The organism is Citrobacter sp. RHB35-C21 (assembly GCF_013816515.1).
GTDB lineage: Bacteria > Pseudomonadota > Gammaproteobacteria > Enterobacterales > Enterobacteriaceae > Citrobacter > Citrobacter braakii.
This window is the reverse complement of the sequence record NZ_CP057147.1, coordinates 2,125,162-2,180,812: the sequence shown is the minus strand read 5'-3', so window position 1 is coordinate 2,180,812 and position 55,651 is coordinate 2,125,162. Positions and strand designations below refer to the sequence as shown.

The 55,651-nt window shown below is 50.9% G+C and carries 61 protein-coding genes, 2 tRNA genes and 4 pseudogenes (2 of these 67 running past the window's edge); 42 read left to right on the top strand and 25 right to left on the bottom strand.

Features of this window, described 5'->3' with window-relative positions; genetic code table 11:
- The 7 genes from tcyL to HVZ39_RS10510 all read right to left on the bottom strand — a co-directional run.
- Positions 1-432: the 5' portion of a cystine ABC transporter permease gene (tcyL, locus tag HVZ39_RS10540; protein WP_003030474.1), read on the bottom strand. The gene continues 237 nt to the left of window position 1, outside the view; the window shows 432 of its 669 coding nt (coding positions 1-432); the start codon lies at positions 430-432; its stop codon lies off the left edge, out of view.
- Positions 433-453: 21 nt separating this feature from the next.
- Positions 454-1,440, bottom strand: a complete 987-nt coding sequence (gene dcyD / locus HVZ39_RS10535; protein ID WP_047358000.1) for a D-cysteine desulfhydrase — start codon at positions 1,438-1,440, stop codon at positions 454-456.
- Positions 1,441-1,546: 106 nt separating this feature from the next.
- Entirely contained in the window at positions 1,547-2,347 is an 801-nt protein-coding gene (tcyJ, locus tag HVZ39_RS10530) for a cystine ABC transporter substrate-binding protein (protein WP_016156835.1), read from the bottom strand.
- A 100-nt stretch (positions 2,348-2,447) separates the two neighbouring features.
- Positions 2,448-2,999: a flagella biosynthesis regulatory protein FliZ gene (fliZ, locus tag HVZ39_RS10525; protein WP_016153478.1), complete on the bottom strand. Its 552-nt coding sequence runs from the start codon at positions 2,997-2,999 to the stop codon at positions 2,448-2,450.
- 57 nt (positions 3,000-3,056) lie between these two features.
- Positions 3,057-3,776, bottom strand: coding sequence for an RNA polymerase sigma factor FliA (gene fliA, locus HVZ39_RS10520; RefSeq protein WP_016153479.1), 720 nt, complete (start codon positions 3,774-3,776; stop codon positions 3,057-3,059).
- 195 nt (positions 3,777-3,971) lie between these two features.
- Complete coding sequence (fliB, locus tag HVZ39_RS10515) at positions 3,972-5,168, bottom strand: flagellin lysine-N-methylase (protein ID WP_153646346.1); 1,197 nt, start codon at positions 5,166-5,168, stop codon at positions 3,972-3,974.
- Between the two features lie 79 nt (positions 5,169-5,247).
- Positions 5,248-6,441 (bottom strand): FliC/FljB family flagellin, encoded by a 1,194-nt coding sequence (locus HVZ39_RS10510; RefSeq protein WP_103283939.1) that lies wholly within the window; start codon positions 6,439-6,441, stop codon positions 5,248-5,250.
- Positions 6,442-6,696: 255 nt separating this feature from the next.
- Between HVZ39_RS10510 and fliD the strand changes: the two genes are divergently transcribed.
- The 4 genes from fliD to amyA all read left to right on the top strand — a co-directional run bounded on the left by fliD (position 6,697) and on the right by amyA (position 10,447).
- Positions 6,697-8,097 carry a flagellar filament capping protein FliD gene (fliD, locus tag HVZ39_RS10505; protein ID WP_153646347.1) on the top strand — a complete coding sequence of 467 codons (1,401 nt, stop codon included), beginning with the start codon at positions 6,697-6,699 and terminating at the stop codon, positions 8,095-8,097.
- A 15-nt stretch (positions 8,098-8,112) separates the two neighbouring features.
- Complete coding sequence (gene fliS / locus HVZ39_RS10500) at positions 8,113-8,520, top strand: flagellar export chaperone FliS (protein WP_103283941.1); 408 nt, start codon at positions 8,113-8,115, stop codon at positions 8,518-8,520.
- Positions 8,520-8,891, top strand: coding sequence for a flagella biosynthesis regulatory protein FliT (gene fliT / locus HVZ39_RS10495; protein ID WP_003030458.1), 372 nt, complete (start codon positions 8,520-8,522; stop codon positions 8,889-8,891). Before fliS ends, fliT begins: the two co-directional genes overlap by 1 nt.
- 68 nt (positions 8,892-8,959) lie before the next feature.
- Complete coding sequence (gene amyA / locus HVZ39_RS10490) at positions 8,960-10,447, top strand: alpha-amylase (protein WP_016156839.1); 1,488 nt, start codon at positions 8,960-8,962, stop codon at positions 10,445-10,447.
- A gap of 40 nt (positions 10,448-10,487) precedes the next feature.
- Here the strand turns inward: amyA and yedD are convergent, their stop codons facing one another.
- On the bottom strand, positions 10,488-10,901 hold the full coding sequence (gene yedD, locus HVZ39_RS10485; protein ID WP_016153484.1) for a lipoprotein YedD: 414 nt from the start codon (positions 10,899-10,901) through the stop codon (positions 10,488-10,490).
- 185 nt (positions 10,902-11,086) lie between these two features.
- On the opposite strand from yedD, the gene yedE reads away from it, so the two are divergent.
- Together yedE and yedF are read left to right on the top strand one after the other, a co-directional pair.
- Entirely contained in the window at positions 11,087-12,292 is a 1,206-nt protein-coding gene (gene yedE, locus HVZ39_RS10480) for a selenium metabolism membrane protein YedE/FdhT (RefSeq protein WP_047416083.1), read from the top strand.
- The gene (yedF, locus tag HVZ39_RS10475) at positions 12,289-12,522 is read left to right on the top strand and encodes a sulfurtransferase-like selenium metabolism protein YedF (RefSeq protein WP_000790504.1); all 234 of its coding nucleotides are present in this window, start codon (positions 12,289-12,291) and stop codon (positions 12,520-12,522) included. Before yedE ends, yedF begins: the two co-directional genes overlap by 4 nt.
- 45 nt (positions 12,523-12,567) lie before the next feature.
- Here yedF and fliE read toward each other — a convergent pair whose 3' ends face one another.
- On the bottom strand, positions 12,568-12,882 hold the full coding sequence (fliE, locus tag HVZ39_RS10470; RefSeq protein ID WP_016153486.1) for a flagellar hook-basal body complex protein FliE: 315 nt from the start codon (positions 12,880-12,882) through the stop codon (positions 12,568-12,570).
- Between the two features lie 216 nt (positions 12,883-13,098).
- Here fliE and fliF point away from each other — a divergent pair, with 216 nt between their 5' ends.
- The 14 genes and pseudogenes from fliF (at position 13,099) to rcsA (ending at position 24,606) form a co-directional block, all read left to right on the top strand.
- Positions 13,099-14,781: a flagellar basal-body MS-ring/collar protein FliF gene (gene fliF / locus HVZ39_RS10465; protein ID WP_181633573.1), complete on the top strand. Its 1,683-nt coding sequence runs from the start codon at positions 13,099-13,101 to the stop codon at positions 14,779-14,781.
- Complete coding sequence (fliG, locus tag HVZ39_RS10460; protein WP_016153488.1) at positions 14,774-15,769, top strand: flagellar motor switch protein FliG; 996 nt, start codon at positions 14,774-14,776, stop codon at positions 15,767-15,769. Before fliF ends, fliG begins: the two co-directional genes overlap by 8 nt.
- A complete protein-coding gene (gene fliH / locus HVZ39_RS10455) occupies positions 15,762-16,469 on the top strand; it encodes a flagellar assembly protein FliH (RefSeq protein ID WP_094761578.1) in 708 nt (235 codons plus the stop codon). Before fliG ends, fliH begins: the two co-directional genes overlap by 8 nt.
- The gene (gene fliI / locus HVZ39_RS10450; protein WP_016153490.1) at positions 16,469-17,839 is read left to right on the top strand and encodes a flagellar protein export ATPase FliI; all 1,371 of its coding nucleotides are present in this window, start codon (positions 16,469-16,471) and stop codon (positions 17,837-17,839) included. The genes fliH and fliI overlap by 1 nt, the downstream gene beginning before the upstream one ends.
- Before the next feature lie 21 nt (positions 17,840-17,860).
- Positions 17,861-18,304 (top strand): flagellar export protein FliJ, encoded by a 444-nt coding sequence (fliJ, locus tag HVZ39_RS10445; protein ID WP_016153491.1) that lies wholly within the window; start codon positions 17,861-17,863, stop codon positions 18,302-18,304.
- On the top strand, positions 18,301-19,515 hold the full coding sequence (fliK, locus tag HVZ39_RS10440; RefSeq protein ID WP_047502069.1) for a flagellar hook length control protein FliK: 1,215 nt from the start codon (positions 18,301-18,303) through the stop codon (positions 19,513-19,515). The genes fliJ and fliK overlap by 4 nt, the downstream gene beginning before the upstream one ends.
- Positions 19,516-19,619: 104 nt before the next feature.
- On the top strand, positions 19,620-20,087 hold the full coding sequence (gene fliL / locus HVZ39_RS10435) for a flagellar basal body-associated protein FliL (protein ID WP_016153493.1): 468 nt from the start codon (positions 19,620-19,622) through the stop codon (positions 20,085-20,087).
- 4 nt (positions 20,088-20,091) lie between these two features.
- Positions 20,092-21,096, top strand: coding sequence for a flagellar motor switch protein FliM (fliM, locus tag HVZ39_RS10430; RefSeq protein WP_003030434.1), 1,005 nt, complete (start codon positions 20,092-20,094; stop codon positions 21,094-21,096).
- Positions 21,093-21,506, top strand: a complete 414-nt coding sequence (fliN, locus tag HVZ39_RS10425; protein ID WP_003030433.1) for a flagellar motor switch protein FliN — start codon at positions 21,093-21,095, stop codon at positions 21,504-21,506. The genes fliM and fliN overlap by 4 nt, the downstream gene beginning before the upstream one ends.
- Positions 21,506-21,883, top strand: coding sequence for a flagellar biosynthetic protein FliO (gene fliO, locus HVZ39_RS10420; protein ID WP_141895382.1), 378 nt, complete (start codon positions 21,506-21,508; stop codon positions 21,881-21,883). Before fliN ends, fliO begins: the two co-directional genes overlap by 1 nt.
- Positions 21,883-22,620, top strand: a complete 738-nt coding sequence (fliP, locus tag HVZ39_RS10415; protein ID WP_006684053.1) for a flagellar type III secretion system pore protein FliP — start codon at positions 21,883-21,885, stop codon at positions 22,618-22,620. Before fliO ends, fliP begins: the two co-directional genes overlap by 1 nt.
- Positions 22,621-22,629: 9 nt before the next feature.
- Positions 22,630-22,899, top strand: a complete 270-nt coding sequence (gene fliQ, locus HVZ39_RS10410) for a flagellar biosynthesis protein FliQ (protein WP_003030425.1) — start codon at positions 22,630-22,632, stop codon at positions 22,897-22,899.
- Positions 22,900-22,907: 8 nt separating this feature from the next.
- A pseudogene (fliR, locus tag HVZ39_RS10405) lies at positions 22,908-23,703 on the top strand (flagellar biosynthetic protein FliR).
- Between the two features lie 279 nt (positions 23,704-23,982).
- Complete coding sequence (gene rcsA, locus HVZ39_RS10400) at positions 23,983-24,606, top strand: transcriptional regulator RcsA (protein WP_181633571.1); 624 nt, start codon at positions 23,983-23,985, stop codon at positions 24,604-24,606.
- 54 nt (positions 24,607-24,660) lie between these two features.
- On the opposite strand, the gene dsrB is transcribed toward rcsA, so the two are convergent.
- Entirely contained in the window at positions 24,661-24,849 is a 189-nt protein-coding gene (dsrB, locus tag HVZ39_RS10395; RefSeq protein WP_003030419.1) for a protein DsrB, read from the bottom strand.
- A 163-nt stretch (positions 24,850-25,012) separates the two neighbouring features.
- On the opposite strand from dsrB, the gene yodD reads away from it, so the two are divergent.
- Entirely contained in the window at positions 25,013-25,240 is a 228-nt protein-coding gene (yodD, locus tag HVZ39_RS10390) for a YodD family peroxide/acid resistance protein (RefSeq protein ID WP_003030417.1), read from the top strand.
- Between the two features lie 206 nt (positions 25,241-25,446).
- Here the strand turns inward: yodD and HVZ39_RS10385 are convergent, their stop codons facing one another.
- The gene (locus HVZ39_RS10385; RefSeq protein WP_016153498.1) at positions 25,447-25,629 is read right to left on the bottom strand and encodes a DUF2158 domain-containing protein; all 183 of its coding nucleotides are present in this window, start codon (positions 25,627-25,629) and stop codon (positions 25,447-25,449) included.
- Positions 25,630-25,706: 77 nt separating this feature from the next.
- Positions 25,707-26,618 (bottom strand): DUF808 domain-containing protein, encoded by a 912-nt coding sequence (locus HVZ39_RS10380; RefSeq protein WP_016156847.1) that lies wholly within the window; start codon positions 26,616-26,618, stop codon positions 25,707-25,709.
- A 178-nt stretch (positions 26,619-26,796) separates the two neighbouring features.
- Here HVZ39_RS10380 and yedA point away from each other — a divergent pair, with 178 nt between their 5' ends.
- Positions 26,797-27,717 (top strand): drug/metabolite exporter YedA, encoded by a 921-nt coding sequence (gene yedA, locus HVZ39_RS10375; RefSeq protein ID WP_181633570.1) that lies wholly within the window; start codon positions 26,797-26,799, stop codon positions 27,715-27,717.
- Here yedA and HVZ39_RS10370 read toward each other — a convergent pair.
- The 3 genes from HVZ39_RS10370 to HVZ39_RS10360 form a co-directional block, all read right to left on the bottom strand.
- A complete protein-coding gene (locus HVZ39_RS10370; protein WP_019077079.1) occupies positions 27,709-28,176 on the bottom strand; it encodes a very short patch repair endonuclease in 468 nt (155 codons plus the stop codon). The genes yedA and HVZ39_RS10370 overlap by 9 nt on opposite strands.
- Positions 28,157-29,587, bottom strand: a complete 1,431-nt coding sequence (locus tag HVZ39_RS10365; protein WP_181633569.1) for a DNA cytosine methyltransferase — start codon at positions 29,585-29,587, stop codon at positions 28,157-28,159. The genes HVZ39_RS10370 and HVZ39_RS10365 overlap by 20 nt, the downstream gene beginning before the upstream one ends.
- Positions 29,588-29,663: 76 nt before the next feature.
- Positions 29,664-30,356: a phosphohydrolase gene (locus tag HVZ39_RS10360; RefSeq protein ID WP_053389322.1), complete on the bottom strand. Its 693-nt coding sequence runs from the start codon at positions 30,354-30,356 to the stop codon at positions 29,664-29,666.
- Positions 30,357-30,798: 442 nt separating this feature from the next.
- On the opposite strand from HVZ39_RS10360, the gene HVZ39_RS10355 reads away from it, so the two are divergent.
- Both HVZ39_RS10355 and HVZ39_RS10350 read left to right on the top strand, forming a co-directional pair.
- Complete coding sequence (locus tag HVZ39_RS10355; protein WP_181633568.1) at positions 30,799-31,860, top strand: porin; 1,062 nt, start codon at positions 30,799-30,801, stop codon at positions 31,858-31,860.
- Between the two features lie 157 nt (positions 31,861-32,017).
- A pseudogene (locus HVZ39_RS10350) lies at positions 32,018-32,435 on the top strand (SOS response-associated peptidase family protein).
- Positions 32,436-32,445: 10 nt separating this feature from the next.
- On the opposite strand, the pseudogene HVZ39_RS10345 reads toward HVZ39_RS10350, so the two are convergent.
- Positions 32,446-32,610: pseudogene (locus HVZ39_RS10345) on the bottom strand (DUF4113 domain-containing protein); the annotation flags it as partial.
- Between the two features lie 285 nt (positions 32,611-32,895).
- Between HVZ39_RS10345 and HVZ39_RS10340 the strand changes: the two are divergent.
- Together HVZ39_RS10340 and HVZ39_RS10335 are read left to right on the top strand one after the other, a co-directional pair.
- On the top strand, positions 32,896-33,477 hold the full coding sequence (locus tag HVZ39_RS10340; RefSeq protein ID WP_047416060.1) for a serine O-acetyltransferase: 582 nt from the start codon (positions 32,896-32,898) through the stop codon (positions 33,475-33,477).
- Between the two features lie 73 nt (positions 33,478-33,550).
- Positions 33,551-33,742 (top strand): annotated as a pseudogene (locus HVZ39_RS10335) (hypothetical protein); the annotation flags it as partial.
- 66 nt (positions 33,743-33,808) lie between these two features.
- Here the strand turns inward: HVZ39_RS10335 and HVZ39_RS10330 are convergent.
- A tRNA-Ser gene (locus HVZ39_RS10330) sits at positions 33,809-33,898 on the bottom strand.
- Between the two features lie 93 nt (positions 33,899-33,991).
- Between HVZ39_RS10330 and mtfA the strand changes: the two genes are divergently transcribed.
- From mtfA to HVZ39_RS10315, 3 genes are all read left to right on the top strand, one after another.
- Positions 33,992-34,789, top strand: coding sequence for a DgsA anti-repressor MtfA (mtfA, locus tag HVZ39_RS10325; RefSeq protein ID WP_046275704.1), 798 nt, complete (start codon positions 33,992-33,994; stop codon positions 34,787-34,789).
- 99 nt (positions 34,790-34,888) lie between these two features.
- Positions 34,889-34,964 (top strand) — tRNA-Asn (locus tag HVZ39_RS10320).
- Between the two features lie 161 nt (positions 34,965-35,125).
- Positions 35,126-36,394 carry an integrase arm-type DNA-binding domain-containing protein gene (locus HVZ39_RS10315; RefSeq protein WP_058654371.1) on the top strand — a complete coding sequence of 423 codons (1,269 nt, stop codon included), beginning with the start codon at positions 35,126-35,128 and terminating at the stop codon, positions 36,392-36,394.
- A 180-nt stretch (positions 36,395-36,574) separates the two neighbouring features.
- On the opposite strand, the gene HVZ39_RS10310 is transcribed toward HVZ39_RS10315, so the two are convergent.
- The 8 genes from HVZ39_RS10310 to HVZ39_RS10275 all read right to left on the bottom strand — a co-directional run bounded on the left by HVZ39_RS10310 (position 36,575) and on the right by HVZ39_RS10275 (position 45,125).
- Positions 36,575-36,967, bottom strand: coding sequence for a helix-turn-helix domain-containing protein (locus tag HVZ39_RS10310; RefSeq protein WP_058654372.1), 393 nt, complete (start codon positions 36,965-36,967; stop codon positions 36,575-36,577).
- Positions 36,968-37,018: 51 nt separating this feature from the next.
- A complete protein-coding gene (locus HVZ39_RS10305) occupies positions 37,019-37,342 on the bottom strand; it encodes a cytochrome o ubiquinol oxidase subunit IV (protein ID WP_058654373.1) in 324 nt (107 codons plus the stop codon).
- The gene (gene cyoC / locus HVZ39_RS10300; RefSeq protein WP_058654374.1) at positions 37,339-37,956 is read right to left on the bottom strand and encodes a cytochrome o ubiquinol oxidase subunit III; all 618 of its coding nucleotides are present in this window, start codon (positions 37,954-37,956) and stop codon (positions 37,339-37,341) included. The genes HVZ39_RS10305 and cyoC overlap by 4 nt, the downstream gene beginning before the upstream one ends.
- A complete protein-coding gene (cyoB, locus tag HVZ39_RS10295; protein WP_100280143.1) occupies positions 37,946-39,943 on the bottom strand; it encodes a cytochrome o ubiquinol oxidase subunit I in 1,998 nt (665 codons plus the stop codon). The genes cyoC and cyoB overlap by 11 nt, the downstream gene beginning before the upstream one ends.
- A gap of 2 nt (positions 39,944-39,945) precedes the next feature.
- Positions 39,946-40,872 (bottom strand): ubiquinol oxidase subunit II, encoded by a 927-nt coding sequence (cyoA, locus tag HVZ39_RS10290; protein WP_095282498.1) that lies wholly within the window; start codon positions 40,870-40,872, stop codon positions 39,946-39,948.
- Between the two features lie 105 nt (positions 40,873-40,977).
- Positions 40,978-42,510, bottom strand: coding sequence for a DHA2 family efflux MFS transporter permease subunit (locus HVZ39_RS10285; RefSeq protein ID WP_181633567.1), 1,533 nt, complete (start codon positions 42,508-42,510; stop codon positions 40,978-40,980).
- A gap of 3 nt (positions 42,511-42,513) precedes the next feature.
- Positions 42,514-43,713: an HlyD family efflux transporter periplasmic adaptor subunit gene (locus HVZ39_RS10280; RefSeq protein WP_181633566.1), complete on the bottom strand. Its 1,200-nt coding sequence runs from the start codon at positions 43,711-43,713 to the stop codon at positions 42,514-42,516.
- Complete coding sequence (locus tag HVZ39_RS10275) at positions 43,713-45,125, bottom strand: efflux transporter outer membrane subunit (RefSeq protein WP_058654378.1); 1,413 nt, start codon at positions 45,123-45,125, stop codon at positions 43,713-43,715. Before HVZ39_RS10275 ends, HVZ39_RS10280 begins: the two co-directional genes overlap by 1 nt.
- A 272-nt stretch (positions 45,126-45,397) precedes the next feature.
- Between HVZ39_RS10275 and HVZ39_RS10270 the strand changes: the two genes are divergently transcribed.
- From HVZ39_RS10270 to HVZ39_RS10210, 13 genes are all read left to right on the top strand, one after another.
- Positions 45,398-46,078 (top strand): TetR/AcrR family transcriptional regulator, encoded by a 681-nt coding sequence (locus HVZ39_RS10270; RefSeq protein WP_181633565.1) that lies wholly within the window; start codon positions 45,398-45,400, stop codon positions 46,076-46,078.
- Positions 46,079-46,810: 732 nt separating this feature from the next.
- Positions 46,811-47,737 carry a hypothetical protein gene (locus HVZ39_RS10265; RefSeq protein WP_100280144.1) on the top strand — a complete coding sequence of 309 codons (927 nt, stop codon included), beginning with the start codon at positions 46,811-46,813 and terminating at the stop codon, positions 47,735-47,737.
- A gap of 146 nt (positions 47,738-47,883) precedes the next feature.
- Positions 47,884-48,069 (top strand): AlpA family transcriptional regulator, encoded by a 186-nt coding sequence (locus HVZ39_RS10260; RefSeq protein WP_003036401.1) that lies wholly within the window; start codon positions 47,884-47,886, stop codon positions 48,067-48,069.
- 121 nt (positions 48,070-48,190) lie between these two features.
- Entirely contained in the window at positions 48,191-48,778 is a 588-nt protein-coding gene (locus tag HVZ39_RS10255; protein WP_072205886.1) for a DUF2857 domain-containing protein, read from the top strand.
- The gene (locus HVZ39_RS10250; protein WP_045418705.1) at positions 48,768-48,977 is read left to right on the top strand and encodes a TraR/DksA family transcriptional regulator; all 210 of its coding nucleotides are present in this window, start codon (positions 48,768-48,770) and stop codon (positions 48,975-48,977) included. Before HVZ39_RS10255 ends, HVZ39_RS10250 begins: the two co-directional genes overlap by 11 nt.
- 391 nt (positions 48,978-49,368) lie before the next feature.
- Positions 49,369-49,590 (top strand): hypothetical protein, encoded by a 222-nt coding sequence (locus HVZ39_RS10245; RefSeq protein ID WP_058654379.1) that lies wholly within the window; start codon positions 49,369-49,371, stop codon positions 49,588-49,590.
- 70 nt (positions 49,591-49,660) lie between these two features.
- A complete protein-coding gene (locus HVZ39_RS10240) occupies positions 49,661-50,305 on the top strand; it encodes a lytic transglycosylase domain-containing protein (protein ID WP_058654380.1) in 645 nt (214 codons plus the stop codon).
- Positions 50,302-50,580, top strand: coding sequence for a TrbC/VirB2 family protein (locus HVZ39_RS10235; protein WP_045418700.1), 279 nt, complete (start codon positions 50,302-50,304; stop codon positions 50,578-50,580). Before HVZ39_RS10240 ends, HVZ39_RS10235 begins: the two co-directional genes overlap by 4 nt.
- Before the next feature lie 11 nt (positions 50,581-50,591).
- Positions 50,592-53,339 carry a VirB3 family type IV secretion system protein gene (locus HVZ39_RS10230; RefSeq protein ID WP_100280145.1) on the top strand — a complete coding sequence of 916 codons (2,748 nt, stop codon included), beginning with the start codon at positions 50,592-50,594 and terminating at the stop codon, positions 53,337-53,339.
- Between the two features lie 22 nt (positions 53,340-53,361).
- A complete protein-coding gene (locus HVZ39_RS10225; protein WP_100280146.1) occupies positions 53,362-54,090 on the top strand; it encodes a type IV secretion system protein in 729 nt (242 codons plus the stop codon).
- An 11-nt stretch (positions 54,091-54,101) separates the two neighbouring features.
- Entirely contained in the window at positions 54,102-54,377 is a 276-nt protein-coding gene (locus HVZ39_RS10220; protein ID WP_045418696.1) for an EexN family lipoprotein, read from the top strand.
- Positions 54,378-54,448: 71 nt separating this feature from the next.
- Positions 54,449-55,483 (top strand): type IV secretion system protein, encoded by a 1,035-nt coding sequence (locus HVZ39_RS10215; RefSeq protein WP_045418694.1) that lies wholly within the window; start codon positions 54,449-54,451, stop codon positions 55,481-55,483.
- A gap of 89 nt (positions 55,484-55,572) precedes the next feature.
- On the top strand, positions 55,573-55,651 hold the 5' portion of the coding sequence (locus tag HVZ39_RS10210; RefSeq protein ID WP_032936799.1) for a hypothetical protein. Its footprint extends 62 nt past the window's final position; the window shows 79 of its 141 coding nt (coding positions 1-79); the start codon lies at positions 55,573-55,575; its stop codon lies beyond the right edge, outside the window.

Sequence of the window (55,651 nt, the reverse complement as noted above, 5' to 3'; positions counted from 1 at the left end):
AACCCGCGCAGCCTGCGGCAGGATTGCCCGGCGCATGGTTTGCCACCGCGTCATACCTATACTGGCACCCGCTTCCCACTGCCCTTTGTCGATGGAGGAGATTGCCGCACGCAGCGTTTCCGCAGCGTAGGCCGCCGTATTAAGCGATAAGCCAATCATCGCCGCCGGAATAGGATCAAGCTCAATACCAAACTGCGGCAGACCGTAATAGATCATGAACAGCTGGGCAATCAACGGCGTTCCGCGAAAGATAGAGATATAAAAGCGCGCCAGCCAGCGCACAGGCAGCAGCGGCGACAGACGCATCAGCGCCAGGATAAACCCCAGCACGAGGCCAAAGAACATCCCACCGATACTCAGTTGCAGCGTAAACACTGCGCCCTTGAGCAGATACGGCAGAGAATCAATCACCAGTTGGATACTTTCATGCATTAGCGTTTTTCTACCTGGTCGTTACACGTGAGGATGGTAGGCAAACAGCGCAGGTGCCCCACCAGTATGAATAAAGAGAATTGGCCCTTCATCCTTGAAGCGTTTCTGGCTGATGCCATCAATCAGACCCGCCATCGCCTTGCCGGTATACACCGGATCCAACAAAATGCCTTCCAGACGCGCCAGCAGTTTTACCGCCTCCATGCCCTCTTCGTTTGGCGTACCGTAGCCCGGCGCATAATAATCGTCCCATAACAGGATTTCCGCTGAGGCCGTCAGTTCCAGCTCCCGGGCAATATCCTGCTGCAGTGCAACAACTTTGGGCTTTTGATCCGCCACGCTGCGTGAGACGGTCACACCGATGAGTTCGACGTCTGGCATCAATTGCTCCAGGCCCACGGCCAGTCCGGCATGCGTTCCCGCACTGCCCGAGGCCACCACTACGGAAGAGAGCGAAACGGCCCCTTCACACTGTTGGGCAATTTCCAGCGCGCTTTCCACATAGCCCAGCGCACCCAGTGCATTGGACCCCCCAACCGGGATCACATACGGGCGGAACCCTTGCGCTTCAATCCGCGTCGCCAGATCCTGCAGCTGTGCATTCGGGTCGGTCAGCGCATCGCACATTTCAATTTGCGTATTAAACAGGTCCAACAGCAGACGGTTGCCATTGGTGAGATAGTTTTCGGCAGTGGTGCCTATCGGATTTTCCAACAGCGCCACGCAGTGCAGGCCTAGCTTAGCGGCGACCGCCGCCGTCTGGCGAACATGGTTAGACTGAATAGCACCCGCGGTTATCAGCGTATCCGCGCCTTCACGCAGCGCGTCTGCGGCCAGAAACTCCAGCTTACGCAGCTTATTGCCGCCCATAGCCATCGGCGTGACGTCATCGCGTTTAATGAAAATATCGCGCCCGAGGTAATCTGAGAGGCGCGGAAGATATTCGAGTGGCGTTGGCGCGCCAATAAATTCCAGACGTGGAAAGCGCGTTAAATTATGCAGCGGCATACAGCCTCCGGTATTCGTTGTTGTGATGTTCTTTTATTATGCACGTTCAGGCGCAATGAAATAAAAAAAGGCGCTGTTAAAGGCGCCTTTTTTCATCAGATGACGATTATTTCGTCACATCTGCTCCAAACCATTTTTCAGACAGGGCTTTCAGCGAACCGTCTTTCTGCATTTCAGCAATGGCTGCATCCACCGCTTTCAGCAGATCTTCATTGCCTTTACGCAGCGCCACGCCGGACTCCTGGCGGGAGAATGCTTCACCGGTAACGGCCAGCGTATCCTTGGTTTTTTTCACCAGATCCAGCGCGGCCAGACGGTCAACCAGGATGGCGTCGATACGACCTACGCGCAGATCCTGATATTTGGTCGGGTCATCATCATAGGTACGAATATCCACGCCCTGCACGTTCTGGCGCAGCCACTCTTCATAGTTGGTTCCCAGACCCACGCCGACTTTTTTACCTTTCAGATCGGCAGCAGTCTTAATAACGCCTTCATTGCCTTTCTTCACCAGCGCCTGGATACCAGAGACCGTATACGGGGTAGAGAAATCGTATTTTTTCTTACGATCATCAGAGATAGTCACCTGGTTGATGACCACGTCAATGCGTTTGGAATCAAGAGAAGCCAGCATACCGTCCCATTTGGTCGGCTTCAGCGTGGCTTTCACCCCAAGATGCTTGGCCAGTTCCTCGGCAAACTCCACTTCGAAACCGGTCAGCTTGCCGTCATCGCCCTGAAAACTAAACGGGGGATAGGTCCCTTCCAGGCCCACCAGCAGTGTGCCGCGCTCTTTAACTTTATTTAACAGACCTTCATCTGCATAAGTCTTCACACTCATTCCGGCGACAAGTGCAACAGCCATTACACCCATCAGAGCCTGACGTCCCAGAAGTGCTAATTTCATAGTTACCCCGAATATTGTCATTAGTGACTATCATTTATGACTACAGTGTAAAGCGTTTGCCGTGATCCACAAACACGACTCTGTTACACCTTATTCGTTTTTAATATATATCAGAACTGGCTGTCCAGGAGGATTTCTGCATATGTCCCATATGCGTATGGGCTTTAAACTGCTCATACTTACGCAAGGCGATGCGGTAATTGTTGGTGCTGGTTTCCGGTAGCCACGGGGCAAGGTTTTCGTCGAGAAACCCTTCCTGCAGCAGATCGTGAGAGATATTTTGTTCGGTCAGATGATTCCCGAGGCGACGCAGGCGCACAACGTATTCGCGTACCGTGCCGTGACTCATTTCGGTCTGCTCGAATAAAAATTGCTTGAAGCCGATAATGTCAAAAAAGTCGCTCTGCTCTTTGCAGTGCAAATCACCACAAAAACGACACAGCGCCACCCACTCTTTTTTCTCCTGTTCCCACTCTGCTTCATTCAGCAACGTGTCCAGTCGGGCGATGGCGATTTTATTCACAATTTGCCCGCGGCGAACCAGCGTGATCCTGTCGAGCAACTTAAAGCAATGGGCGCAATGCGTCTGGCTGTGTTTGAAATCTTTGAGGTAGCGGCTTAGGGGCCGTCTTTTTGATTGCTGCACCGTCATGAGAACTCCTGGTAGTCAATTCGTAATGCGGCATTGTTCAGGGGTAATGATGTACCCCTATAGCTTACCCAGCTTGGTGCGTAGACGTTTGATGGCCTGACTGTGCAACTGGCTTACCCGTGACTCCCCCACTTCCAGTACCGCGCCAATCTCTTTCAGATTCAGCTCTTCCTGGTAGTACAGCGTTAACACCAGCTTTTCGCGTTCCGGCAACGCTTCGATCGCGTCCATCACGCGCTGGCGGAGGTTACCCTCAAGTAGCTGCTGTAACGGGTTTTCCTGCTGATGTTCTTCCGTCACCAGCTCAATACTATCGCCATGCTCTTCCCGCCACTCGTCGTAGGAGAAGAGTTGGCTATTATTGGTATCAAGCAACATCTGACGATACTCTTGCACAGGAATAGCCAGACGCTCCGCCACTTCGGTTTCCGTCGCGTTACGCCCTAATTCCTGCTCCAGTTGCCCCATCGCCTGTGCCACTTCGCGAGCATTGCGCCGAACGCTACGCGGCACCCAATCCCGGCTACGTAGTTCGTCCAGCATCGCTCCACGAATACGCTGCACTGCGTAAGTGGTAAATGCCGTTCCTTGCAAAGCGTCATATCGGTCGACTGCATTCAATAACCCGATGCCGCCCGCTTGTAGCAGGTCATCCAGTTCTACGCTCGCCGGCAAACGCACCTGAAGGCGCAATGCTTCGTGACGCACCAACGGTACATAACGCTGCCACAGCGAGTGTTTATCCATTACACCTTCAGCGGTATACAGTGAATTCACGATAAACAGCCCTGCGTTAAATGAGTTATCGGCATGATTATCCGTTTCTGCAGGGGGTTCTATCGGAGGAATAAGGCTATAAAAGAAGGGTTATTTGACTTTTGTAATGCTACAAACAGAAGAAAGAAAACAAAAAACCTTTAAAATCAAAAAATTAAATCGTGAAGCATCTGTGAGATACCTCACGATAATATGCTATACCAGCAAAGAGACCAGAGACAAATCATCTCCCATTCTCACATTCTCAATGTAGCGATAAAAGTCCTCTGTCACCGACTTGTTATGTTGGCTTGAAGAGTGGAAACTGTAAATGACATTAATCAGATCATCCAGATTCGCTGTTCCCGTTTCTTTTGCATGGGCCGCCATCAGTAGTTTAATAAAATAATATTCAGCCACAATCATATACAGGCCACGCAGCGGTGTTCCCAAGGTCATATCAGGAAAAGCATTTCCCCAGAATTTGTAAAGTATATAGTTTTTAAGTGCAAACGGTGATTTTCCTATTTCGGGCAGAACAATATTTCTCCACACTTGTTCTATATCGGCTATTTTTTCTTCGAGCATCAGCGTATTGTCCACTGCCAGCACCCGCAGCAGAGAATCAATATACTGCGTTATTACTTTTCCCCCACGAGATAGGCGCTTCGTGCGGAAATAATTTTGCATCAGTACGGTCATTGAGCATTTAATTCGATAGTCGCCAGTAATATCACCCATCACCTCGCCGTTTTGCAGTTGTTGTACCAGTTGCGCATGAACGGATTCAATCTGCCCAATCGTTGATTCATCAACCGTTTCAATTTTTTCCAGGAACAGCAGGAACTTCACCACGGCAAAAAGCGCGGGTTCAACCTCAATATCAGCCCATTCAATTAGGTCCAGACAAAACAAACTCAGTACCTTGTGCACCACCGAAAGCGGTTTCGCGGTATTGGACTTTTGTTGCAACACAAGTCGCTCTTTAAATTTCATCGCATCAGGTTCGCTAAGCAATAACCTGACTACTTCCGGGCATGAAATATTCAGTGACTGGTGTATATCATTTTTATAGCTACGATAAGAACGGGGATAAATAGCGCAGGTTTTACTCAGTGCTTGCCCCCCCAACCGCTTATGTACCATGCACAATTTATCATCACCAAAATATGGACAGTTGCCGGATTCAGGTGAGAATATAATTTTCCCCCAGTTGAGCGAGTCCTTTTTAACCAGCTGGATGCTGTCTTTCGCAATGGTCTGGATTAACATATCCTTATTCGCCAGATATTTTTTTACCGTTGGCTTATCAACTGCGATTTCCCACTCTTTACAGCAATGGTCACGACAATCGCTACCCACACAATTGAACGCCGCGACAAAGGCAGGTTCAGTAATTAAAATTTCTTTCATTACGTTTGCTCCGGTAAAAAAATCAAGGTGACTTTCGCCACCTTGATTGTACTGACTGATTTGTAAAACTATCGTCAGATTAACGCAGTAAAGAGAGCACGTTTTGCGTGGTCTGGTTAGCTTGGGCCAGCACGGAGGTACCCGCCTGCTGAAGGATCTGTGCACGAGACATGTTAGACACTTCAGTCGCGTAATCAGAGTCCTCAATACGGCTACGAGCAGCAGAAAGGTTATTGACTGTATTACCCAGGTTGGTGATCGCAGATTCAAAACGGTTCTGTACCGCACCCAGTGAGCTACGCTGTTTGTCAACCTCAGCCAGTGCCTTATCAATAGCATCAAGTGGGTTTGCCGTGCTGCCATTTTTCATAGTTTTAGCATCAAGGTTTGCACCATCAAGGGTAAATGTTGCTTTACCAGTAGCTATGGTTGCATCAGCTGGATTCAATGCAATATATACTGTCTGTGCTTTACCTTCTTCAAGCGTCAATCCATTCTTCGCAGCAGCGTCTACATCAGCTTTGGTTAATGAGTTTTTGAACGAAATTTCAGCAAACAAGTTACCATTTTTATCTACAACAGCTTTTGCACCTGGCGCATTAATATTCGCAACATCAACACCCGTAGCTGTTGCAATCTGAGCAGCTGTAACCCCTGCAACTTCAGTATCATTTACTCCGGTTGTTTTGCCCCATACATTCTGATAATCGGCAGCAACCATATTCCCCGGGGTACCGTTTGGACCAGAGACGTTAAAGCCAGCCAGTTTCAATGTACTCGCTGTAACTTCGCTCAGTTTGATATCAATGGTTTCGTTATCATTAGCACCAACCTGAATTGAAAGAGTTTGGTTTTTCGACAGAACATTTGTACCGTTAAACTGGGTTTGAGCAGATACGCGGTCGATTTCAGCCAGACGCTGTTTGATTTCATCCTGGATGGACGACAGGTCAGAACTGGAGTTGGTGCCGTTCTGAGACTGCACGGTCAGTTCACGTACACGTTGCAGGTTGTTATTGATTTCGTTCAGAGCACCTTCAGTGGTCTGCGCGATAGAGATGCCATCGTTAGCGTTACGGGAAGCCTGAGTCAGACCCTTGATGTTAGCGGTGAAACGGTTTGCAATCGCCTGACCAGCAGCATCGTCTTTCGCGCTGTTGATACGCAGACCAGAGGACAGACGCTCGATAGCGGAGCCCAGAGCGGACTGAGATTTGTTCAGGTTGTTTTGGGTCAACAGCGACAGGCTGTTTGTATTGATGACTTGTGCCATGATCTTTTCCTTATCAATTACAACTTGATGTTATTGGGCTGTTGCCCACGGTTTCTCACCGTAACCCATGTATCGGCACCTTAATTTCGAACTTTAGAAAATTTTTACTTTCTGTCGTTTTTTTTCTTAGCCCGCGAAATACCCTCTATATGCACCACTATTCCGCGCATTATTTTGACAAAACTATCATTAAACTTTGCGCGCAGATTGCCGATAACCCGCTTAACAATTGTTTGCAATTACAAGGAATCGGGCATGGCTTCATTTACATCATTAGGCGTAGGCTCAGGCTTACCACTGGACACATTGCTAAACAACCTGACTATTGCTGAGAAAAAACGTTTAAATCCAATCACTCAGCAACAGAGCGATAATAACGCACGCCTGACGGCTTACGGTACGCTGAAGAGTGCGCTGGAAAAATTCCAGACGGCCAATACCGCGTTAAATAAACCAGAACTGTTCAGAAGCAGTAATGTGACCAGCAGTAGCGAAGATCTGAAAGTTACCACCGAAGCCGGCGCGGCACCGGGTATTTATACCATCAGCGTCACGCAACTGGCACAGGCACAGTCTCTGAGCACCTCATCGGTTGCTTCCAGCAAAGAGGCGCTGGGTGATGGTTCCGCCACGCGTACCATTAAAATTGAGCAGCCGGGTCGTAAAGAGCCGCTGGAGATTAAACTCTCCCAAGACAAAACCACGCTGGACGATATCAGTAAGGCGATCAACGATTCCGATAGCGGTATCTCCGCCAGTATCGTGAAGGTGAAAGACGGCGAGTTCAAACTGGTGCTGACCGCAGCCGAAGGTATGGACAGCAAGATGACCATCTCTGTTGACGGCGACAGCAAGCTTAACGATCTGCTGGCTTACGACAGCACGACCGGCACCGGAAAAATGACTGAGTTGGTTAAAGCGCAAAACGCACAGCTCACTATGAACGGGATCCCAATTGAACGTCAGAGTAACAAAGTCACCGATGCGCCGCAGGGTGTTACGCTGGAGCTGACCAAAAAAGTCACTGATGTCCGAGTAACCGTGACCAAAAGCAATGACAAAGCCACTGAAGCGATTAAAGGCTGGGTTGATGCCTATAACTCGCTTATCGATACCTTTAATTCGCTGACCAAATATAAAGCCGTAGACGCAGGTGCGGAAGGTCAGGACAAAGATAACGGCGCGCTGGTCGGTGATAGCGTAGTGCGTACCATTCAGACCGGTATTCGCGCCCAGTTTGCCAACTCAGGTAGCGAAGGAGCCTTTAAAACCCTGAATGAAATCGGCATAAAGCAAGATGGTACAACCGGCAAGATGACCATCGATAATACCAAACTGAAAAAAGCACTGGACGAAAACACCGCCTCTGTTCGCGAACTGCTGGCTGGCGACGGTAAAGATACCGGTATTACCACCAAGATTGCCACTGAAGTGAAAAGCTACCTGGCTGATGACGGCATTATCGACAGCGCACAAGACAGCATTAACGCCACGCTGAAAAAACTGACCAAACAGTACCTGTCCGTCAGTGCCAGTATCGACGACATGGTTGCGCGTTACACCGCCCAGTTTACCCAACTGGATAGCATGATGAGCAAGCTGAATAACACTAGTAACTATCTGGGCCAGCAATTTACGGCGATGAATAAATCCTGATAACACGAGGTAAGCATGTATACCGCGAGCGGTACCAAAGCCTATGCACAGGTCGGCATAGAGAGTGGCGTAATGAGCGCAAATCCGCATCAGCTGATTGAAATGTTGTTTGATGGCGCGAACAGCGCCCTGGTGCGCGCTCGCCTGTTTATGCAACAGGGTGATATCGTCGCCAAAGGTGAGGCGTTAGGTAAAGCCATTAATATTATCGACAATGGCCTAAAGGCAGGACTTGATCAAGAGAATGGCGGCGAAATCGCCACCAATCTGTCTTCACTGTACGACTATATGATTCGCCGTTTACTGCAAGCTAACTTGCGTAATGATTGTCAGGCCATTGAAGAAGTCGAAGGGTTACTCGGCAACATTGCAGATGCCTGGAAACAGATCTCACCAAAAGCATCTTCCCAGGAGTCTCGTTAATGACCTCAGCCGTGGAGTTTATCAACCGTTGGCAGCGCATCGCGCTGCTCAGTCACTCACTGCTGGAACTGGCGCAGCGCGGTGAATGGGACCTTTTACTGGAACAGGAAGTTACCTATCTGCAAAGTATTGAAGTGGTCATGGAAGAGCAAACTCCACCAGGCATTACGCGAAGTATTCAGGATTTAGTGGCCGGGTACATTAAACAGACGCTGGATAACGAACAACTGCTCAAAACATTGTTGCAGCAGCGTCTGGATGAACTCAGCAATCTCATCGGTCAGTCGACGCGCCAAAAGACGCTAAATAACGCTTATGGCCGTCTTTCCGGCATGCTGTTAGTTCCCGACGCCCCCACTGCCCCACAATAATTTCCCGTCTCGTCTGAATAATCTTCCATACTCCAGAGGTCGGCCAAACGACTTCTGGAGCACGGAAGATGAAAAATCCCACGTTATTGCAGTATTTTCACTGGTATTACCCCGAGGGCGGTCAACTCTGGCCCGAACTTGCCGAACGCGCAGGTGGACTTAATGACATCGGCATCAATATGGTGTGGTTACCTCCCGCTTATAAAGGCGCTTCCGGCGGCTATTCCGTTGGCTACGACTCCTACGATCTGTTTGATCTGGGCGAATTCGACCAAAAGGGAACCATCGCTACCAAATATGGCGATAAAAACCAGCTGCTGGCGGCGATAGACGCGCTAAAACACAATGATATTGCCGTACTGCTCGACGTGGTGGTTAACCACAAGATGGGCGCAGATGAGAAAGAGAATATTCGTGTCCAGCGGGTTAACGCCGAGGATCGCACGCAAATAGACGATGAGATCGTCGAATGCGAAGGCTGGACGCGCTACACCTTCCCTGCCCGCGCGGGCCAGTACTCGCAATTCATTTGGGACTTTAAATGCTTCAGCGGTATTGACCATATCGAAAACCCAACCGAAGACGGCATTTTTAAAATCGTGAACGACTACACCGGCGAAGGCTGGAACGATCAGGTTGATGATGAGTTGGGTAATTTTGATTATCTGATGGGCGAAAACATCGATTTTCGCAATCACGCGGTCACCGAAGAGATCAAATACTGGGCGCGCTGGGTGATGGAGCAAACCCAGTGTGACGGTTTTCGGTTAGATGCCGTGAAACATATTCCGGCATGGTTTTATAAAGAGTGGATTGAGCATGTGCAGGAAGTCGCCCCCAAGCCACTGTTTATCGTCGCGGAATACTGGTCGCATGAAGTCGACAAGCTGCAAACCTACATTAATCAGGTGGAGGGGAAAACCATGTTATTCGACGCCCCTTTACAGATGAAATTCCACGAAGCCTCTCGTCAGGGACGCGATTACGACATGAGTCAGATTTTCACCGACACCCTGGTGGAAGCCGACCCGTTTCATGCCGTCACGCTGGTGGCCAACCACGACACTCAGCCCTTGCAGGCGCTGGAAGCCCCTGTCGAGCCATGGTTTAAGCCGCTGGCCTATGCGCTGATCCTGTTGCGCGAAAACGGCGTACCGTCAGTGTTTTATCCTGACCTCTACGGGGCGCATTACGAAGACACCGGGGGAGATGGCGAAACCTATCCTATCGACATGCCGATCATTGAACAGCTTGATGAACTGATCCTCGCGCGCCAGCGCTTCGCACACGGGGTACAGACGCTCTTTTTCGATCACCCTAACTGTATCGCTTTTAGCCGCAGCGGAACGGACGAGGATCCCGGCTGTGTGGTTGTTCTGTCTAACGGCGATGACGGGGAAAAGACCATCAATCTCGGTGCGAATTACGGGAATAAAACCTGGCGCGACTATCTGGGAAATCGCGAAGAAAGCGTGGTCACCGATGAGAACGGTGAAGCGACGTTTTATTGTAACGGCGGTAGCGTCAGCGTGTGGGTGATTGAAGACGTGTTATAAAACTCAACCCCGGTGGCAGTTGGCTACCGGGGCGTATAGCTTATGGCAGTGGCGTGGCCAGCGGCGTTTTCTTTAGCGCATCAGCACATTCCTGCGTCGGGCGGTCGACCCGCTGCAGCGTCATACCGTCATATTCCAGCGTATTGCCTTCACGCTCAATCTCATACAGCTCGCGTTTCACCGTCACGTTGGTGAGATCGCCAGAGATCATCGTCAGTTTCCCCGGCAGCGCGATCACTCGCTGCCACTGGCGACAATCCAGCGTGTCGCCCTCTTTTGTTACCACCAGGCTGGCAATCGCTTCCGGGCTCACCAGACTGCGTTGCGGACCTTTTGACTGCCAGTATCCTTCCAGACCGGCTGGCGCTGGCGTTTTCACCACGTCGTTATAATTTTCTACTTCGGCGCATCCGGTAAGCGCCAGAAATACAGCAACGATTGCTAATTTTTTCATCATTCATCCTGCATGCGAAGAAAATGGGATTGTGGCATTAAAGGCCTGATGTCGCCAGCCTTTCGGCAGTGTCGAGAAAGATTGATCCAGACGGTGTTACCTCTTATTACTCATAGTCAAAAATTCTGATCGGTGTAGTATCCACACTTCTTGTTACATACCTTCTGAGTTCAGAGGCACAACGCATGTCATGGCAACACTTCAAACAGGCCTGGTTAATTAAATTTTGGGCCCCCGCCCCTGCGGTCATCGCAGCGGGTATTCTCTCTACTTATTATTTCGGCATTACGGGAACCTTCTGGGCCGTTACCGGCGAATTCACTCGCTGGGGTGGTCAAATCCTGCAACTGTTCGGCGTTCACGCCGAAGAATGGGGATACTACAAGCTGATCCATCTCGAAGGCTCACCCCTGACCCGCATTGACGGCATGATGATCCTCGGTATGTTCGGGGGCTGTTTTGCTGCCGCATTGTGGGCAAACAACGTCAAATTACGCATGCCGCGCAGTCGGGTGCGCATTATGCAGGCGATAGTCGGCGGAATGATTGCCGGATTCGGCGCCCGGCTGGCAATGGGCTGTAACCTGGCCGCATTCTTCACCGGTATTCCACAGTTCTCGCTACACGCCTGGTTTTTCGCGCTGGCAACGGCTATTGGCTCATGGTTTGGCGCACGCTTTACCCTGCTGCCGATGTTTCGTATTCCGGTCAAAATGCAGAAAGTCTCCGCCGCTTCTCCGTTAACGCAAAAGCCAGATCAGGCCCGTCGCCGTTTCCGCCTCGGCATGCTGGTGTTTATCGCCATGATCGGCTGGGCGCTCCTCACTGCGATGGATAAGCCCAAACTTGGTTTGGCCATGCTGTTTGGCGTCGGGTTCGGGCTGCTGATTGAACGGGCGCAAATCTGCTTCACCTCCGCCTTCCGCGATCTGTGGATTTCCGGTCGCACCCATATGGCGAAAGCGATCATCTTCGGGATGGCGGTCAGCGCCATCGGTATCTTTAGCTACGTACAACTGGGCGTCGAGCCTAAAATCATGTGGGCAGGTCCGAATGCGGTGATCGGCGGCTTGCTGTTCGGCTTCGGCATTGTTCTGGCGGGCGGGTGTGAAACGGGCTGGATGTACCGCGCCGTTGAAGGCCAGGTGCATTACTGGTGGGTGGGACTGGGCAACGTTATTGGCTCGACCATTCTGGCCTACTACTGGGATGATTTTGCTCCCGCGCTTGCCACCAGTTGGGACAAAGTGAATCTGCTCAACACCTTCGGCCCGCTCGGTGGCCTGCTGGTAACCTATCTGCTGTTATTTACCGCGCTGATGCTCATCATCGGCTGGGAAAAACGCTTCTTCCGTCGCGCTGGGCTGACGCCTGCCAAGGAGTCTGTATGAAAAATATCGTGCCTGATTATCGCCTCGATATGGTCGGCGAGCCGTGTCCGTATCCGGCTGTCGCCACACTGGAAGCGATGCCGCAATTGAAGAAAGGTGAGATTCTGGAAGTGGTGAGCGATTGCCCGCAGTCAATCAACAATATTCCACTGGATGCGCGTAATCACGGCTATACGGTGCTGGATATTCAGCAGGATGGTCCAACGATTCGTTATTTAATTCAGAAGTAATGCGATTCTCCCGTTGCCCGACGCAGCGGGAGAATGTTCGGCTTGCTACACCTGCATCGACATCACTTCCTGATACGCCGACACCAGTTTGTTGCGCACCTGGATCCCCATCTGCATCGATACCGACGCTTTTTGCATATCGGTCATCACATCGTTCAGCGCAATACCCGGTTCACCGAGGGTAAATTTCTCAGCCTGCACACGGGACGCGGTTTGTACATCGCTGATCCTGTCTAACGCCGCATGCAGTTGACCAGCAAAGCTCACGGTCGGTTGTGGCTGCATATCCTGCATTTTTGCTGACATCGCCGTGGTCTGTAGCTGGCTGATGACTCCTTCAATCCCCTGTATTGCCGACATTCTGATCCCCTGGATAATTTTTTACGTAGTTGAGATTACCAGTTAGTCAATAAGATAAAGGCGTTAAATAACGATAAAAAACCACGGTTTTTAACGCATAGAAAAATTCGAAACCGCAAATAATGAGACCGTCAATTTTTCGAGTTTGCTGACCCGGGAGTGAGTCTTGTTCCACTTTGCAAAAAACGCCGTCCACGATAAGCCACGAGGTGCGAGATGAGTGCGACAGCATCGACTGCAACCCAGCTTAAACCTCTCGAGTGGTTAAACCGCCTGCGCGCGAATCCCAGAATTCCTCTGATTGTGGCGGGAGCCGCTGCCGTCGCGATCATCGTGGCGATGGTCCTGTGGGCCAAAGCACCTGACTACCGCACGCTGTTCAGCAATCTTTCCGATCAGGATGGTGGCGCGATCGTCACCCAACTGACGCAGATGAACGTTCCCTACCGTTTTACTGAGGGAAGCGGCGCCATTGAAGTTCCTGCCGATAAAGTCCACGAACTGCGCTTACGTCTGGCGCAACAAGGTCTGCCCAAAGGCGGCGCGGTGGGTTTTGAACTGCTGGATCAGGAAAAGTTTGGTATCAGCCAGTTTAGCGAGCAGGTCAACTACCAGCGCGCGCTGGAAGGTGAATTAGCCCGTACGATTGAAACGTTGGGACCGGTAAAACGCGCCCGCGTGCATCTGGCTATGCCGAAACCGTCGCTGTTTGTGCGTGAGCAAAAAGCGCCTTCAGCCTCCGTCACCGTCAATCTGGAACCGGGTCGCGCGCTGGATGAAGGTCAGATCAGTGCGGTCACGCATCTGGTTTCCAGCGCTGTTGCAGGCTTGCCACCGGGCAACGTTACGCTGGTCGACCAGGCGGGGCATCTGTTAACCCAGTCGAATACCAGTAGCCGCGATCTTAACGATGCGCAGCTGAAATACGCCAGCGACGTCGAAGGCCGCGTTCAGCGTCGTATCGAATCGATTCTGTCGCCGATTGTCGGTAACGGTAACGTACATGCGCAGGTCACCGCGCAGCTGGATTTTGCCAACAAAGAGCAAACCGAAGAACAGTACCGTCCAAACGGTGATGAGTCCCAGGCCGTGCTGCGTTCTCGTCAGTTGAACGTCAGTGAGCAGGTCGGTAGCGGAGCACCAGGCGGCGTACCGGGCGCGTTGTCAAATCAGCCCGCTCCGGCAAATACTGCGCCAATCGCCAACCCACCCGCTAATCAGCAAAACGCGCAAAATACGCAAAACGCACAGACGGCGAATAACAGTAATAATGCCGGCCCGCGCAATACTCAGCGCAATGAAACCAGCAACTATGAAGTTGACCGCACCATTCGCCATACCAAAATGAACGTTGGCGATCTGCAGCGTCTCTCGGTGGCTGTCGTGGTCAACTACAAAACGTTACCAGACGGCAAACCGTTGCCGTTAACCGCCGAGCAGATGAAACAGATTGAGGATCTGACCCGCGAAGCGATGGGATTCTCCGACAAACGTGGCGATACCCTGAACGTGGTGAACTCTCCCTTCACGGCGACCGACGATTCCATGGGCGAGCTACCGTTCTGGAAACAGCCGTTCTTTATTGACCAGTTAATGTCCGCAGGTCGTTGGTTGCTAGTTCTGTTGGTGGCGTGGATCCTGTGGCGGAAAGCCGTTCGTCCGCAGTTGGTCCGTCGCAGCGAAGAAGCGAAAGCCGTACAAGAACAAACGCGTGTCCGTCAGGAAACCGAAGAAGCGGTAGAAGTTCGCCTCAGCAAAGACGAACAAACCCAGCAGCGTCGTACTAATCAGCGTCTGGGAGCAGAAGTCATGAGTCAGCGTATTCGTGAAATGTCAGATAACGATCCGCGCGTCGTGGCGCTGGTCATTCGCCAGTGGATGAGTAACGATCATGAGTAATCTTACCGGTACCGATAAAAGCGTCATCCTGCTGATGACCATTGGCGAAGATCGCGCGGCGGAGGTGTTTAAGCACCTTTCCACGCGCGAAGTACAGGCGCTCAGTACGGCGATGGCCAACGTACGCCAGATTTCCAACAAGCAGTTGACGGAAGTGCTGGCCGAATTTGAACAAGAAGCCGAACAGTTTGCCGCGCTGAATATCAACGCCAACGAATATCTGCGTTCCGTGCTGGTGAAAGCGCTGGGCGAAGAACGTGCCTCCAGTCTGCTGGAAGATATTCTGGAAACCCGCGATACCACCAGCGGCATTGAAACGCTTAACTTTATGGAGCCGCAAAGCGCCGCCGACCTTATCCGCGACGAGCATCCGCAGATTATCGCCACCATTCTGGTGCACCTCAAGCGGGGCCAGGCTGCCGATATACTGGCACTGTTCGACGAGCGTTTACGTCACGACGTGATGCTGCGTATCGCCACCTTTGGCGGCGTACAGCCTGCCGCGCTGGCAGAGTTGACCGAGGTTCTCAACGGCCTGCTCGATGGCCAGAACCTCAAGCGCAGCAAAATGGGCGGCGTGAGAACGGCGGCAGAAATTATCAACCTGATGAAAACCCAGCAGGAAGAAGCGGTTATTACCGCCGTACGCGAATTCGACGGCGAGCTGGCGCAGAAAATTATCGACGAGATGTTCCTGTTCGAGAACCTGGTGGATGTCGACGATCGCAGTATCCAGCGTCTGCTGCAGGAAGTGGATTCCGAATCGTTGCTGATTGCCCTGAAAGGTGCCGAACAGCCGCTGCGCGAGAAGTTCCTGCGCAACATGTCGCAACGTGCTGCCGATATTCTGCGCGACGACCTCGCCAACCGTGGTCCGGTGCGTTTGTCGCAGGTGGAAAACGAACAGAAAGCCATTCTGCTTATTGTGCGTCGTCTGGCGGAAACCGGCGAGATGGTGATAGGCAGCGGCGAGGATACCTATGTCTAACGAACTGCCGTGGAAAGTCTGGACCCCGGACGACCTCGCCCCACCGATGGCGGAGTTCGTACTGGCTGAGCACAGCGAAAACCCGCTGTCAGAAGAAACAGCAGAACCAGAGCTTTCCGCAGAGCAACAGCTTGAACAGCAGCTCGCACAGCTGCAACTGCAGGCCCATGAGCAAGGCTATAACGCGGGTCTGGCGGAAGGTCGACAAAAAGGCCACGAACAAGGTTATCAGGAAGGCCTGAGTCAGGGGCTGGAGCAAGGCCAGAACCAGGCGCGCGCTCAGCATGCGCCGATCCATGCCCGCATGCAGCAACTAGTGAGCGAGTTTCAGAATACGCTGGACGCACTGGACAGCGTCATTGCCTCGCGTCTGATGCAAATGGCGCTGGAAGCTGCGCGTCAGGTTATTGGCCAGACGCCTATTGTGGATAACGCTGCGCTGATTAAACAAATCCAACAGCTGTTACAGCAAGAACCGCTGTTTAGCGGTAAACCGCAGCTACGCGTACATCCGGACGATCTCCAGCGTGTGGAAGAGATGCTCGGTGCGACCCTCAGCCTGCACGGCTGGCGGCTGCGCGGTGATCCGACGCTGCATCACGGCGGCTGTAAAGTCTCTGCCGATGAAGGCGATCTGGATGCCAGCGTCGCCACGCGCTGGCAAGAACTCTGCCGTCTGGCAGCGCCGGGAGTCGTGTAATGACCACTCGCCTGACTCGCTGGCTCAACACGCTGGACAGCTTCGAAGAGAAAATGTCGCTACTGCCTGCGGTGCGCCGTTACGGTCGCCTGACCCGCGCCACAGGGCTGGTGCTGGAGGCCACGGGATTACAGTTGCCGCTGGGCGCCACCTGCGTTATTGAACGCCAGGACGGCAACGAAACCCAGGAGGTCGAAAGTGAAGTCGTGGGCTTTAACGGTCAGCGTCTGTTTCTGATGCCCCTCGAAGAGGTTGAAGGCGTTCTGCCCGGCGCGCGCGTGTACGCGAAGAACATTGCCGGAGAAGGTCTGCAAAGCGGGAAGCAATTACCGCTTGGCCCTGCATTGCTGGGTCGTGTGCTTGACGGTAGCGGCAAACCGCTCGACGGTCTGCCCGCCCCGGATACCACCGAAACCGGGGCGCTGATTACGCCGCCGTTTAACCCGCTACAACGCACCGCGATTGAACACGTCCTGGATACCGGCGTACGTCCCATCAACGCGTTGTTAACCGTCGGTCGCGGTCAGCGTATGGGACTTTTCGCGGGCTCCGGTGTCGGTAAAAGCGTTCTGCTCGGCATGATGGCGCGCTATACCCAGGCCGATGTTATCGTCGTAGGTCTGATTGGCGAACGTGGTCGCGAAGTTAAAGATTTTATTGAAAATATTCTCGGTACCGACGGTCGTGCACGCTCGGTGGTGATTGCTGCTCCCGCAGATGTCTCGCCGCTGTTACGTATGCAAGGCGCGGCCTATGCCACGCGTATCGCCGAAGATTTTCGCGATCGTGGACAGCACGTATTGCTGATTATGGATTCCCTCACCCGCTACGCGATGGCGCAACGTGAAATAGCCCTGGCGATCGGAGAGCCGCCGGCAACGAAAGGTTATCCCCCCTCAGTATTCGCCAAATTACCAGCACTGGTCGAACGTGCCGGGAACGGTATTCACGGCGGCGGTTCCGTTACCGCGTTTTACACGGTACTGACCGAAGGTGACGACCAGCAGGACCCCATTGCGGATTCCGCGCGCGCGATTCTGGACGGCCACATTGTGCTGTCCCGTCATCTGGCCGAAGCGGGTCACTATCCGGCCATCGATATTGAAGCCTCGATCAGCCGCGCCATGACCGCGCTCATTAGTGAACAACACTATGCGCGGGTACGAAACTTTAAACAGCTGCTATCCAGCTTCCAGCGCAACCGCGATCTGGTCAGCGTGGGGGCGTATGCCAAAGGCAGCGATCCCATGCTGGATAAAGCCATCGCCCTATGGCCACAACTGGAAGCATTCTTACAGCAAGGCATTTTTGAACGGGCGGACTGGGAAGATTCTCTGCACGCGTTAGAACTGATTTTCCCTGGTGTGTGAGTAAGCAGGAGAGCATAGGTCATGGCACAACATGGTGCATTAGCCACACTGAAAGACCTGGCTGAAAAAGAGGTAGATGACGCCGCTGTCTTATTGGGAGAGATGCGTCGTGGCTGTCAGCAGGCGGAAGAACAGTTGAAAATGCTGATCGATTATCAGCATGAGTATCGCAACAATCTGAACAGTGACATGGGTCAGGGTATTACCAGTAATCGCTGGATCAATTACCAACAATTTATTCAGACGCTGGAAAAAGCGATTGAGCAACACCGCCAACAGCTCAATCAGTGGACGCAGAAAGTAGACCAGGCATTGAACAGTTGGCGCGACAAAAAACAACGTTTACAGGCGTGGCAGACTCTGCAGGACAGACAAACCTCGGCGGCGTTACTGGCCGAAAACCGCCTGGATCAGAAAAAAATGGATGAATTTGCTCAGCGTGCAGCTATGAGGAAACCCGAATGATTACTTTACCCCAACTGATTACCACCGACACCGACGTAGCCGCAGGTCTTCAGTCAGGCAAAGCGGTTGATTCACCCGAGGATTTTTTAGCGCTGCTGGCGGGTGCATTAGGTGCGGACAACGCGCAGGGTAAAGACGCCCCGCTGTCGTTTGCCGACTTACAGGCGGCCGGTAGCAAACTGCAAAAAGGGTTATTGCAAAAAAATGGCGATTCAGCACCGTCGCTCAAGTTGACCGAACTACTGGCGCAAAAAGAGATGCACACTGATGCTTCTCTTGTCGACATGACAGACGCTCAGCAACTGTTGTCTGCCCTCACGCCCTCACTGAAAGTTAATGCCCTGACGACTCTGGGCAAAGTCGCTCAGCAGGATGAAAAAAACACCGCACTAAGCGATGAGGATCTCGCCAACCTGAGCGCGTTGTTCGCCATGCTGCCAGGACAACCGCAGACCACGCCGGCCGTCGACAGCGCGCCAGCCCCCGTTGATGCGACGCTTTCGGCGTTGTCACGAGGCTCGGTACACAGCGCTATCGCCGATAATGCTGGCGAATTGCTGCCAGGTGATGCCAAAAAAGGCAAAGCGGATATTGCAACGCCTGCCAGCAGCGTAGATCAGACAAACAATCCGACATTAACCCCGTTGACGGCAGCGGCGACGACCAGAGCGGAAATTGAAAGCGCCCCTTCGCCGACCAGCATTGGCATGACGACAGCGCCGTTAAGTGGCCCACAGTCCCACGCTCAGCCGTTACCGACCGCCGCACCAGTGCTAAGCGCGCCATTGGGTAGCCAGGAATGGCAGCAATCACTGAGTCAGCACGTCACCCTGTTTACTCGCCAGGGCCAGCAAAGCGCAGAACTGCGTCTGCATCCACAGGATCTGGGCCAGGTGCACATTTCCCTCAAGCTGGATGACAACCTCGCGCAGTTGCAAATGGTATCGCCACACAGTCACGTGCGCGCTGCGCTGGAAGCTGCATTACCGATGCTGCGTACGCAGTTGGCTGAAAGCGGTATCCAGCTTGGACAAAGCAGTATCAGTAGTGAAAGCTTTGCCGGTAATCAGCAGTCTTCCGGGCAGCAACAGCAGGCGGGTCGCGCTCAGGGACAAGACATTTTTGCCGCTGAAGATGACGCCGTACTGGCAGCGCCAGCCTCACTGCAAGCTGCAGCACGCGGTGATGGAGCAGTAGACATCTTCGCCTAACGCCAGAGGTAGCATGATTATCCGCGTCTTTTCCACGCTTTGTCGTGGACAGGACACGGGATAATCAGCCCATAAGCTGTACCGAAACAGGAAGCCCGTATCTGATGACTGACTCCGCGATTAACAAAAAAAGTAAACGCGCTATTTGGATCCCTCTGCTGGTATTGATTACCCTCGCCGCCTGCGCAACTGCGGGTTATAGCTACTGGCGCATGCAGCAGCAGCCGTCCGCCAGCGTCAAAGCGGAACCGGCTCCACCGCCAGCCCCGGTATTCTTTGCGCTGGATACCTTTACCGTCAATCTGGGTGATGCGGACCGTGTACTGTATATCGGTATCACGCTGCGCATGAAAGACGAGGCAACGCGTTCACGTCTTAACGAATATCTGCCGGAAGTGCGCAGCCGCTTGCTGCTGCTGTTCTCTCGTCAGAACGCGGCTACGCTCGCCACCGAAGAAGGTAAGCAACAGCTCATTGCCGCCATCAAAGAGACGCTCGCGACTCCGCTCGTTGTTGGGCAACCCAAACAGGTTGTCACCGACGTTCTTTATACAGCTTTTATTCTGCGGTAAAGACATGGGCGACAGTATTCTTTCTCAGGCTGAAATCGACGCATTGCTTAATGGCGATAGCGAAACTAAAGACGAACCCATTTCCGGTATCGCAAAAGAAAGCGATATTCGTCCTTACGATCCCAACACCCAGCGCCGCGTGGTACGTGAGCGTTTACAGGCGCTGGAGATCATTAACGAACGCTTCGCGCGCCAGTTCCGTATGGGGTTATTTAACCTGTTGCGCCGTAGCCCGGATATTACCGTGGGTGCGATCCGTATCCAGCCATACCACGAGTTTGCGCGCAACTTACCGGTTCCGACCAACCTGAACTTAATCCACCTGAAGCCGCTGCGCGGTACGGGTCTGGTGGTGTTCTCACCGAGTCTGGTATTTATCGCCGTCGATAACCTGTTCGGCGGTGATGGCCGCTTCCCGACGAAAGTGGAAGGCCGTGAATTTACCCATACCGAACAGCGCGTTATCAACCGCATGCTGAAGCTGGCGCTGGAAAGCTACAGCGACGCGTGGAAGGCCATCAATCCGCTGGAAGTGGAATACGTTCGTTCCGAGATGCAGGTGAAATTTACCAATATCACCACGTCTCCTAACGACATCGTGGTCAATACCCCATTCCACGTTGAAATTGGCAACCTGACCGGTGAATTTAACATCTGTCTGCCATTCAGCATGATTGAACCGTTGCGTGAGCTGCTGGTGAACCCGCCGCTGGAAAACTCACGTAATGAAGATCAGAACTGGCGCAATAATCTGGTGCGTCAGGTTCAGCATTCTGAGCTGGAGCTGGTGGCAAACTTTGCTGACATTCCGCTGCGGCTATCCCAGATTTTAAAACTGAAACCCGGCGATGTACTGCCGATTGAAAAACCCGACCGCATTATTGCTCATGTGGACGGCGTGCCTGTACTGACCAGCCAGTATGGCACGGTGAACGGTCAGTATGCGTTACGCGTAGAACATCTGATAAACCCGATTTTGAATTCGCTGAATGAGGAACAGCCCAAATGAGTGATATGAATAATCCGTCCGATGAGAACACTGGTGCATTGGACGATCTGTGGGCTGACGCGTTAAACGAGCAAAAAACCACGCCCACCAAAAGTGCGGCCGATGCGGTATTCCAGCAGTTAGGTGGCGGCGACGTCAGCGGTGCCTTGCAGGACATCGACCTGATCATGGACATTCCGGTCAAACTGACCGTCGAATTGGGCCGAACCCGCATGACCATCAAAGAGCTACTGCGTCTGACGCAGGGTTCGGTCGTCGCGTTGGATGGGCTGGCGGGCGAGCCGCTGGATATCCTGATCAACGGTTACCTGATTGCCCAGGGTGAAGTGGTGGTTGTCGCAGACAAATACGGCGTACGTATCACCGACATTATTACCCCATCTGAACGCATGCGCCGTCTGAGCCGTTAATCATGAATACCCAGGCTACAGTTTCTCAGCCAGCCGCCGTACCCGGCTCACCGCTGGTTCAGGTAAGCGGCGCGCTGCTTGGGATCATCGTATTGATCCTGGCTGCAGCCTGGGTGATTAAGCGTATGGGGTTTGCCCCCAAAAGCGCCGGTACGCGCGGACTGAAAGTTGCGGCAAGTACCTCACTGGGTCCACGTGAGCGCGTGGTGATTGTTGAGGTTGAAAATGCGCGCCTGGTACTGGGCGTCACGGCCTCGCAAATTAACGTGCTGCACACCCTGCCCCCGGCGCCTGCTGATACAGAAGAAAAACCGGCCTCCCCCGCGGATTTCCAGGCCATGATGAAGAGTTTGCTTAAGCGTCCTGGGAGATCCTGATGCGCCGTTTGTTATCCATCACGCTGGCAGGCTTATGGCTTTTCAGCCCAGTAGCCCTCGCCCAGCTCCCGGGTCTGGTTAGCCAGCCGCTGCCTGGCGGCGGACAAAGCTGGTCTTTACCCGTGCAAACGCTGGTGTTTATCACCTCGCTGACGTTCCTGCCCGCCATTTTATTGATGATGACCAGCTTCACCCGCATCATCATCGTTTTCGGTCTGTTACGAAATGCGCTGGGAACCCCTTCGGCCCCCCCGAACCAGGTGCTACTGGGCCTGGCGCTATTTTTGACCTTTTTCATCATGTCGCCGGTAATCGACAAAATCTACGTCGACGCATATCAGCCGTTCAGCGAAGAGAAAATCTCTATGCAGGAAGCCATGGAGAAAGGCGCACAGCCGCTGCGCGAGTTTATGTTGCGCCAGACCCGTGAAGCCGATCTGGCACTCTTCGCGCGCTTAGCAAACAGCGGTCCCCTACAGGGACCAGAAGCCGTACCGATGCGGATTTTGCTTCCAGCCTATGTCACCAGCGAGCTGAAAACGGCATTCCAGATAGGCTTTACCATTTTTATTCCGTTTCTGATTATCGACCTGGTCATCGCCAGCGTGCTGATGGCGCTCGGGATGATGATGGTCCCCCCGGCCACGATCGCGCTACCGTTCAAGCTGATGCTGTTTGTGTTGGTAGACGGTTGGCAGTTGCTTGTCGGCTCGCTAGCTCAAAGCTTTTACAGTTAGAGGCGCGAAATGACACCTGAATCGGTCATGATGATGGGCACAGAGGCGATGAAAGTCGCCCTGGCCCTTGCCGCGCCTTTGCTGTTGGTCGCCCTCGTCACAGGTCTTATCATCAGTATTTTGCAGGCGGCGACCCAGATAAACGAAATGACGCTGTCCTTCATTCCCAAAATTGTCGCGGTTTTTATTGCCATCATTGTTGCCGGCCCGTGGATGCTTAACCTGCTGCTCGACTACGTGCGTACGCTGTTCAGCAATATCCCCTACATCATCGGGTAGATGACATTATGCTGCAGGTGACCAGCGTTGAGTGGCTCCACTGGCTGAATCTTTACTTCTGGCCTTTGCTGCGCATCCTGGCGCTCATCTCAACGGCTCCAATTCTCAGCGAGCGCGCGATCCCCAAACGAGTAAAACTGGGGCTGGGGTTAATGATAACCGTCGTTATCGCTCCGTCGATTCCCCCGGTAGACGTCCCTATCTTTTCTATCGTGGCGCTATGGCAGGCAATGCAACAAATCCTGATCGGCATCGCTCTGGGCTTCACTATGCAGTTTGCGTTCGCGGCAGTACGTACCGCCGGGGAATTAATTGGTCTGCAAATGGGTCTCTCCTTCGCAACCTTCTTTGATCCCGGCAGCCGTCTGAATATGCCGGTACTGGCGAGACTGATCGACATGCTCGCCATGCTGTTATTCCTGACTTTTAACGGCCATTTGTGGCTTATTTCGCTGTTGGTGGATACATTTCATACCTTGCCAATCGGCGGCAATCCGGTGAACAGCAATGCGTTTCTCGCGCTGGCGCGGGCGGGTAGCCTGATTTTCCTCAACGGGCTAATGTTGGCCCTGCCGATAATGACGCTGCTACTCACCCTAAACCTCGCACTCGGTCTGTTGAATCGCATGGCTCCTCAGCTGTCGATTTTCGTCATCGGTTTTCCACTCACCCTCGCCGTGGGTATTTCATTAATGGCGGCCCTGATGCCATTAATTGCGCCATTCTGCGAGCGATTATTCAGCGAAATTTTTAATTTGTTGGCTGATATTGTCAGCGAAATGTCCGGAAAATAATAACCCTTAATTTTTATCCTGTTTTACTAAGGATTGTCCTAAATTTAAAAAGCGACAACATCCACCAGGATATCTCTGTCGCGGTTTATTTATTATTGACTCACTCACATAACGCAACATTTACTTTACTTTAAGATGTTTCCTGGCAAATTATACGCAACTTTACGGGATAGTAATTTCGCCTGAAAAACAGCGAAAGCGTCATCTTGGGTCGTTATTATTCCGTTTAGTTGTGATGAAAATAATCAGGTAAGGGGAATTATCGTTACGCATTGAGTGAGGGTATGCCATGTCAACGATTATTATGGATTTGTGCAGTTACACCCGGCTAGGGTTGACCGGATATCTGGTAAGTCGGGGGGTGAAGAAAAGGGAAATCAACAACATTTCCAACGTTGAGGAGCTCAGTCTCGCCTGTATCTCTCAACAGCCCGCTGTGGTGTTTATTAATGAGGACTGCTTTATCCACGATCCTGCTAATAGCCAGCAAATAAAGCAAATCATTAATCAGCATCCCGGCACATTATTTATTGTGTTTATGGCAATTGCCAACGTGCATTTTGATGAGTATCTATTAGTAAGAAAAAATTTACTGATCAGTTCTAAGTCGATTAAACCCGATTCACTGGATGAACTCCTTGGCGATATTCTGAAAAAAGAAGTAGATTTTGTCATTGATGTGAATCTGCCGACATTATCATTGAGCCGTACCGAGTCCAGCATGCTACGCATGTGGATGGAGGGTCAGGGAACAATACAGATATCCGACCAAATGAATATCAAGGCCAAGACCGTGTCATCCCATAAGGGGAATATAAAACGAAAGATAAAGACGCATAATAAGCAAGTTATCTATCACGTTGTGAGACTCACCGATAACGTTACCAATGGTATCTTTGTGAATACGCGCTAACACGTTCTGACTGGTGGCGAATCCACCAGTCAGGATCATGCAGCCAAACTCACCTTATTCTACTTTTTCCACGAAGATACCATCCTGATGACCTGACTCATTAAAGAACCAGATACCGAGCGGGTAGTCTTCCAGCGAAACCAGGTACATGGTGCCTTCACTAAACTCTTCGATAGCCAGTACCACGCCCGGTCGACGAGGACCGCCGTCCGTTTTGACTGTGACCCGATCATTCACCTTCATAGTTTTCCTCCTGTGGCTTTGTGCCAGTGTAGAACAATTTCCTTTTTCTGGCAGCGCCCGCCTCGCGCGATTGCGGGTTTTATCGACGGTCTATACTTAAGTTGTGCGTATCTGATGTTTGGATGCGCTCCCCCGGTATCCTTAACGGTTGAGAGGTATGAGGATGAAAACCGCGAAAGAGTACAGCGATACGGCCAAACGTGAAGTCAGCGTCGATGTGGACGCGCTACTGAAGGCAATCAACGAAATCTGCGAGAGTGAAATTCATCGCAGTCAGGATGACCCGGAACGCGTCAGCGTCGACGGACGTGATTACCACACGTGGCATGAACTGGCCGACGCGTTCGAGCTGGATATCCATGATTTTAGCGTGTCGGAGATCAATCGCTGACTGAGGGCGAAAAAAATCCCGGCCCTTATCGGGTCGGGATCAAGCTTGCTTATGCAAGAAGCACTTGAAAATTCGTTACACCAGGAAATCTGATGTGAAACAAACCTTATCTGCAATTTTTTTGCCTGACAAGTAAATAATTCTCACTAAAATGATAAATATAACTAATGATTGAAAGATCACCCGGTTACGCGCACCCCAGGTGTTCAGGCATCCTGGCAGAGTTTTCTTCGCTCGCCCGGCACCAGTTCATCTTCACGGAATGCTTCCCGTTTGACGCCAAAGCCGTCGTACCAGCGACACTCCACCATTCCGCTGGCATACCCGGTAACGATCATACGTGGGCCACCCTCTTTGGAGGTGACTTCCTCACTGACAGAAAAGACCATACCTGCCTCCTGTATCAAGAGAAACCTTTACACCTTAGACGACAAAGAAGGGTTTTGCGTAATCAACCCTGCGACAATTAGTGCGAAACTCCGCGCACTCTGGCGACACCTTTCACCAGCAGCACCACTATTGCGCCAATGATAAAACCGAGCACCAGATTCAGCAGGGTCGGAAGCATCAGCGCAATCAATGCACTTTGCTGTTGGGCAAAATGTTCAATCGCATGATGCAGCGGTGTTATTCCGTGCACCACAATTCCGCCGCCAACCAAAAACATCGCCAGCGTGCCGACCACGGAAAGTGTTTTCATAAGCCAGGGGGCAACGACCAGCAATCCTTTACCCAGCGACTGGGCCAGCGTACTGCGCTTTTCTGCCAACCAGTATCCGATATCATCGAGCTTAACGATAATCCCGACCAGGCCGTAGACGCCCACAGTCACCACTAACGCGATGCCAGATAACACCAACACCTGATTCAACAATGGCGCATCCGCTACGATCCCCAGCGTAATCGCGACAATCTCAGCAGATAAAATAAAGTCGGTACGTATCGCCCCTTTGATTTTATCTTTCTCAAAGGTGAGCGGATCCTGTGCTGCCAATGATGTCAGACGCTGCTGACGCTCTTCCGGGGTTTCTTTGTGCTTACGCGCTTCCAGGGTATGGAGAACTTTTTCTACACCTTCAAAACAGAGGAACGCCCCGCCTACCATTAATAAGGGGGTGATCGCCCAGGGAATGAAGGCGCTTATCAATAGCGCCAACGGCACAAGGATAACTTTGTTAACAAACGATCCTTTCGCGACGCTCCAGACCACCGGGAGTTCGCGATTCGCCCGCACACCCGACACCTGCTGCGCGTTAAGCGACAGATCATCGCCCAGCACACCCGCGGTTTTTTTCGCGGCCAGTTTTCCCATGACAGAGATATCATCCAGCAAAGTGGCGATATCATCGAGTAAGGTCAATAAGCTACTTCCTGCCAAAATTTTTACCCTCAATATTATTTTTTTGCAGTCATAAGTATGAAGTAAAACACGCAATGCTGAAACTGACCTTTCTGGTCAACAAATTTTTAACATCAGCACGTAATTATAAATCTCGCCAGCAAGATAGTTTTGACGTTTACTATGTTGCACCTTTTTATTTCCACCGTGAGGGATTATGCGTTTCAGGCAATTGCTACCGCTTTTCAGTGCGCTTTTCGCGCTGTACATCATTTGGGGTTCCACGTACTTCGTTATTCGCATTGGCGTTGAAAGCTGGCCGCCGTTGATGATGGCTGGCGTTCGTTTTCTCTCTGCGGGGATTTTATTAACAGCATTCTTACTTATCCGCGGACATAAGCTGCCGCCTCTGCGCGTGCTCCTGAACGCCGCGTTAATTGGTATCCTGCTGCTGGCTGTCGGTAACGGACTGGTCACCGTCGCAGAACATCAAAATGTGCCTTCCGGTATTGCCGCCGTAGTGGTCGCCACCGTCCCGCTGTTTACGCTGTGTTTTAGCCACTTTTTTAGCATCAAAACACGCAAACTTGAATGGATGGGGATCGCAATTGGACTCGCGGGGATCATCATGCTGAACAGCGGTGGTAATTTGAGCGGTAATCCATGGGGAGCAATTTTAATCCTGATAGGTTCGATAAGCTGGGCGTTTGGCTCAGTGTACGGCTCGCGCATAACGTTACCCGTTGGCATGATGGCCGGAGCCATTGAAATGTTAGCCGCCGGTATTGTGCTGATGTGCGCCTCGCTGATTTCCGGGGAAAAGTTGACCACTATGCCGACGTTTTCAGGCTTTATGGCGGTCGCCTATCTGGCCGTGTTTGGTTCTATTATTGCCATCAACGCGTATATGTACTTGATCCGCAACGTCAGCCCGGCATTTGCCACCAGCTATGCCTACGTTAATCCGGTTGTCGCCGTACTGTTAGGTACCGGCCTGGGAGGAGAAAGTCTGGCGCCCATCGAATGGCTGGCGCTTGGCGTGATTGTATTTGCGGTGGTACTGGTCACACTCGGTAAATACCTATTTCCCGTTAAAGCGGACGCCGTTGTGACCCCGTCGGAAAAGACGTTACAGTAAATGGATACCGAGGGTGTCGATCTGCGCGCTATCGCCACCGCCGCAGATCCACTCGATGACGCGTTCGGACAACGCGTCATCCCCCAGCTTTTCGCGCCCACGCAGGGCGCACTCCCAGACAATCAGTACGCGCCAGCCCAAAGCCTGCAATTTTTCACAATCCCGCGCGTCACGCTGGACATTTTTGCCTATTTTTTCCAGCCAGAACGCTGTTCGTGTGGCGGGGACTTTGAATAGATAGCAGTTGTGATGATGCCAGAAACAGCCGTGGGTAAAAATCACACAACGATAATCATCCACCACGAAATCGGGACGACCAGGTAACGTCGCATCCTGCACACGAAACGTTACCCCCTGCTCTGTCAGTACGCTGGCAAGGCGTTTTTCAATTGCGGTATCGCGGGTTGCTATCGCCCGCATATTTTTACTGCGCGTCGCTTTATCGTGAACGTCTGCCATGCAGTTTCTCTTTCTCGCGAATAGCAACCGCCTGTTTGATTTTTGGCTCCAGCAGTCTGGCAACCGCCGCAAATGCCGGGACGACCACCGAATTACCAAACTGACGATAAGCCTGTGTGTCCGACACCGGGATCCTGAACTGATAGCCCTGAGGTGATTCAAATCCCATCAGGCGCGCGCACTCTCTGGGCGTCAGCCTGCGCGGACGGTATCGCTGATTGTGCGGATCATCAAAATCCTTTTCACCCAGCGCCATATCCCAACCGCGGTCGATCAAGATCTCCGCCCCATCTTTATAGTAACGCGCCGATAATGTGCGCGTTACGCAATCGGGATTGCCGGGATACACCATGCCATAGCCAAATCCATTGCCCCGCGCCTGATGCTTTTTCGCATAACGATACAGATATTTCCACAGCACCGGCGTGAGCACATATTTTGCATCGACGGTCGGCTCTAGTAGCTCCGCCAGCGTCGTACGCCGCTGAGGATAGCGGGAGACAATATCGCGCAGCGTGAAGTCTGATTTCAGATTCAGATCGCGGCGAAAGCCGACGAGCACAATACGTTCGCGATGCTGGGGCAAAAAATGTTGCCCATCGATAATTTTCGGATCGTCCGGCCCGTTATCGTGTGCATCAGCCACGTCATAACCCAGCTCATCCAGCGTTTGCATAATGATGCGGAACGTTTTCCCCTGATCGTGACTCTTCAGGTTTTTGACGTTTTCGAGCACAAATATTGCCGGCCGACGCGCATCGATGATGCGCACCACGTCAAAAAAAAGTGTGCCTTGCGTATCGCAGGCGAAGCCATGAGCCCGCCCTAACGCGTTTTTCTTTGATACACCGGCCAGAGAGAATGGCTGACAAGGAAATCCCGCCAGCAGCACGTCATGCTGCGGAACATGCTGGCGGATATGTTCCGCCGCCTGCTGGTCACTCACCCCCTCATGATGACTGAGGGTGATATCGCGAATATCTTCATTAAAATGGTGCTGGTGAGGATCGCAGTAGTGATTCGCTTTGTAGGTGCGCACCGCATGCTTGTTCCACTCACTGGTAAACACGCACTGCCCGCCAATCGCCTCAAAGCCGCGACGAATGCCGCCAATACCGGCAAAAAGATCGATAAAGCGAAAAGCATAATGTGGATGATGCGCAGGCGGCCTCGGCAGCAAGTCGTTCAGATGAGCCAACTCACCGTCGCTGAGGCGATGCCACGTTTCATTGGCAACCACTCGCTTGAAGATGGCCGGACTCCAGCGGTTCTCGCCAACACCATTCAGATGAGCAACCAGCGTTTTCACGTCATATATTTCAAGCAACTTAGCCAAAATCACCTGTGCGGCGGCCTCGTTATCATCTGTCATCGGGTTCATGGAACCTGCTACTGAAAAATTATCCTGCATACATTTAACCGGCCGAAATGGATAGCTGACAGGTTAACATAAATTAGCGCGGTTGACGTTGCGGCTGTACTGGCGACTAACGCAGCTTAAAGGGTTGAATCGCGTCAAGATCCAGCATTTCATATTCTCCTTTTAACTCCGCACTCAGCTTCGCCATGTACGTCAGTAAGAAGTCAGCATTATGTTGCGCCAAATGCCGACCGTGTTCAGTTTGCATCGTCAGCGGCAGCGTCAACAATTTGGTCTGGAAGTGATCGAGTGCGTACTGTTTATCATCAAGGCTACGCTGTCGGGCAAACGGATCTTCCGCATCAAACAGCGCCACGCCTAACGCGCCGGACACAGCAAATACCCGTGCTAAACCAATTGCCCCCAACGCCTCAAGCCGGTCAGCATCCTGCACGATTTTGGCTTCAAGGGTTTCTGGTACGATTTTGGCGCTGAAACTGTGCGCCTCAATAGCATGGCACACGGCAGGTAATCGTTGTTGTGGGAAATCAGGGAAATCACGCTTCAAAACGCGACGCGTTTCCTGGGCTGCCAGTACCGACGAACGATGACGATCGGGATGATTCTTCGGCAAACTGACGAGATCGTGGAAGTAGCACGCCGTCAGCACCACCAGCCAGTCTACGGTCACATCCATGCTCAACTTTTGTGATGTCATCCAGACGCGACGAAAATGAAAGATGTCATGGGCAGCGTCGTGCCCGGAATGATTGTCACGTAACCAAGCTTCAAATTTCGACTGCCAGTACTGTAGTTCCATACTCTCGCTCTTCACAGAAAGAAAACCACCTTAGCAACAATTCTCATGTCAGACTACCGTCGACGATTTTTATCATTAATACATATTATTCACTTAATAAGCATCACTATAATGGATATATAAATCCATTATTCAAAACAAGCAGATCAATTATAATCCCGTATGCAAAACAAATAACAAATATCAATAATATACATTCAACAAGATAGAACAAAAGAAATCATAACTATATGATAAAAAATACATTTATATGGATAATATTAATTCATATGCCATGCAATTTTAATTATATAAAAGCAATAATGAAATATTTTGAAATATCTTAAATACATTTGTTACATGTTATATTTAAAATTAAATGAACTTCATAGATAGTATTCAAATGTAGTCTTTCAGATAGTGTTACACATTCATTTTAATTATTATATAAAGGGAATACATAATGAAAAGAAAAGTACTGGCACTGCTTCTCCCTGCCTTATTCGCTGCAAGCGCAGCAAATGCGGCTGAAATTTATAATAAGAACGGCAATAAAATTGATTTTTACGGCAAGATGGTAGGCGAACGCATCTGGTCGAATACGGATAGCAGTAACAGTGAAAATGCTGACACCTCTTACGCCCGTTTTGGGGTGAAAGGTGAAACCCAGATCAGCAACGAGTTGACAGGTTTTGGTCAGTTTGAACACAACCTCGACGCCAGCAATGCGGAAGGAGTTCAGGAGCAAAAAACCCGTCTGGCCTTCGCTGGCCTGAAATATTCGGATTACGGCTCATTTGATTACGGTCGTAACTATGGCGTAGCCTACGATGCGGCAGCCTACACCGATATGCTGGTTGAATGGGGTGGCGATTCATGGGCTGCGACGGATAATTTCATGACCGGTCGTACCAACGGCGTGGCGACCTACCGCAACACAGACTTCTTCGGCATGGTTGAGGGTCTTGATTTCGCGCTACAGTACCAGGGCAAGAATCACGATGACGATTACGCTAAAGCAAATGGCGACGGCTACAGCATGTCGGTGGACTACAACGTAGATGGCTTTGGTTTCGTCGCGGTATATGGTAAATCCGACCGTACGGATAAACAATCCATCGATGGCTATGGCAGCAACGCTGAAGTCTGGTCTCTGGCAGCAAAATATGACGCTAACAGCATTTATGCGGCAGCGATGTATGGCGAAACGCGTAATATGACCCGAACCGGAACCGATCAGGGTTTTGCAAACAAAACGCAAAACGTTGAAGCAGTCGTTCAATATCAGTTCGACTTTGGTCTGCGTCCATCCCTGGGTTACGTTTACTCGCAGGGTAAGGACCTGGCCGGCGGTGTTAACGCTGACCGCGTGAATTACGTCGAGCTTGGCACCTGGTACTACTTCAATAAAAATATGAACGTCTACACAGCGTATAAATTTAACCTGCTGGATAAAGAAGACGGCGCAATTACTGGCAACGCAGTTGATGATCAGTTTGCCATGGGTATTGTGTACCAGTTCTAATCTCCACAAACTCAAAAGCCCGCGCTGCGGGCTTTTTTTGTTCAACGAAGCGTATTTTTTATCACACGGGCATTACAACGATAAACTTGTGAGGATACTCAAAGAAAAAGACATCCATGAGAACTGTCGTTGAAAGCAAGGCGTGCAAGTGCTTGAAATGACGCGTGAAGACTATCTCGCCCTGCTCTCTGAAGAAGCTGAACGCGACATTCCATACGATCCAGACCCATCGGACGTTTCAACGTGGCACCTGCCATCAAAGTTCTGCTGCTGAGTGAACGTGATGAACAACTGCACCTTGACCCTGTACTTTGGGGATACGCCCGAGGTGGTGGGATAAACCGCTGCTAATTAACGCACGGTCTGAAACAATGGCCGACAAAGGACTGGTAGATATTTACGACAGACAACCGTTGGTAGTGCTACCGGAAGCCGCGCGCGAATGGATGAGGCAGGATCTTGGAGGGAAAGAAGCAGCGGAAATTGCAGTTGACGGTGTCGTGCCGGCTGATAAATTTATATGGCACGCCGTAACGCGTGCCGTCGGAAATGTGAAAAATCAGGGGGCAGATTAAATTAAGCCTGTTACTTAACCCGGAGCAGGTCTTCATCGCGGGTGGTATATCGGGGTGACTGCATCTCTCTTTTAATTGCCCACTGTTGCTGGGTACCCTGACCGGCGAAATAAAGCGCTCCCCTTACTTCCTTTGCATTCATATGATCCAAAATCTCCATCAGCTTCTCGCTCCCCCTTGACATGAAAGAAAAAGCCTGCCTTTGACTTGTCGGTATTTTTACTGTCAGGAATGTTGCAAAACCTCCCCTTATCAAATACATTATTTGTAACAATAGTACAACAAACATCACAAAGTGGTAGGTATAACACAATCTGAATTTCGTCATGAAAGAGAAGGTCCACAAGAAAAACTAAACTCCTTTATTAAGGCATAGACACAGATCAAAATATCGTAGCTAAGCGTAAGTTAAAGTTACAAAAATAATTCAACAAAACATAATGTTACTTAAAGGAAATTTATGATTAAATACATTATCGCCTTAAAATTCGTAATATTCGGGCGTTCACAAGAACTATTCTATTATTGGAAGAGTGAGATTATAAGGAGACCGTATTTTTCAATCATAAGATTACTACGCGAGAAGAAATTAAGACACAGAAATTTCCTTTTTTGGTGGCGCCTAGCCAATGAAATGTACAAAAATGGTGGGAAATACCAAAAAAGAGCAGCAATAAAGCTGAATAACAAAATAATTGAGAGATTTGGCTGTGAAATAGGATTGGGTGCAAATATAGGCAAAGGCTTATTGATCCCGCACCATTCAGGCATAGTTATTCACGGCTCTGTTGACATTGGGGATAATTTTATTATCAGACAAAACTGCGTAATAGGACAAATAGACAAGGATTGCAAATCTTTAAGGTTAACAATCGGTAATAATGTTGACATAGGTGCAAATACATGCATCATTGGTCTTTCTGTGAAAATTGGTGACAATGTCAAAATTGGTGCAATGTCATTTATTAAATCTAATATTCCATCTAACTGCACCTACGTCACAGAAAAAAAATCACGAATTATAGTTTCCCCCTCCTCATAGAGGGGGTATTAATATTTGTTCAGACAAACGTTCAGATGTAAGCAGGAAAAAAACCAGATAGAAACTGCCGTGTACTTTTCATGATCTCAAAGCCAAGGGAATATCGGATTACGAAGGCTCGAGTAAGGACAAGCAACTATTCTCAGGTCACAAAACTGAAAGCCAGGTTGTGGTTTATGACAGAAAAGTGAAAATTTCTCCCACACTGGATCTTCCAGTCTTGGGCAAATCAGAAGATGATGATGGCGAGTTTTATACCAAGTGAATATACCAACACTATACCAAGTGTGACATGAGTCGTTGAAAGGAATTGAGCTAAGTGTTTGAATAGTGGCGGAGAGAGGGGGATTTGAACCCCCGGTAGAGTTACCCCTACTCCGGTTTTCGAGACCGGTCCATTCAGCCGCTCTGGCATCTCTCCGTTTTGGCGGTTGCCATGATGCCAGGTAATTTGGCATTTTAACAGACCCAGTTCCGTCAATTTCGTTCAAGTGACGAGTTTGCGAGCAAAACGATGATTAAGTGGCCCTGGAAAGAACAAGAAGCAACCCGGAGTGACGATTGGCCGTGGGACGACGCCCTGGCTATTCCCCTTTTGGTGAATCTCACCGAGCAAGAACAAGCCAGACTTATTGCCCTGGCCGAGCGCTTTTTACAACAAAAAAGAGTAGTCGCTCTTCAGGGGTTTGAGCTGGACCCGCTAAAAAGTGCGCGCATCGCTCTGCTATTCTGTTTACCTGTTCTGGAAATGGGGATTGAGTGGCTTGACGGGTTTCATGAAGTTCTCATCTACCCTGCCCCATTTGTCGTAGACGATGAATGGGAAGACGATATTGGGCTGGTGCATAATCAACGCGTGGTACAGTCCGGGCAGAGTTGGCAACAAGGCCCGATAATCCTCAACTGGCTTGATATTCAGGATTCCTTTGATGCCTCCGGCTTTAATCTGATCATCCATGAAGTGGCGCACAAGCTTGATATGCGTAATGGCGATCGTGCCAGCGGTATTCCGGCGATTCCCCTACGCGATATCGCCGGTTGGGAACACGACCTGCATGCTGCAATGAACAATATTCAGGATGAGATCGATCTGGTTGGAGAAACTGCGTGCAGTATAGATGCCTACGCAGCGACCGATCCTGCTGAATGCTTTGCCGTGCTATCCGAGTATTTTTTCAGTGCTCCTGAATTATTTGCTCCGCGTTTTCCTGCCTTATGGCAGCGTTTCATCCAGTTTTATCGCCAGAACCCCATGGAGCGGTTACGCGATACCCGGGGAGACGACGATTATCGCTCACCAAACACGCATTAACACTGAATTTGAAGATTAATTAACCAATTGAAATGACGCGCTAATTTTACTGTTGACACCTCATGATGAGGTCAGTAATATGCGCCTCGTTCACACGATTCCTCTGTAGTTCAGTCGGTAGAACGGCGGACTGTTAATCCGTATGTCACTGGTTCGAGTCCAGTCAGAGGAGCCATATTCTCGTTTTCATGCCTCTTTGCGAATCCTTATCTAATGTTGGTTCAATAAGTTAGCGTGAAAAATCTTCCCGATGCATTTTGATTTTACTCTCTGCATCGGAAGAATTTGGTGGTCAGATTTGGGGTCAGTTTGGTTCGATTATGGAGTGACCCCCATATGTCTCTCAACGACACGAAAATCCGCAGTATCAAGCCTTCTGAAAAATCCTTCAAAGTCTCCGATTCACACGGTTTATACCTCCTGGTCAATCCAGGCGGCTCACGTCTTTGGTATCTTAAGTATCGAATTAACGGTAAAGAATCCCGCCTTGGCTTAGGCGCTTATCCCGATGTATCCCTTTCCGACGCCCGGCAACAACGAGACGGTATCCGCAAGTTGCTGGCGCAGAACATTAACCCCGCTCAGCAACGTATAGCCGAAAGAGCCGCCCGCTCACCGGAAAAGGTCTTTAAGACAGTGGCGCTGGCGTGGCATAAAAGCAATAAAAAATGGTCGCAGAACACCGCCGACCGTCTGCTTGCCAGCATGAACAGGCATATCTTCCCGGTCATCGGGCATCTGTCCGTTACGGAGCTTAAACCCCGTCATTTCATTGACCTGCTGAAAAGCATTGAGAAAAAAGGTCTGCTGGAAGTCGCGTCCCGCACGCGGCAGCACCTCTGTAACATCATGCGTCATGCGGTTCATCAGGGATTCATTGACAGCAACCCGGCGGCAAACCTTGACGGCGTGACAGCGCCCCCCGTTAAGCGCCACTACCCCGCCCTGCCGCTGGAACGCCTGCCGGAATTGCTGGGGCGCATTGATGGTTATCAGCAGGGACGAGAGTTAACCCGTCAAGCGGTCCTTCTGACCCTTCACCTGTTTATCCGTTCCAGTGAACTGCGTTTCGCCCGATGGAGCGAGTTTGATTTCAGGAACTGTATCTGGACCATCCCCGCTACCCGCGAAGCTCTTCCCGGTGTTCGTTATTCCGGACGCGGAGCCAAAATGCGCACGCCCCACATTGTTCCATTATCCCGGCAAGCCATCGTTATCCTGAAACAAGTAGAGGAAATCTCAGGTCATCTGGAACTGGTGTTCCCCGGTGACCATAACCCTTACAGGCCAATGTGTGAAAATACAGTCAACAAGGCACTGCGACTGATGGGCTATGACACAAAAATGGACATTTGCGGCCATGGCTTTCGGGCAATGGCATGCAGCGCCTTAATGGAATCCGGACTCTGGTCAAAGGATGCTGTTGAACGCCAAATGAGTCATCAGGAACGCAACAGCGTGCGGATAGCTTATATCCACAAAGCTGAACATCTGGAAGCCCGCAAAGCGATGATGCAGTGGTGGTCTGATTATCTTTATACATGCCGGGAAAACTATGTTCCCCCATATATATATAGTAAAAATATCAGTCATGAAGCTACCTGAGTCAGCAAAAAACTAATCAGGATTACGATAACAATAGCATCTGACAACGCAGATGCTGTTGTTATTTTTCTGTATCTTCTTCATGGTATTTCCCCTTCCATTTGTCCTTGTCAGTTGGTATTAAAATCCGCCCTGTAATTTTAGAACAAAACAATGAGGGGTATGATATTCATCAGAGGGTTATAACTCATCACGCTTTATACCAGAACTCTTTTTCAGAACAGGTTTATTCCTTCTGACAGCCCCTGGTGTATGATGCATTTCATTTCTCATCGCTCGGGTAAATACCTGCTGACTGGTAAACCCGAGCATAAAGCACACCTCTATGACGGGTATATCCGTATTCTCCAGTAAAAAACAAGCACGTCTTAGTTTTTCAAGCTTTATATATTTCCCTAGACTTATTCCTGCCACCTCCTTGAACATCCGTTGAAAATGCCATTTAGAATAACCAGCTTTTGCGGAAACATCCTCAACCTTCAGCGGCTCCTCCAGATGCTCATCAATCCATTGCATAATTTCATACACCACAAGCCGGTTTATATTTTTCTTTCGTATTTTATTTATATCCATATCCCCCCCACAATGAGGCAGTCTGGAATAACAGAAAGACAGCAATCCTTCTCATACCATCCGGTGATTAAGATTCCACATGATCCATAACGACCCGGTAATCACGATAAAGATAATGACCGCGGTAAAGACAATAACCACAAGGTTCCATCGTGTTTCAGAAGCGGTATTTAGATGCAGGAAATAGATAAGATGCACCAACACCTGAACAACAGCACACACCAGAACGCCTCCCAGGATGGATCCCTCAGTGGTGCCCCTACCCATAACCAGCCAGAACGGAATTGCAGTCAGCATGACCGACAGGAGAAAACCGGTCATATAAGACTTCACACTGCCGTGCGCGGCCCCTTCCGTATTTACAGAGTGATTCATGACATGACCCCCATCAGGTAAACGATACTGAATACACAAATCCAGATAACATCCAGGAAGTGCCAGAACAGGCTCAGGCACATAAGACGGGTGCGATTGATCTCAGACAGGTCCCGTCGGGCAATCTGATACATCAGGACCAGCATCCAGATCAGTCCGCAGGTCACATGCAGACCGTGAGTCCCCACCAGGGTAAAAAGCGCCGACAGAAAGCCACTGTGCTGCGGACCAAAATCCTCAGCAATCAGGTGACTGAACTCCCAGATTTCCATTCCGATAAAGCCCAGACCGGACAGAAATGTCAGGGTCAGCCAGCCAAGAACTCCCCCTTCACTGTTTTTGTCCATGCTGATAACGGCAAAACCATAGGCAATCGAACTCAGCAGAAGCAGTGCGGTTTCCACCAGGACAAACGAGGGTTCGAAGATATCTTTACCCGACGGGCCACCTGCGATGTTGTTTACCATGACGCCATAAGTCGCGAACAGAGTGGCGAAGATAATGCAGTCGCTCATCAGGTAGATCCAGAAGCCAAAAATCTTACTGTTTCCTGGCTCCTGATGCCCGTGCACTGCACGGGCGCGATCAGATGAATGCAGGGCTTCACTTACCATATGTCACACCGGCTTTGCTTATTTCTGCAAAACGCTGATCCTCGATTTTTTGGATCTCGGGCACTGGCACATAATAATCCACATCTTCATCGAAACTTTTAATCACCCACGTCAGGATAATCCCGAGGAATGACAAGCCCGCAAGCCACCAGATATGCCAGATAGCCCCGAAGCCAAACCCGATACAAAGCAGACCAATAATCAGCCCCGCCCCACTGTTTTTCGGCATATGAATTTCTTCATAGCGGGCTGGCTGTTTGTACACGTCGCCTTTTTCCTTCATTTCCCAGAACGCATCACGTTCACGGACAACGGGCACCTCAGCAAAGTTATAGAACGGCGGCGGGGAAGAGGTAGACCATTCCAGTGTCCGTCCACCCCACGGGTCCCCGGTCAGGTCACGGTTTTCGTGACGATCGCGCACTGACACCCAGAACATAATGACCTGGCACAGGATCCCACAGGCGATCAGCGCTGCACCGCCAGCGGCCACAACCAGCAGGGAATGGAACTGGGGGTCAATATTCTGACTCAGACGGCGGGTCATCCCCATGAACCCCAGTACATACAGCGGCATAAAGGCCACATAAAAACCAATGATCCAGAACCAGAAAGCCCGCTTGTTCCATTTTTCATTCAGGGTGAAACCTGTCGCTTTCGGGAACCAGTAGGTCACCCCAGCCATACTGCCGAACACCACCCCGCCGATAATCACATTATGGAAGTGGGCAATCAGGAACAGACTGTTGTGCAGAACGAAGTCAGCTCCTGGAACAGCCAGCAGGACCCCGGTCATTCCCCCTATGGAGAAAGTGACGATAAAGCCTATTGTCCATAACATGGAAGAGTGCATCTGAATGCGCCCCTGATACATGGTGAACAACCAGTTGAAGATTTTCACACCCGTCGGGATGGCAATAATCATCGTCATGATCCCGAAGAAGGCATTCACGTTCGCACCGGCTCCCATGGTAAAAAAGTGATGCAGCCATACCAGAAAGGAGAGCACCGTGATGGCGACCGTTGCCCAGACCAGTGAGGTATAACCGAAAAGGCGTTTTTTAGAGAAAGTTGCCACCACTTCCGAGTAGATCCCGAAGACCGGCAACACCAGGATATACACTTCCGGATGGCCCCACGCCCAAATCAGGTTGACGTACATCATCATGTTGCCGCCCATATCATTGGTAAAGAAATGGAAGCCCAGATAGCGGTCAAGGGTCAGCAATGTCAGCGTGACGGTCAGCACAGGGAAAGAGGCGATAATCAGTACGTTGGTACACAACGACGCCCAGGCGAACACCGGCATCTTAAACATCGTCATACCCGGTGCACGCATTTTCAGTATGGTGACGAAGAAGTTAATCCCGGTCAGTGTGGTCCCGATCCCCGACAGTTGGAGTGTCCATATCCAGTAATCCACCCCGACACCGGGACTGTACGCTAACTCCGAAAGCGGCGGATATGCCAGCCAGCCGGTGGTCGCAAACTCCCCCACTCCCAGGCAAAGATTAACCAGCACCACGCCTACCACCGTTAACCAGAAACTCAGGTTGTTCAGGAAAGGGAAAGCCACATCACGCGCACCAATCTGCAGAGGCACAACAATATTCATCAGGCCGATAACGAAAGGCATCGCCACGAAAAAAATCATGATTACACCGTGACCCGTAAAAATTTGATCATAGTGCCAGGGCGGCAGATACCCTGCCCCTTCCACTCCAGATGAGGCCAGTACCTGCTGGCTGCGCATCATGATTGCATCGGAAAAGCCGCGCAGTAACATCACAAACGCGACGATGATATACATGATCCCGAGCTTTTTATGGTCAACGGAGGTCAGCCATTCGGACCATAAATATTTCCACTTACCGTAATATGTGATGGCAGCAACAATTGCCACACCAAGTATCAGAATAGCAACGATCGTCACCCTGACAATCGGGTCCTCAGGTATGGCATCCAGCGTCAGTTTTCCTGTAAGCATAATTAATTTCCCCGCGCTCTGTGTGAGAGGTGTTGTTCCGGCTCTGACCCAGTCATGCCCGTCTCCTTATCGTGATCGTGTGCTTTAAATTTTTTAGTCACGTATCTGAACAGCGTCGGATCGACGACAGAGAAGAATTCAACCGAGTGGTTTTCGTCAGGCTCAGCCAATTTTTCAAAATCAGCCGGACCAAGCAGCATATCCGGTGATTTCTTCACATCAGCGATCCACTGTTCAAACGCGGTATTATCCGGTACGGCAGTCGCTTTAAATTTCATGCCGGAAAAGCCCCTGCCGCTGTAACTGGACGAGATTCCGTTGAAGGTTCCCGTTTCACCGGCGATCAGATGCAGCCGGGTCTGCATGCCCGGCATCGCATAAATCTGGCTGCCGAGTGCCGGAATAAAAAAGCCGTTCATCACGGAATTGGATGTAATACGCAAATTCAAGGGGGTATTTATCGGGAATACAATCTGATTGACGGTGGCAATACCCTGTTGGGGATAAATAAACAACCATTTCCAGTCCAGGGAGATGACTTCGATATCGATGGGTTTCACCGCAGAGGTCAGTGGCCTGGATGGGTCCAGCGCATGGGTAGACTTCCATGTCAGCACGGCCAGAAACAGAATAATCAGGACGGGCACCGTCCAGACCACCGCCTCCACTTTATTGGAGTGGGACCAGTCAGGCGTATATTTCGCCGTGGTATTCGTGGCCCGGTATTTCCAGGTAAACACAACTGCCATCAGAACCACAGGAATAACGACCACTAACATCAGACAAAATGCCGTAATGATTAGCGCCCGTTGTTCAATAGCGATTTGCCCTTTGGGATCAAGTAAAACGGCATGACATCCGCTCAGTAATAACGTCCCTGTTATTACCGGCAGGCACTTCACAATGGTCTTATATTTATGATGTCGCATGGGACAACCTCATTTCACGGACTTGCAGACCGGCAATAAATAATGAAACCTTTTCACGGGGAGACGCTCTGCCCTTCTCATTCCCGCTACCGCCATTCCTGTTATTTAATGGCCCGACATCTTCTGAAGCGGCCCTTTCGGTTTTTTGATTAGCCAGATAATGCCTATGGACCCCAGCATCAGAACGGTAGCCGACTGATAGAAATCGTTCGTTGCCAGCATGATGGCCTGACTATCGATCATTCTCGAAAACAGGGCCGCTGACGTGTCTGCCGGAATACCGGTCGCGCCCAGCGTGTTGCTGACAATCCCTGGCACGTCAGGATTGATTGCCGTCACCAGCTCCGCCCGGTTAAATTTTGTCATATGTTCCCAGTAGGTCTGGGTCAGGGAAGAGCCTACCGCCATGCACATGACACGCAGGAAGTTCTGCAGCCCGGAACCGGCTGCCACTTTCTCCGGCGGCAGTTCGGACACGCCCAGCGAGGTGAGCGTGATAAGGCAGGCGGGAACTCCGGCCCCCAGAACGAACATGGGAACGGCAACTGACATAAAGTCAGCCTGCGACGTCAGCAGGGCACGCATCACAAAGGAGACCGCCAGCACCCCCATGCCATAGCTCACCAGCAGACGGGGATCGACCTTCGGCAGCAGACGACCAATTATGGGCGAGCTCAGGACGGCCAGGATCCCAATGGGGCCCGTCGCATACCCGGCCCAGGTTGCCGTGTACCCCATCCATTGCTGTAACCAGAGGGGGGTCAGCACAATATTCCCGAAGAAAATACCGAACATCAGACAGAGCGTGACGGTTGATACCACCCAGTTACGTGACTTAAACACGCTCAGATCCAGCACCGGTTGCTCAGCGGTGAGCTCCCAGATAATCAGCGAGATCAGGGCAATAGCGGCCACAATGGCGCAGACAATGATGATATCCGAGGAAAACCAGTCCAGTTCACGCCCTTTATCCAGCATGATCTGAAAGGCTGCCACAAAGATGACGAGCAGACCCAGCCCCACGCTGTCCAGCCGGGAACGGCTGATATGTGTTTCTTTCCCCTTCAGCACCCACCAGGTCCCAAACCCCACAATCAGACCAAAGCCGATATTGATGTAAAATACCCACTGCCAGCTCCAGTTATCCGAGATAAGCCCACCCAGTATCGGACCGAATATAGGCGCTACTACCGTCATCATTCCCCAGAGCGCCACGGCAATGTTGGCCTGTTTCTTCGGGAAGGCTGCAAGCAGTAACGTGGAAGAAAGCGGGATCAGCGGGCCACCGGCAAGCCCCTGTAGCACACGGAAAATGGCCAGGCTCGGTAGTGACCAGGAAAGACCGCAGCAGACAGAAAAAATCACAAATGCAACAACAGAAAAAAGGAATACGCGCACCTGACCGAACTGCATCGCCAACCAGCCGGTCAGCGGCACCGTGATGGCTTCAGCCACCGCATAGGCGGTGATGATCCAGATTCCTTCTGTTGTCGACACGCCCAGGTAACCGGATATTGTGGGCATCGCGACGTTAGCAATGGTGGTATCGAGTACCACCATAAAATTCCCGAGCGAGAGCACGATTGCCGCAACCACCAGTTTGAATCCGGACAGAGGTGGAAATGCTGAACCAGACATACCTTATTTCTCCGTGTGGTCATCTTTGGCATTCGATGTCAGGTCCACCGTAACTTCCATGGACAGCCCGATGCGCAGAGGATTTTTACGCAGTTCTTCCCGCTCCAGACGAACGCGCACCGGCAGTCGCTGCACGACCTTAATCCAGTTACCCGTGGCATTCTGCGCCGGTATCAGTGAAAGCGCGGAACCGGAGCCGCCGTCAAATCCCTGAACCACGCCGTGATAAACAACACCGCTGCCGTACAGGTCTGAAGTCAGCTCTACCTTCTGGCCCGGTCTGACGTCGCTGAGCTGACCTTCCTTGAAATTCGCATCAACATAAATATCCTCGATGGGCACAACCCGCATCAGCCGGTTTCCGGCCTGAACATGCTGCCCGATATCCACTGAGCGCTGTGTTACCACTCCATCCACCGGGGCCCGGATAACCATACGCGCCAGGTTTATACGGGCCTGATCGAGACGGGTTCTGGCCGCCACCACAATGGGGTTAGTTTCAACGGTACTGTTTAGAAACAGGGCCTCGTTCGCCTGCCGGTATCCTTTTGCTTCGACACTGCCAGCGCGAGCAGCTTTCAGACTGGCTTCCGCTTCTCCCAGCGCGGCCGTTGCCTCCCGTAATTCTGTCTGCGCATCCGTAAAATCCTGCTCAGATACGGCCCCGGCTTTCACCAGATTCCGGCGACGTCGCTCATCAAGGGTGGCCTTATCAAACCGGGCCCGTGCCCTCGCCACATCATGTTCGGCGCTCTGAATACCTGCTTCACGCGAATCAAGCTGTCCGCCCAGAGCGGTGTCATTGGCCATAATCTGCATCACCTTCCGCCGGGCGCTGCCAAGCTCAGCTTCAGCCTGTGACACCGCAATTCTGGCGTCCGTATCATCAAGCACGACCAGTACATCACCGGCATGCACAAGCTGCGTGTTGACCACATTTACTTTCTTCACCGGTCCGCCGACAAGCGGCGTGACGTCTGCGACTTCGGCAGCGGTATAGGCGTTATCCGTTGAGACGGATTTACCGGCAAAGAAAATCAGCCAGATGGCATAACCGATGGCGATAAGAATCAGGACGCCACCAAACAAAGCGAATAATTTACGGCGATGCTTTTTTTTATCACCGCTATCCGGTTTTGCATTCGTGTTATCCAGAGCCCTGTCCATATCCTGTGGGCCGTTTTTATCTTTATCTTCAGTCATTACGGTTTCACCTGCGCATCAAATGTTGAACTGGATTCAAATCCGCCCCCAAGGGCTTTGACGAGTGACACATCCAAGACATAACCCCGGGAATGCATGGCTGTATTCGCCAGCTCAGCCTGGAGTAACGCATCTTCAGAAATGAGAACTTCCTGATAATCGGCCAGCCCACCCTGATACCGGGCTTTTGCCAGCTGATAAGCTTCCTCGCTGTGGGACAAAGCAGATGCGGTTGCTTCTGACCTGCCCACCAGAGCAGCAAGGCTCCGTGTAACATCAGCTGTTTCACGTAATGCCTGTGTCAGCGCCTCGTTATACGACGCCACCGCATATTCATATTCCGCTCTCGCACCTTTATAGTTAGCGCCTAAACGCCCGCCTTCAAAAAGGGGTAAGCTGATGGCAGGCCCGACGCTCCCGATATCAGAGCCCGAGCTGAACAGGTTATTCAGCCCCAGTGACTGGTATCCGACGAAGGCCATCAGGTTCACGTTCGGGTAAAACTGCGCTCTGGCAACACCGATATTGCTGGCGGCGGCTTCAACCCGCCACCGTGCGGCCACCACTTCCGGATTGCGTCCGAGCAGGTTTGCGTTCAGCGCATCAGGTAATCCGACAGGGCGGCGCATCTGCAACCGGGGTCTGAGGATATCCAGCCCTCTGTCCGGCCCCCGGCCCAGTAAAGCCGCGATGCCGTTTTGGGTTAATTTGATTTGCTCATCGGCTTCAGCCAGCGCCGCTCTGGCGGCATCCAGCCGGGCACCGCTTTCTTCCACGGAGACTCTGGAATCGAGTCCCTGAGCATGGCGTAACTGCACCAGCCTGACGGTATCCGTCCGGTTACGCAGCTGTCGGGCCGCAATATCACGACTGTCATACTGGTACTGCAGACGGATATAAGCGTCCGCGAGCATCGTCGTCAGCATCAGTTTCGCGGCGGCGGCATCTGCCTCAGCGGCGCTGGCTTCGGATGTCGCGGCACGCAGCGCATCCTGGTTTTTACCCCAGAAATCCAGTTCCCAGCTAAAGTTGAGGCTGGCCCGCCCCATATCATTCCATCCGTGCGGCACGGCTGTTTTAGGGTAGATGTAGTTGTAGCTGAGCTTCTCTTTATCAATGGACGCGCTGGCGTCCATTGACGGGTATAACCGGGAACGGGCGACACCGGTTCTGGCCGTGGCTTCACGCACCCGGGCTTCTGCCTGTGCCAGAGAAGGTGAATGCGCGGTGGCTTCACTCATCAGCTGGTTAAGCTGCGTATCGCCGAAGGCCATCCACCATTTTTCCTGCGGCCAGTCAGCATGTGGAGCGGAAAAACTGCGTTGTGAAATCAGCGCCGCAGCCTGCTCCGGCTGAGGAGCAGTTCCCAGATCGGGGATCGCAGCACATGACCCCAAAGCAAGGCTGAGCACGGAGATAACACATCCTTTCAGATAATGCGGACGGTACCTTACTGACTTCGTCCCATGTGCAAATCTGTAACCTGACACACACCTCATTCTTGATCGCCCTGTTTATTCTAGTTTATGGCGAACAAAGTAAACCGATCGGTTCGGTACAGTCAAGGCCAAATTGCACTCAACTACGTCGCAAAAATACGCGAGTAGCACTCAGGCCTGAACGATATGATTTCGAGTTTCATCTTATGGTAAGATCAAGCTTTATTCCGGATAAGGAAGTGCAGATGTCGGTATCAACAAAGACCTCAATTGACACTAGAAGAAAAAATAAAATACTTTCTAATGATATAGTTAGTAACTTACCTGAAAAAGCACAACGCGTGCTTGAAGGAGCAAAAGCTATTTTTCTGGAAAGAGGCTATGCAGCAGCATCAACAGATATGATCCAACAGGCTGCTGGGGTCTCAAAATCAACCGTATATGCATATTATCCGAATAAAGAAGCATTATTTACAGCGGTGATTGAGATAGAATGCGAGCGTTTTCTTCAAAAAGTACATAAAATTAAAATTTCGGGAAAAGATATTTATGATAAATTATTTAAAATAGCCCGAACGTATCTGGATATTGTGCTTTCTGAAAATGGCCTCGCCCTCTACCGTGTTGTAGCTTCTGAAGCACCGCGTTTTCCTGAATTAGGTAGACGTTTCTATTTAGCAGGTCCAAAAAAGATAAATAACATTGTTGCAGAAATACTACAACAAGCTGAATCTAAAGGAGAAATTTCGTTAGGTGGTATTGGGCGAAATGCAGTTGCTTCCTTATTCGTGAATATGGTACGCGGTGAGCCTCAAATACAGTGCTTAATGCATCCAAAATCTTCCACTTCTGCTGCACAGCGTGATCAATGGGCAAAGGATGCGGTCAATGCCTTTTTATTAGCCTTTCGTAAAGGATACTTATAATCATCTGTTATAAAGAAATTAGAAGATGCTCAGGAGTTTATAATATTATCAATTTGTTCCATATTATTATATGGAACACTACCATCAAGTGGATTACATTTTCCGAATCGTTCTTCTCTATAACTCTAGGCGACTAAATTTAGTTAGCGCCCTAACTTGCCTCTTGACAGAAATCTTGTCTATTCTGATCAAATCGAACCGTACCGTTCGTTTTAGTCAGGAGACGTTAGCATGATCGGAGTAGTAAGGTTTTCAGAACTAATGGAGCACTGGGAGGCAATTTCTCTACCAGCACCAGGAAGCATCTATGAGACAAAGCAGCGCTCAAGCAAATGCCTCAAACATAACCCTTGCAATATAAAAGATTGGATTACTATTGAATTCTCTCAACAGGGATCCTACAAACGAAAATATGAACATTTTCGCCATAAAGATCTTGTACTACTACTCTTTATTATTTCTGCTCGACATTTTATTCATAGAGTTTTATCTTCATTAGTCTTAATATTATTCAGTTCATCCTTCATTATGCTCTTAGGAAATCGTCTCCTCATCCATAGTTACAAGAGAAAATTTCATAGCGAACTAAAAACTAGTTTAACAATTTTATTTTTAAACTCTTTACTTTATAAAATAGGATTCATGTGTACATTATCGATAATATTCAGAAATAATGAAACCGTGAATCGTAATTTAAGTTTTGCATAGAAAAATATGTAAAAGGAGTTTTTCATGTTGAAAAGCAGCGAGATCATAAACAGTTCGCTTCCGAAACCTGACTGGGTAACCATACAAGAAGCCGTTAGCATAATTAATACAGAGAGCAACGAAAGAATCAAAGAGAGTGATATTTACCGTTATGCATTATATAATAAAATTAATCTCGCCATATACTTTCAATCTCCAATTATTCTGCGAAAAATAAAATATGCATTTCAAAAAGTAAAAATGCATCCAGCTAGAGGGACATTGATTCATCGTTTATGTCTGCTAGAAAAAAATAGCTTTATTAATGGATGGGACTCAATTTTCAGTACTGAGGGCAGATACGTCCACTCCACACAAAATATTATTGATACATCACTTATTGGATTTGAATGTATTTTGATAAAGCAATTTCTCGCATGCTCATTGAATATACCATTACCAATTATTGGGAAAAACACGGTAAATTATGGCATCACTGTTACAATGTCCAATGAAGTTTTTCAGCTGTTTGAAAAAACAACCTGGAAGTGTAGAATTGATCATCAAATAAAAAACCTACCAACAGATCTGGCATTTGATATTATGGAGAGAATTTCTTCAGAGGGAACGATAAATCAAAATACAAAGCAAGAATATTTCCCCCTCTATAATTTGCCTCAGGATTCCTGCTTTGTTATTCGTTACTCAGAGATTGAGAAACTAATTAGCACCCAGGTTACAGAGAAATCCCTCCCCTCTTCAACCAGAATATCCACGCCCTTGTCAAGGTTATTTTGGCTCGCTTGTAGGCACAATGATGTTATCAGCCCATTAATAAAACAACCCTATAAATTATTGACAATTTTTGAAGAATGGGCGGCAGCTGATGGCATCACTGACCGTCTAAGCGGTGATACTTTAAAAACAGCACTAGAGCGTGGTTCCCCTCCTTCCTCATCCTTATTAAATTGATATTGTGTTTATCTGTCAATAATATGATCCCGTATTTAGTTTATTAAACCCCGTAATACGGGGTTTACCACTACCACTTCTCCTTCCGTTATGCTTTTTTATTATCTCCAGACATACCAATGTTTGTTTTGCTACAGGAGACAATCATGACATCACATCAGTTATTACGCTTAAAAAAGGTTGAAGAAAAAACCGGCTTGAAACGTTCACAAATCTATCTGTATATGAAAGAGGGTACATTTCCTCGTTCAATAAAAATCGGCCCAGCCAGTGTGGCCTGGCTGGAATCAGAAATTGACGAATGGATCAATATTAAATTGTCCCGGCGCTAAAGGCGGTCAAGGGAAGGCGAATCAAAGCCACTGATTCGACTAAATGCCCTCCGACAGGCTACATACCAAGATATTTCTGCATCTATCTTGCCTGTTGGACAAAATATACGGAGTACATATTATGATCCCTTCACTAAATTACGCCGTGCTCACCAATGCCCTGCAGGCGCTTAATGAAGGCAATATTCGTCACTGTGAAGAACTCGGTTTCACATTTGACGAAATGAATGCCCTCAGCCAGCTCTCGCCAGATGCACTCTTTACGCTGAGCCGAGCAGCCGCGCCTTTTATCGCGGTCTCGCTACGCCACGATGTTCTGCACCAGTTGCTGGCCCATTCTGGTCAGGAAGAACAGCGCCGACAACTGATTGACCGGGCCATACGACTGGGTGGCTCCATCGCACTGCTGAACCACTATTTCGGTCTCACCTCCAATGAAGTCTGCCTTCGCCGTCGGTTGCTGGGTGTCAGCGTGCCGTATGGCCGAACCCCTGAGCCGGATGAAAAGACAGATGTGGCTATCTGGCTGCAATGGCAGCAGCGCAGGGTAGAAAACCTTGAATCGCCCGATGCACTGATCACCATGATGCAGGTGACGGAAATCCTGCAGCCAGAGGCCGAAGCGCTGTCACTCACCACGGTCTGGAAACGTATCGCACTGTGCGAACAGGGAGCCGCTACTGGCAGGAGGACTCTCCATGCCGGATGAGATCGACCGCGATCAGGAATTTAATGAACAGCGACTGGAAGAGATGATTGAGCAAAACCGTTTTAAGCCGGGTTCAACACCATCATTATTTCACTGTCGTATATGTGGTAAACCTATTCCTGAAAAACGACGGCAGACCCTGCCGGGCATAACCACCTGTACAAAATGTCAGGAACAACTTGAGCATCGCAGACGCTAATAATAGCGATAAAGACGTTCGGAGATATTATTTCTCTGCACGTCTTTCTGTTTCCATGAAAATAGAATGCCTTCTTTATTATCTGTTCTGCATCCTTCTCCTTCTTTCCGCATCTGATAATCCTCGCCAGTTTATCTCTCTTTTTTTTGTTTTGAATTTATCGTTTATATCCCGCACTGAATATCTGATTCTGAAAATGCCATAACAACATGGTTGCCCTGATGGACGTTCATTCGTCCAGGCTGGGGATTGTTCTTTAACAAATTGGATCGGGCTGTCACGTAACCACAATTCAGGGTGCCGCTGAATGTTCTCGCTGACCCGTTAAAACCGGAATGCAGGATCGGGATGTGACCAATGTTTCACGCGCTTTTTTATCAGAGGAAAAATCATGCGAAAACCCCTATATCACGTCTTTATCACTCAGGAAAGTCAGCCCGATGCACAGGGCGAGAAAAACACGTACTGGACCCGGGTTGGTGTGGCCTTCGCACATAACGGTAAGCCTGGCCTGAATATCGTGCTGATCCCCGGTATTGCGGTTTCCGGCAGGCTGGTACTGCTCGAACCGAGAGAAGAGAGTGACATTTCACAGAATGCCGCAGCCGTTTAACCCGCTTTTGTCCTTCTCCCCGGTAACGTGTTTTTGTGTGCGCTGCCGGACCCACGGTTACGAGGCCACTATGCTTTCCACCGCAGCCTTTCTGGCGCTGGCGACGCAGTGCGCCACCAGTGTTCACCCGTCCACGGCGCTTGATGTGGCACGGGTCGAATCCGGTTTTCACCCTTACGCCATTGCTGAAATCGTGCCGGGCGGTAAAGGTGTGATTTCACATTTTCCCACGAGCCTGCCGGAGGCGATCCACCTCACCAGACAGCTGGCTGCACAAGGCCGACGCTATTCGGTCGGGCTGATGCAAATCACCAGCACCAATTTCCGCCATTACGGCGTCACGGCCAGCGACCTGCTTAACCCTTGCATCAACCTGTCGGTATATGAGCGCATTTTCGCCGACTGCTACCGGCGCGGCAGAACGCTGAAACGGGCGCTCAGTTGTTACTACTCCGGCAACTTTGAAACCGGACAGCGACCGGAATCCACCTTTAACCAGACCAGCTACGTGCAACGCATTGGCTATGTCGTCCCGTCCACGCGGGAAGACCGGCAGCGTGACCCTGACCGGAACGCACAGCCGTCTGTCCGTTATCCCGCCGTTGTGCTGCGCGGCGAGCCTGCCGGTGCCACTGTGCCGGTCCTGACTTCCCTGCATTATCCCGGTGCCGTCATTCGCGGCGCTACCCCCGTTATCTCTGATGAGGAGAAATGATCATGCGTAAACGCCGTTACTCCGCTGTTGCTTCCGTGCTGCTGTCTGCCCCGGTGCTGGCGGCGGACAGTGGTTTTAACAAGGCCAATGAAACACTGAGCAATACCTCGACCGGCCTGCTGGGACTGGCCGCCGTCACCATCACACTGGCGACTATGTGGGTGGGCTACAAGGTGCTGTTCGACGGCAAGAGCCTGCATGACATGCGTAACATCATCATCGGCGCGATCCTGATTGTCGGCGCGTCCGGCTTCGGTGCCTACTGGGCGTCATAAGGGAGGCAACGATGGCTACGCTGAATAAAGCACTGACGCGGCCTGCCGCCATTATGGGTATTCCTCTGGTGCCGTTCGTTCTCGTCAGCGGGGCCATCGTCCTGCTGGCAGTCTATGCCAGCTATTACCTGGCGATTCTGCTCATTCCTGCCTGGGCGGAAATGAAAAATAAAACCCGAAAGGACATTCATTATTTCAGTCTGCTCTGGCTGGCGTTTAAAACCCGTGGACGGCTTTTCACCAATACCCATTTTGGCGCGAATGCCCTGCTGGCAAACCAGTACGATAACGTTGATGTCTCGGAGTTTATTCAGAAAATGAAATTAAGCGAGCGTATTACGCTGGATAAATATATTCCGTATTCCTCCCATATTCACCCCTACGTCATCAGAAACCGTCACCGTGATTTGGTTGCCACCTGGGAGCTGGGCGGCACAGTCTTTGAATGTGAAGACGAACATCACCTGACCCTGATGGCTACGCACCTGAATAACGTTATTCGTTCGTATGAGGGTCTGCCGGTAACATTCTATATTCACCGGCTACGCGAAAAATACCATGATGCTTTTGAAGCCTGTTCGGGTATTCCCTTTTCCGATGACGTGACCCGGCGGTATTACCAGCCGGTAAAAGAAAAACCGTTCTGGCGGCACCGGCTGTTTTTCACCGTCTGCTACGCGCCGTTCTCTCAGATTGAGAAGAAAACCATGAAAGCGCAGTCGCACGGTAAACGCCAGGCAGCACTGGATGACGCGCTCAAAATCATGCTGGAATACCGCGAAGCACTGGGATCTTCATTATCCCGCTATATGGCAACGCCGCTGGGGATATATGAAGAAAACGGGCAGGTGTATTCCTCACAACTGGCGTTCTTCCATCGTCTGCTTACCGGTCAGTGGCAGAAGGTGGCCGTAACGCGCTCACCATTTTATGAAACGCTCAGTACGCCAGACGTCTTTTTCACCACCGACACCGGTGAATGCCAGACGGTCAGCGGTTCCCGTTTCTTCCGCAACCTGGAGATTAAGGATTATTCCCCGGAAACCCATACCGGTATGCTGGATGCGCTGCTGTACGCCGAAAGCGAGTATGTTCTGACGCAGTCCTTTACCTGCATGGCACGGGATGAGGCGCAGAATCATATCCGTCTGGCGGAAAAACGGCTTAACTCCACGGACGACGACGCGACTTCCCAGCGCGAAGAGCTGATTGTCCTGCGCGACCTGCTCCAGTCCGGACATGTGTCGTGCGGTAAATTCCACTTTTCCCTGCTGATCTCCTCAGACAATGCTGGACAGGTGGTGAAGGACACTAATGTTCTGGCCCAGCCCTTCGCCGATCTTGGTATTATGACGACGCTCTCCACCCTGTCACTGCCCGCCGCGTATCTGGCGCAACTGCCGGGCGTGTATACGCTGCGACCCCGACTGGTGGCCGTCAGCAGCCAGAATTTTGCCGATATAGCCTGCCTGCATAACTTCCATCCCCACAAACGCAGCGGTAATCCGTGGGGGGAATCCATCGCCATCCTCACATCTCCCGGCGGTGGCGGGTATTACCTGAACCTGCACGACAGCCAGGCCGGGCGGGATGACACCGGTGAGAAAACGCCGGGGAATACGGCGATTATCGGGAAAACCGGATCCGGCAAAACCCTGCTGATGACCATTATGCAACAACTGATGCAGAAGTACCGTAACCCGGCGTCGTTTGCGCCTTCTGCCACCATCAAACGGCTGACCACGGTGTATTTCGATAAGGACCGGGCAGCGGAGATGGCGATCCGCCAGGCGGGCGGGCGTTATTTCCGCATCCATACCGGCGAGCCCACCGGCTTCAACCCGTTTGCGCTGGAGCCAACCCGCCGGAACATCAGTTTCATCAAACGGCTGGTACGCATGCTGTGCCGCCGCAACGGTAAGCCGCTCGATCCGCGCGATGAGGAGCGGATCAGTGCCGCCGTGGACACCATCATGCTGGACTATCCGCCGGAGTACCGCCGGTACGGGATCACCCGGCTGCTGGAAGTGCTGCCGGAGCCGCCGACCACAGATGCCCGCACCAACGGGCTGCGTATTCGCCTGAAACAGTGGGCGCAGGGGGGCGAGTTCGGCTGGGTGTTTGATAACGAGGCCGATACTTTCACCATCAACGATGTCGATAACTTTGGTATCGACGGCACCGAATTTCTGGATGATGACGATATTCGCGGCCCCGTGACCTTTTACCTGCTGTACCGTGTGACCAGTCTTCTGGATGGTCGCCGCCTGGTGATGTTTATGGATGAGTTCTGGCGCTGGCTGGCCGATGTCGAATTTTCCCGCTTCTCCCTCAATATGCTGAAAGTCATCCGAAAGCTGAACGGTATCTTCGTTCCGGCAACACAGTCACCGGATGAAATCGTCAGACACCCCATCGCCCCGGCGATTATTGAGCAGTGCGGTACCCAGATTTTCCTCGCCAATCCGAAAGCAAGCTATGCGGATTACGTGGAGAAAATGAAAGTGCCGGACAGCGTTTATGAGACGGTCAGAAACCTTGATCCGGGCGAGCATTATATGGTCATCCTGAAAACACCTTTGCAGGCCGGAGAAACTCGCCCGTTTGTGGCAATGGCGAAAATGGATCTTTCCGGACTGGGTAAACTCACCCGGCTTCTCAGCGGCAGTGAGGACAACCTGAAAATATTCGATGCCATTTATCAGGACGGTATGCGACCTGATGAATGGAAAGACACTTTCCTTGAGCGGGCAATCTGAAAGCCAACCGGAGGTAATATCAATGCGTACCCGGGATCATCTTCTGGCATTATTGTTATTTTTCTCGACGCAGGCATTCAGCGCCGGAATACCGGTTTTCGATGCCGTGCAGAATACCGAATCCATTAATCAGTGGATGCAGAAACTACAGCAATGGGAGGATACGGTTACCCATTATAAAAGTGAACTTGATGCGTATAAAAAGCAACTGGCTACCGCAACCGGTGTGCGGAATATTCAGGGTTTTCTCAGCGATGCCAGAAGCCTGAAAACCGATATTGATAATCTCCGTAAGAGCGGTATTTCACTGGATGAACTGCTGACCACGCAGAACAGTTCATATTCTGCTGAACTGCAAAACCTTTACAGTAAATACAAATCGTTCAGCGTATGCAGCCCGGAACAGGAAGGAATAAAATCTCAGGCTCTGGCCGACAGTTGCAAACAGATAATCCTCAATCAGGCAATGGCGATTGAGAATACCACCGACGTTGAAAACAGGATCAACAGCACACTCAGCGATATATCAGACTTATCCGATCGTATATCGAATGCACAGGACTCGAAAGAGTCTCAGGATCTGGCTAACACCATCGCGGCGAAAAGCGTACAGTTAAATGCGCTGACGAATCAGTGGGAGATGTCTGTCAGACAGGCTGAACAGCGAACGACATTGCTGGAACAGCAAAGACAGAAAGCCTTTGAACAGCAGCAGCTAACGGCACCTGTTGCTGACCTTAATAATTTATAAGGAGGTTATCCGTGCTCAGATCCTTTTTAACCTTATGCGCACTTACAGGCGTTATCGTGCTGTCCGGCTGTAAGGAAACCAAATCCGAAGCCTGGTATAAGCAGCATCCAGACGAAACATATGCGGTTTATACGCAATGCCTGAAGGATGGTGAGGCAAGCGATAACTGCGAGTTTGCTCAACGGGCTGCCATTATGTTCGCTCAAATTGGCAAGCCCGGAATAAAAGAAAAATTTGAGACACTCTTTCAGCAGGAAGCCGAAAAGAGAAAATCCGTCACCCGGTAATATCTCCTCCAGCAAAACAGGGAGTTCTCCCTGTTTTTTATTTCCTTTCTTTATATATCAGGTGAGGCACCATGTCCGGTGGTATTTTTGTTGGTATGGACAAAAACATCATGGATGGACTGAATGCCGTACTGGAAGGTCAGTCTTCCGCTTACGGTACGATGATCAGCGTCATCATTGTCAGCTCTTTCACCTTATTTATTCTCTATCGCGGCTATCAGACACTGGCTGGCAAACTCCGGACCCCGGTTGAAGATGTCGTCTGGGATGTGGGGCGAATGTTGCTGATCACCACCTTTGCGTTAAACCGGGATGGCTGGCTGGATATGGCAGTAGCGGCTATCCAGGGACTTAAAGACGGTGTCAGCGGCGATGATAACGTCTGGGCGCTGCTCGATACTGTCTGGGAAAAGGCACAGACACTGGGGCAGACGCTGTTCAGTATGGACACCTCGACTTACGTCAAACTGAATGGTGGCTTTGCCGAAGTGCTGGTATGGGGCGGCGCGATCATTCTGTTACTGGCGGCCACCTTTGTGAACCTGCTCGCTGAAATTACCATCCTGTTAATGACGACCACCGCGCCGCTCTTTATTTTCTGCCTGCTGTACGGTTTTCTTAAGCCGATGTTTGATAACTGGCTGAAAACGATTTTCGCGGCAATATTGACGATCATGTTTTCCGCCTTATCCATCCGTATCGCCATCAATTACCTGAATAAAATCCTTGACGCAGCGACCCGGACATCCAATATCAGCAACATGGTGACGCTGGCGGCGCAGTGCCTGCTGGCCGGGATTGCGGCGGGTGTGGTGGTCTGGTTCTCCGCGAAGCTCGCCAGCGCACTCAGCGGGGCCGCCGTACAGGCGGTGCTGCAGGGGGCAGCCATGAGTGGTCTGAGCGGACTGGCGAATAAATCCGCCGACCTCGCCGGGCCGGGGATAAAGGGCGGTGCCCGCCTGGCTGCGAAAGGCGGCATGGCCGTCGTCGCTGCGGCGACCGGCAGGCTCACCGGCGCAGGCGCGGGTAAAACCGTGAGCGCCTGGCAGAAACGCGCCGCCGCCATCGAAAGCATGAAACGCCTGAACCAGCAGCGTCATCGTTAATCCTCCCGACCCTTAATTTCCTTTCCCCGTCACGCCGTGGCCTACGCCACCGGTGTGGCATTCCTGCATCCCTGCAATAAGGGGCTTCCATGAAATTCAGCATCTTCCTTCTGATGCTGTGCGCGCTCACCGGCTGCGCACGGCATCAGGGCGACCTTCCGCCGGTAT

Excerpts from the sequence above, each read along its gene's own strand:
- dcyD (WP_047358000.1), bottom strand. The coding sequence starts at position 1,440 with ATGCCGCTGCATAATTTAACGCGCTTTCCACGTCTGGAATTTATTGGC.
- tcyJ (WP_016156835.1), bottom strand. The coding sequence starts at position 2,347 with ATGAAATTAGCACTTCTGGGACGTCAGGCTCTGATGGGTGTAATGGCT.
- fliZ (WP_016153478.1), bottom strand. The coding sequence starts at position 2,999 with ATGACGGTGCAGCAATCAAAAAGACGGCCCCTAAGCCGCTACCTCAAA.
- fliB (WP_153646346.1), bottom strand. The coding sequence starts at position 5,168 with ATGAAAGAAATTTTAATTACTGAACCTGCCTTTGTCGCGGCGTTCAAT.
- HVZ39_RS10510 (WP_103283939.1), bottom strand. The coding sequence starts at position 6,441 with ATGGCACAAGTCATCAATACAAACAGCCTGTCGCTGTTGACCCAAAAC.
- fliD (WP_153646347.1), top strand. The coding sequence starts at position 6,697 with ATGGCTTCATTTACATCATTAGGCGTAGGCTCAGGCTTACCACTGGAC.
- fliS (WP_103283941.1), top strand. The coding sequence starts at position 8,113 with ATGTATACCGCGAGCGGTACCAAAGCCTATGCACAGGTCGGCATAGAG.
- fliT (WP_003030458.1), top strand. The coding sequence starts at position 8,520 with ATGACCTCAGCCGTGGAGTTTATCAACCGTTGGCAGCGCATCGCGCTG.
- amyA (WP_016156839.1), top strand. The coding sequence starts at position 8,960 with ATGAAAAATCCCACGTTATTGCAGTATTTTCACTGGTATTACCCCGAG.
- yedD (WP_016153484.1), bottom strand. The coding sequence starts at position 10,901 with ATGAAAAAATTAGCAATCGTTGCTGTATTTCTGGCGCTTACCGGATGC.
- yedE (WP_047416083.1), top strand. The coding sequence starts at position 11,087 with ATGTCATGGCAACACTTCAAACAGGCCTGGTTAATTAAATTTTGGGCC.
- yedF (WP_000790504.1), top strand. The coding sequence starts at position 12,289 with ATGAAAAATATCGTGCCTGATTATCGCCTCGATATGGTCGGCGAGCCG.
- fliE (WP_016153486.1), bottom strand. The coding sequence starts at position 12,882 with ATGTCGGCAATACAGGGGATTGAAGGAGTCATCAGCCAGCTACAGACC.
- fliF (WP_181633573.1), top strand. The coding sequence starts at position 13,099 with ATGAGTGCGACAGCATCGACTGCAACCCAGCTTAAACCTCTCGAGTGG.
- fliG (WP_016153488.1), top strand. The coding sequence starts at position 14,774 with ATGAGTAATCTTACCGGTACCGATAAAAGCGTCATCCTGCTGATGACC.
- fliH (WP_094761578.1), top strand. The coding sequence starts at position 15,762 with ATGTCTAACGAACTGCCGTGGAAAGTCTGGACCCCGGACGACCTCGCC.
- fliI (WP_016153490.1), top strand. The coding sequence starts at position 16,469 with ATGACCACTCGCCTGACTCGCTGGCTCAACACGCTGGACAGCTTCGAA.
- fliJ (WP_016153491.1), top strand. The coding sequence starts at position 17,861 with ATGGCACAACATGGTGCATTAGCCACACTGAAAGACCTGGCTGAAAAA.
- fliK (WP_047502069.1), top strand. The coding sequence starts at position 18,301 with ATGATTACTTTACCCCAACTGATTACCACCGACACCGACGTAGCCGCA.
- fliL (WP_016153493.1), top strand. The coding sequence starts at position 19,620 with ATGACTGACTCCGCGATTAACAAAAAAAGTAAACGCGCTATTTGGATC.
- fliM (WP_003030434.1), top strand. The coding sequence starts at position 20,092 with ATGGGCGACAGTATTCTTTCTCAGGCTGAAATCGACGCATTGCTTAAT.
- fliN (WP_003030433.1), top strand. The coding sequence starts at position 21,093 with ATGAGTGATATGAATAATCCGTCCGATGAGAACACTGGTGCATTGGAC.
- fliP (WP_006684053.1), top strand. The coding sequence starts at position 21,883 with ATGCGCCGTTTGTTATCCATCACGCTGGCAGGCTTATGGCTTTTCAGC.
- fliQ (WP_003030425.1), top strand. The coding sequence starts at position 22,630 with ATGACACCTGAATCGGTCATGATGATGGGCACAGAGGCGATGAAAGTC.
- rcsA (WP_181633571.1), top strand. The coding sequence starts at position 23,983 with ATGTCAACGATTATTATGGATTTGTGCAGTTACACCCGGCTAGGGTTG.
- dsrB (WP_003030419.1), bottom strand. The coding sequence starts at position 24,849 with ATGAAGGTGAATGATCGGGTCACAGTCAAAACGGACGGCGGTCCTCGT.
- yodD (WP_003030417.1), top strand. The coding sequence starts at position 25,013 with ATGAAAACCGCGAAAGAGTACAGCGATACGGCCAAACGTGAAGTCAGC.
- HVZ39_RS10385 (WP_016153498.1), bottom strand. The coding sequence starts at position 25,629 with ATGGTCTTTTCTGTCAGTGAGGAAGTCACCTCCAAAGAGGGTGGCCCA.
- yedA (WP_181633570.1), top strand. The coding sequence starts at position 26,797 with ATGCGTTTCAGGCAATTGCTACCGCTTTTCAGTGCGCTTTTCGCGCTG.
- HVZ39_RS10370 (WP_019077079.1), bottom strand. The coding sequence starts at position 28,176 with ATGGCAGACGTTCACGATAAAGCGACGCGCAGTAAAAATATGCGGGCG.
- HVZ39_RS10365 (WP_181633569.1), bottom strand. The coding sequence starts at position 29,587 with ATGCAGGATAATTTTTCAGTAGCAGGTTCCATGAACCCGATGACAGAT.
- HVZ39_RS10360 (WP_053389322.1), bottom strand. The coding sequence starts at position 30,356 with ATGGAACTACAGTACTGGCAGTCGAAATTTGAAGCTTGGTTACGTGAC.
- HVZ39_RS10355 (WP_181633568.1), top strand. The coding sequence starts at position 30,799 with ATGAAAAGAAAAGTACTGGCACTGCTTCTCCCTGCCTTATTCGCTGCA.
- HVZ39_RS10340 (WP_047416060.1), top strand. The coding sequence starts at position 32,896 with ATGATTAAATACATTATCGCCTTAAAATTCGTAATATTCGGGCGTTCA.
- mtfA (WP_046275704.1), top strand. The coding sequence starts at position 33,992 with ATGATTAAGTGGCCCTGGAAAGAACAAGAAGCAACCCGGAGTGACGAT.
- HVZ39_RS10315 (WP_058654371.1), top strand. The coding sequence starts at position 35,126 with ATGTCTCTCAACGACACGAAAATCCGCAGTATCAAGCCTTCTGAAAAA.
- HVZ39_RS10310 (WP_058654372.1), bottom strand. The coding sequence starts at position 36,967 with ATGGATATAAATAAAATACGAAAGAAAAATATAAACCGGCTTGTGGTG.
- HVZ39_RS10305 (WP_058654373.1), bottom strand. The coding sequence starts at position 37,342 with ATGAATCACTCTGTAAATACGGAAGGGGCCGCGCACGGCAGTGTGAAG.
- cyoC (WP_058654374.1), bottom strand. The coding sequence starts at position 37,956 with ATGGTAAGTGAAGCCCTGCATTCATCTGATCGCGCCCGTGCAGTGCAC.
- cyoB (WP_100280143.1), bottom strand. The coding sequence starts at position 39,943 with ATGCTTACAGGAAAACTGACGCTGGATGCCATACCTGAGGACCCGATT.
- cyoA (WP_095282498.1), bottom strand. The coding sequence starts at position 40,872 with ATGCGACATCATAAATATAAGACCATTGTGAAGTGCCTGCCGGTAATA.
- HVZ39_RS10285 (WP_181633567.1), bottom strand. The coding sequence starts at position 42,510 with ATGTCTGGTTCAGCATTTCCACCTCTGTCCGGATTCAAACTGGTGGTT.
- HVZ39_RS10280 (WP_181633566.1), bottom strand. The coding sequence starts at position 43,713 with ATGACTGAAGATAAAGATAAAAACGGCCCACAGGATATGGACAGGGCT.
- HVZ39_RS10270 (WP_181633565.1), top strand. The coding sequence starts at position 45,398 with ATGTCGGTATCAACAAAGACCTCAATTGACACTAGAAGAAAAAATAAA.
- HVZ39_RS10265 (WP_100280144.1), top strand. The coding sequence starts at position 46,811 with ATGTTGAAAAGCAGCGAGATCATAAACAGTTCGCTTCCGAAACCTGAC.
- HVZ39_RS10260 (WP_003036401.1), top strand. The coding sequence starts at position 47,884 with ATGACATCACATCAGTTATTACGCTTAAAAAAGGTTGAAGAAAAAACC.
- HVZ39_RS10255 (WP_072205886.1), top strand. The coding sequence starts at position 48,191 with ATGATCCCTTCACTAAATTACGCCGTGCTCACCAATGCCCTGCAGGCG.
- HVZ39_RS10250 (WP_045418705.1), top strand. The coding sequence starts at position 48,768 with ATGCCGGATGAGATCGACCGCGATCAGGAATTTAATGAACAGCGACTG.
- HVZ39_RS10245 (WP_058654379.1), top strand. The coding sequence starts at position 49,369 with ATGCGAAAACCCCTATATCACGTCTTTATCACTCAGGAAAGTCAGCCC.
- HVZ39_RS10240 (WP_058654380.1), top strand. The coding sequence starts at position 49,661 with ATGCTTTCCACCGCAGCCTTTCTGGCGCTGGCGACGCAGTGCGCCACC.
- HVZ39_RS10235 (WP_045418700.1), top strand. The coding sequence starts at position 50,302 with ATGATCATGCGTAAACGCCGTTACTCCGCTGTTGCTTCCGTGCTGCTG.
- HVZ39_RS10230 (WP_100280145.1), top strand. The coding sequence starts at position 50,592 with ATGGCTACGCTGAATAAAGCACTGACGCGGCCTGCCGCCATTATGGGT.
- HVZ39_RS10225 (WP_100280146.1), top strand. The coding sequence starts at position 53,362 with ATGCGTACCCGGGATCATCTTCTGGCATTATTGTTATTTTTCTCGACG.
- HVZ39_RS10215 (WP_045418694.1), top strand. The coding sequence starts at position 54,449 with ATGTCCGGTGGTATTTTTGTTGGTATGGACAAAAACATCATGGATGGA.